Genomic DNA, 46,436 nt, shown 5'->3' on the forward strand with positions numbered 1-46,436 from the left:
TCGCGGATGCGGCCGGAGACCTCTGCGGCGGTGATGGCGGCCCTGGATCCGAAGGTCGCCTATACGATCAGCGTGATCATGGCCGGTCGCAATGCCGGGGCCCCGCAAAACTGACTTTGAAGAGCTTTTGTTAAGCGAACTCTGCCAGTGTCTCGGCAAGAGCATGGAGAACGTCAATGATAGGCATCGTCGGGATCGTCATCATCTTCGCAATGGTGTTCGGCGGATATGTCGCCGCAGGCGGCAAGATGGGGATCATCCTCAAGGCCCTGCCGTTCGAGATGATCATGATCGGCGGGGCGGCGGTCGGCGCCTTCGTGCTGTCCAACGACCTGCCCTCGATCAAGCACACGGTGAAGGACATCGGCAAGGTCTTCAAGGGCGCGAAGTGGAAACCCTCCGATTACCGCGACCTGCTGTGCCTGCTGTTCGAACTGATCCGGCTGGCGCGACAGAACCCGGTCGCCATCGAAGAACATATCGAAGCGCCCGAGAATTCGTCGATCTTCGGGAAATATCCGAAAATCCTGCACGATCACGAAGCGGTCGAGATGATCTGCGACACGATGCGGTCGGCCTCGATGAACTACGACGACCCCCATCAGGTCGAGGAAGTGCTCGAAAAGCAGCTCGAGGCGAATTATCACCACGCCATGCATTCGAGCCATGCGATGCAGTCGATCGCCGATGCCATGCCCGCGCTCGGCATCGTCGCCGCCGTGCTGGGCGTGATCAAGACCATGGCCTCGATCGACCAGCCGCCGGAAATCCTCGGCAAGATGATCGGCGGCGCGCTGGTCGGAACCTTCCTCGGCGTGTTTCTGGCCTATGGCTTCATCGGCCCCTTCGCCACCCGCATCAAGGCGGTGGTCGACGAGGACGCGCATTTCTACAAGCTGATCCGCGAGGTGCTGGTGGCCAACCTGCACAACCACGCGACCAACATCTGCATCGAAGTCGGGCGTCAGAACACCCCGCATCACATCCGCCCCAGTTTCTCGGAGCTCGAAGAGGCGCTCAAGGCGGTGAAATCGGAGGCGGCATGACCCGGTTCATCCTCACGCTCGGGGTGATCCTGCTTGCGGGGGCCCCGGCGGCGGCGCAACAGATCGCCGTCCGCTCGGGCGAGCACGAGACCTTCTCCCGTCTGGTCTTCATGTTGCCGCCCGGAACCGCCTGGACCACCGAACGCGTGGCGGGCGGGTATCGGCTGACAACCCCCGGACAGGAAACCCGGTTCGACCTCTCCCGGGTCTTCGATCTGATCCCGAAAACGCGCATCCTTTCGGTGACCCCCGATGTCGATGCGCGCTCGGTCTTCATCGAGACGCCGCCCTCGGTGCATCTTGAATCCTTCCCGCTGGCGATCGGGGCGGCGGTGATCGACATCGTCGACGGTCCGGAAACGACCCCTCCGATCGCGGTGACACCGCCGGCGCAAAGCTTCCGGCCGCGTCCCAATCGCGGCTATCTCGATCTTTACTGGTCGAAACCGGCCCCGCAGGCCCCGGCCGCGGATCCCGCGCCCGAAACCGCCGCGGCCCCGCCCGCACCCGTCGTCTCTCCGCTCGCCCTGCCGGATCGGCGGGTGAGCACGGCAGAGCGCGATCTTGTCGATCAACTGGGACGGGCGGCCTCGCAGGGGCTGATCACGATGGAATTGCCGAAGTCGGCGCCAAAGGACGAAGCCGCGCCCGGAGCGTCGGCCGACCCCGAACAGGCCGCGCCGCCGGAGGACAGCGCGAGGACGCTGGCGCTGCAATCGGAAACGGTGATCGACCGCGACACCGCCGCCGCCTTTGCCCGGCATCAGCTCTCCGAATCCGGTCACAGCTGTCCGCCCGATCAGGATTTCGACATCCTGTCCTGGCAGACCGACAAACCGGCGCATGAACAACTGACCGATGCGCGACGGGATCTGATCGGGGAATTCGACCGTCCCCGGCCCGAAGCGGTGCTGAACCTGGCCCGGGTCTATGTCGCCTTCGGCTTTGGCGCCGAAGCCAAGGCGACCCTGCGCAGCTTCGGCATCAGCCCCGAAGAGGCGGGCCCGCTGCCGATCCTGGCCGACATCATCGAGGGAAATCCGCATGCGATGGCTGACACCCTGTCGGGCCTGACCGCTTGCGACGGCAAGGTGGCGCTTTGGGCGGTGCTGGCGCAGGATCCGCCGCCGCGCAAGGAAGACGTGAACTTCGGCGCCGTGCTGCGCGCCTATTCCGCCCTGCCCCCGAATATCCGCGGCCTTGTCGGCCCCGCGCTCAGCACCCGGCTGATCGACATGGGGGCGCCGGATGTGGCGGCGACGGTCCGCTCGATGCTGGCCCGCGCGCCGAAGACCGACCGGCGGGCGCTTGCCGAAATCGATGCCCGGATCGATCTGAGTGCCGGTCGCAAGGAAGAGGCGGCGCGGCTGCTGGACGGGTTGGCGCTCTCGGCCAGCCCGGCCGCGGCCGAGGCGCTGTCCACCGCGATCGAGACGAAGCTGTCGCTCGGCGTCGCAATTCCCGCGACCGATGTCGACAATGCGGGCGCCCTGGGGCGGCAGCTGCGCGGCTCGGAAACCGGCGCAAGGCTGATTCGCGCCGAAGTGCTCGGGCTTGGGTCGACGGCGCGGTTCGACGAGGCGTTCCGTACCCTCTCGAATTGGGATGCGCCGCAATTCGACGCGCTGAAGCAATCCACGCAAAGCGATCTTGCCGACCAGCTGGGCAAGGTTCCGGACGACGCGCTGTTCATCGAGACCTTTTTCCGGCATCGCGACAAGATCCCCGCGGCACAGCTGGAGGCCCGCGTGCAGGTGGCCTTGGCCGACCGGCTCTCGGCGACGGGGTTCTGGCAATCGGCCCGCGACATCCTTTCGGCCGAGACCCGCCGCAGCCCCCCCGGCCGTCTCGCCCTGGCACGGGCGGCGCTGGCCGGTCGCGATGCGGCGGCGGCCTATTCCTATCTTGGCGATCTGCCCGGCGACGAAGCCGCAAAGCTGCGCGGCGAGGCGATGAGCATGCTGGGCCGACACAGCACCGCCGAGGGCGAATTCGCCGAGGCCGGGCAGACCGAGGCGCAGCTTGACGAAGCCTGGCGCGCGGGGAACTGGACGCTGGTCGCGCAGCAGGGGTCGGAGACGCAGAAACGATTCGTGGAGCTGTTCGCACCGGAAACCGCCCCGCCGGACGATCCGCAGAATGTCGTGCCGCTGGGGCCGTTGTCGGCAGCGCAGCAGCTGATCAGCCAGAGCCAATCCGAACGGGAGGCTTTCGCCAAGCTGATGGAAGAGCTGAAAGCCCGCTGATCCGCGCCGCACGGTTCCGGGGCGGATCGAATTGCCGCGCCCGGCCGTGCGGATCACCTCCGGACTTTCGGTCGCTCCGGCTCTGCGGTAGCTCTTCGGGCGACCGAAGCCCACCGGAGGGACCGCCATGACGGCCATCACCCCAGAGCAGATCCGCACCGCCCGTGCCCGCAAGCCGCGCCTTTATGCCCGCGATTTCGCCGAAGGGCTTGGCCTCCCCGAAGCCGCGCTTTGCGCCGCTTTCGTCGGCACCACCGCGACCCGGATTTCCGCCGATCCGAACCGGATCCTGCCCGGCCTTGCCGCGCTGGGTCAGGTCATGGCGCTGACCCGCAATGACAGCTGCGTGCTGGAAAAGGTCGGCTGCTATGACGGCTATCAGCCCGGCAAGATCGCCCGGATCGTCAACCCGCCGATCGATCTGACGCTGCTCTGCGCGCAGTGGCAGCATGCTTTCGCGCTGGACGAGGCCGGACCGAAGGGGCCGAAACGCTCGATCCAGATCTTCGATGCCGCGGGCGAGGCGGTGCACAAGATCCACCTGCGCGACGAGTCGACGGCCGAGGCCTGGGCGCCGCTGGTCGCTGCGCTGCGGCTGGAGGATCAAGGCCAGGAGTTCACGCCCGCGCCCACCGATCCGGCCGCCGATCTCTGGTCGGATCTGAGCCGGGTCCCCCCCCTGCGCGAGGGCCAGATCGCGGCGCGTCGGCTGGCCAAAGGCGCGATCGAGCGGCTGATGGTCCGGGCCGCCGAAACCGCCGTGCCGGTGGATTTCGCGGTCGGCAACCCCGGCTGCATCGAGCGGCATTCGGGCGTGATCGTCCGGGTGCTGGAGGCCGGGCCCTGGATCAACGTCCTCGATCCGGGGCTGGAGCTGCATCTGCGCATGGACCACATGGTCGAAATCTGGGCGCATCCCGATGGCACGGTCGATGCCTTTGGCGAAGCCGATCAGCTGATCGTGCGGATGTCCGGGGCGGAGGGCTGGGCCGATCTGCTGGCGGCCGAGGGCGATGTCCAGCCCTGAACCTCAGGGCATCAGCGCGCGAATCACCGCATTGAGCACGGCGCGCCCCTGTGCCGTCGCCCGGATGCGCCCGGCGTCGCGCGCGATCATCCCCATCGCCTCCAGATCGGCCAGGGCCAGCGCGGGCAGCGCCTGCCCCGAGAGGCGTTCGTAACGGGTCGGGTCGATCCCCTCGGCCAGCCGCAGCCCGAACAGCAGGAATTCGGTCGCCTGTTCCTGCCGCTCAAGCGGTTCTCGCGGCATCTCGCCATTGCCCAGACGCTCGACCCGGTCCAGCCAGTCGGCGGGGGCTTTCGGCGCCTCGGTCGCATGACGGACACCGCCCAGCGTCAGCCGCCCATGCGCGCCGGGGCCGATCCCGGCATAATCGCCATAGCGCCAGTAAACCAGATTGTGCCGACATTCGGCACCGGGCCGGGCATGGTTCGAGACCTCATAGGCGGGCAGCCCGGCCGCATCACAGATTTCCTGTGTTTTCAGATACATGTCGGCGGCCAGATCGTCCTCGGGCAGATCCCGCAGCTTGCCCGCCGCGAAAAGCCGCCCGAAGGCGGTGCCATCCTCGATCGTCAGCTGGTAAAGCGAGAAGTGATCGACCGCCATCGAGAGCGCCCCGCGCAATTCGCGCGCCCAATCGTCGAGGCCTTGCCCCTGCCGGGCATAGATCAGATCGAAGCTGACACGGGGAAAATGCGCCCGGGCGATGTCGAACGCCGCCCGCCCCTCGGCCGCGCTATGCATCCGGCCCAGACGGCGCAGGCTGTCATCGTCCATCGCCTGCATGCCCATGGACAGCCGGGTCACGCCGCCTTGGGCAAAAGCCCGGAACTTGCCCGCATCGATGCTGGTCGGATTGGCCTCGAGCGTGATTTCCAGATCATTCGCCGTGGGCCAGGTGGCGCGGATCCGGTCAATCACCGCCGCCACCGTCTCGGGCGCCATCAGGGACGGCGTGCCGCCGCCGAAAAACACCGTATTGAGCACGCGACCCTGCGTTTCGGCACCGATCCGGTCGATTTCCGCCAGGTAAGCCCGCAGCCAGCGGTCGTGATCGATCGCCGCCGCAACATGGCTGTTGAAGTCGCAATAGGGGCATTTGGCGGCACAAAAGGGCCAGTGGAGGTAAAGGCCAAAGCCCCCGTGCCGCCAGTCGTCACTCATCCTTTGAAGGCCGTGACTTCGATCTCGATCTTCATCGCCGGGTTCACCAGCCCCGCCACGATCATCGTCGCCGCCGGACGGATCTCGCCGAAGGTCGCCGACAGCGCCGGGATGATCTCTTCCATATAGGCGGCATCGGTGATGATGTAATTCGCCCGCACGACATTGCTCAGCGAGAAACCCGCGCCTTCCAGCACCGATTTGATCGTCGCCAGCGTGTTTTGCGCCTGTTCCAGCACGGACTCCGGGAAGGTCTTCGTCACCGGATCGACGCCGGTCGTGCCCGCGACAAAGCACCAGTCGCCCTGCACCACGGCGCGGGAATAGCCCAGTTTCGGCTCATACGGCGAGCCGCCCGAAATGTTGACACGAGTCATTTTGCCTCCATGACCTTGACGAATTTGCGGAACGCATCCGCACGGTGGGAAATCTCGTTCTTCTGCGCGGGGTCCATTTCCGCAAAGGTCACGTCGAACCCCTCGGGCTGGAACATCGGATCATAGCCGTGCCCCTGCGCGCCGCGCATCGGCCAGACCAATTGCCCCTCGGCGCTTCCCTCGAACACCTCGTCATGCCCGTCGGGCCAGGCCAGAACGAGGGTCGAACGGAACCGGGCCCTGCGCGGAAAGGGGGCATTCTTCGCCTCGCATTCGGCCCAGGTCCGGGTCATCGCCTGCACGAAATCGCGGCCGTTCGGCGTTTCCGCCCAATCGGCGGTGTAAACGCCCGGGGCGCCATCCAGCGCGTCAACCTCGATGCCGCTGTCGTCAGACAGCGCGGGCAGGCCGGTGGCCTTGGCCGCCGCATGCGCCTTGATCCGGGCATTGCCGACAAAGGTGGTTTCGGTCTCGGCCGGTTCGGGCAGGTTCATCTCGGCGGCACCGACGACCTCGACCCCGTAAGGGGCCAGAAGATCGCGCATTTCCGCGAGCTTGCCCTTGTTGTGGGTCGCCACCAGCAGACGCTTTTCGGTGAAAGCCCTCATGCGATCGCCGCCTTTTGCGCCGCGACGAGCTGCGCCACCCCGGCCTCGGCCAGATCGAGCAATTTCGTCATCTCTTCGCGCGAGAAGGTCGAGCCCTCGGCGGTCATCTGCACCTCGACCAGACGGCCGCGCCCGGTCAGGATGAAGTTGCCGTCCACGCCGGCCTCGCTGTCCTCGGCGTAATCCAGATCGGCGATCGGCTGACCGGCATAGATGCCGCAGGAAATCGCCGCGACATGATCGATGATCGGGTCCGACACGATCAGCCCCGATTTCAGCAGCTTGTTCACGGCGAGACGCAGCGCCACCCAACCGCCGGTGATCGAGGCGCAACGGGTGCCGCCATCGGCCTGCAGCACGTCACAATCCACCACGATCTGCCGCTCGCCCAGCGCGGAGCGGTCGATCCCCGCCCGCAAGGCGCGGCCGATCAGACGCTGGATTTCCTGCGTGCGGCCCGATTGCTTGCCCGCCGCCGCCTCGCGGCGGTTGCGCGAATTCGTCGCGCGCGGCAGCATCCCGTATTCCGCCGTCACCCAGCCAAGGCCCGAGCCCTTGAGGAACGAGGGCGCCTTGTCCTCGATCGTCGCGGTGCACAGAACATGGGTGTCCCCCATCTTGATCAGCACCGAGCCTTCGGCATGTTTCGTCACGCCGGTTTCGATGGAAATGGAACGGATATCGGCAAGATTGCGGCCAGAGGGGCGCATGGGCTGTCCTTTCGCTGGATTTGACCCCATTTGAAACGGCAGAAGACCCGATGCAACCCCGAAGGCACGATTGACGGAAAAGCTTTCCCCGCAATAATGCAAAGCGTGGCCATGACGAACCAGAACCAGTTGATCTCGGACTTGAACGACCGCTCCCGCGAGGTGTTTCGCCGGGTGGTCGAGGGCTATCTGGAAACCGGCGATCCCGTGGGGTCGCGCACGCTGACCCGGCTGATGAGCGAAAAGCTCTCGGCGGCGACGATCCGCAACGTGATGCAGGATCTGGAATATCTGGGTCTGCTTGGCAGCCCGCATGTCTCGGCCGGGCGGGTGCCGACGCAGATGGGGCTGCGGATGTTCGTCGATGGTTTCATGGAGGTGAGCGAGGTTCAGGCGACCGACCGCGCCGCGCTTGAAGCCACGGTGGGCGCGGCGGAACCTGACGTGGGATCGCTGCTCGACCGGGTGGGCTCGGCGCTCTCGGGGCTGACGCATGGGGCCAGCCTGGTGCTGGCGCCGAAGACCGAGGCGCCGATCCGGCATATCGAATTCGTCTCGCTGGCGCCGGACCGGGCCCTGGTCGTGCTGGTGATGGCCGATGGCCAGGTGGAAAACCGCGTCTTCACGCCCCCCGCCGGGCAGACGCCCTCCTCGATGCGCGAGGCGGCGAATTTTCTCAATGCGCTGGCCGAGGGCAAGACGCTCTCCGATCTGCGCCGCGAAATCGCCGTGGAGATTGCCGCAAGGCGGCAGGAACTGGATGCGCTGGCCGCCGAAATGGTCGAAAGCGGGCTGGCGCAATGGGCCGATCAGGGCGAACCGTGGGAGCGGCTGATCGTCCGCGGCCGGTCGAATCTGCTGGAGCCCGAGGGCGATCTGGACCGGATCCGGACGCTTTTCGACGATCTGGAACGCAAACGCGACATCGCCGAATTCCTCGATCTGACCGAGGACGGCGAAGGCGTGCGCATTTTTATCGGGTCGGAGAACAAACTCTTCTCACTTTCGGGTTCCTCTTTGGTGGTCTCTCCCTATATGAACGCGGATCGAAAGATCATCGGCGCGGTGGGGGTCATCGGCCCCACCCGGCTCAACTACGGGCGGATCGTGCCGATCGTGGATTATACGGCGCAACTGGTCGGGCGGATGCTGGCCGGCCGGGGCAAAGGGTGAACGGATGACCGAGAAGAAGGACGAAATGGCAGAGGATCAGGCGCATCTGGACGAGGCGCTGGCCGCGGCTTTGGGCGACGAGCAGGACGAGCTGGAAATGCTGCGCGCCGAACGCGACGAGCTGCGCGACCGCTTCATGCGGGCGCTGGCCGATGCCGAAAACGCGCGCAAGCGGGCGGACCGCGACCGGCGCGAGGCCGAGCAATATGGCGGCTCGAAACTGTCGCGCGACATGCTGCCGGTGTTCGATGCGCTCAAGCGTGCGCTGGATGCGGCGGGCGAAGAGGTCCGCGCGGCGGCGCCCGCGCTGATCGAAGGGGTCGAGCTGACCCAACGCGAGCTGCTGAACGTCTTCGCGCGGCACGGGATCGTTGCGATCCAGCCGAAGGTGGGCGACAAGTTCGACCCGCTGCTGCATGAAGCGATGTTCGAGGCGCCGCTGCCGGGCACGGTGGCGGGTGACATCATTCAGGTGATGGACGACGGCTTCCTGCTGCACGACCGTCTGCTGCGTCCGGCGAAAGTCGGCGTGAGTTCGATGCCGAAAGCCTGAGGCAGGCCGGGCCCCCGGACCCCCAGGATATTTTCAGCAAGATAAAGATCAGTCTTTCAGAAGGGCGCGCAGGGCGTAAAGCGCGTCCATCGCTTCGCGGGGCGTCATCTCGTCGGGGTGCAGGCCGCGCAGCTGCTCCTCGACCGCGGATTTCGCCGGCGGGGCGGCGGGCGCGGGCGGCGGGGCCAGCGCGAAAAGCGGCAGATCGTCGATGATCGCCTGTTTCTTGCCGCCCTCGCGTTCGCCCTTTTCCAGCGCATCCAGCACCACGCGGGCGCGGGCGACGACGCTTTCGGGCAGGCCCGCCAGTTTCGCCACCTGCACGCCATAGGACCGGTCGGCCGCGCCTTTCTTCACCTCGTGCAGGAAGATCACCTCGCCGTGCCATTCCTTGACCGCGACGGTGGCGTTTTCGACGCCGTCCAGCTTGGCCGAAAGCGCGGTCATTTCATGGTAATGGGTGGCGAAAAGCGCGCGGCAGCGGTTCACCCCGTGCAGATGTTCCAGCACCGCCCAGGCGATCGAGAGCCCGTCATAAGTCGCGGTGCCGCGGCCGATTTCATCGAGAATCACCAGCGCCCGGTCATCGGCCTGATTGAGGATGGCGGCGGTTTCGACCATCTCGACCATGAAGGTCGACCGGCCGCGCGCCAGATCGTCGGCGGCACCGACGCGGCTGAAAAGCTGGCTGACAAGGCCGATATGGGCACGCCGGGCGGGGACGAAACTGCCCGCCTGCGCCAGCAGCGCGATCAGCGCATTCTGCCGCAGGAAGGTCGATTTGCCTGCCATGTTCGGCCCCGTCAGCAGCCAGATCGCCGGGGTGGCGCCAGAGGTCAGGGCGCAATCATTCGCGATGAAGGGCTCGCCCTGCCGTTTCAGCGCGGCTTCCACAACGGGATGACGGCCGCCCTCGATCTCGAAGGCGTGGCTTTGATCGACCATGGGTTCGACCCAATCCTCGGCGGCGGCCAGATCGGCGAAGGCGGCGGTCAGGTCGATCTCGGCCAGCGCCCGGGCGGTTTCGGAAATCGGCCCGGCGGCGGCCAGAATCGCGCCTTTCAGGCTGTCATAGAGCCGCTTTTCGATTTCAAGCGCGTGGTTGCCCGCGTTCAGGATCCGGGTTTCCAGCTCGCTCAGGTCAAGCGTGGTGAAGCGGACCTGATTGGCCGTCGTCTGCCGGTGGATGAAGCGCGCCGAAAGTGGCGGGGCCAGCATCTTTTCCGCATGGGTCGAGGTGGTCTCGATGAAATAGCCCAGCACATTGTTGTGCTTGATCTTCAGCGAAGAAATCCCCGTTTCGGTGATGTAATCGGCCTGCATCCGGGCGATGACGCCGCGGCCTTCGTCGCGCAGCTGCCGGGTGTCATCGAGTTCCGGCTCGTAGCCCGTCGCGATGAAGCCGCCATCGCGGGCGAGAAGCGGCGGTTCCGCGACCAAGGCGGCATCAAGCAGCGCCACAAGGTCGTCGTGACCCAGAAGCCGCGCCCCGGCCTCGGCCAGAAGCGCGGGGGCTTCGGTCGCGGCCAGACGCTCGGCGATGCGGCCCGCCTGTTCCAGCCCGTTGCGGATCGCGGCCAGATCGCGGGGGCCGCCGCGGTCGAGCGCAAGGCGGCTGAGCGCCCGGTCGATGTCGGGGCAGCGCCGCAGGGCATCGCGCAGATCTTCGGCAAATCGACCCTGTTCCAGCAGAAACCGCACCGCATCATGCCGCGCGTGGATCTGCGCCAGATCGCGCGAGGGGGCCGAAATCCGCCGTTCCAGAAGCCGCGCCCCCGCCGCCGTCACGGTGCGGTCGATCGCGGCCAGAAGCGAGCCCTCGCGCCCGCCCGACAGCGCCTGCGTCAGTTCCAGATTGCGCCGGGTCGCGGCGTCGATCTGCACCAGACTGCCCGCCTCCTCGCGCAGGGGCCGCGCCAGAAGCGGCAGTTTCCCCCGCTGCGTCAGATCAAGATAATCGACCAAGGCGCCCATCGCAGAGATTTCCGCCCGCGAAAACGCCCCGAAGGCATCCAAAGACCCAACGGCAAAGAGATCACAGAGCCGCTTTTCCGCGCCCTGACTGTCGAAACTCGACCGCGCCAAGGGGGTCAGGGAGGCCCGCAGATCAGAGACTATTCCGGCACAATCGGCCTCTTTCGCCTCGCTCACCAGCACTTCGCGCGGGGCCAGCCGCGCCAGCTCGGGCCCCAGACGCGCAAGCGGACAGGGCATCACCCGGAACTCGCCCGTGGAAATATCGGCCCAAGCCAAGGCACCCTCGTCGCGCAGCTCGGCCCAGGCGGCCAGGTAGTTGTGACGCCGCGCTTCCAGCAGGCTTTCCTCGGTCAGCGTTCCGGGCGTGACGAGCCGCACCACATCGCGCCGCACCACCGATTTCGAGCCGCGCTTTTTCGCCTCGGCCGGATCTTCCAGCTGCTCGGCGATCGCCACGCGGAAGCCCTTGCGGATCAGCGTCAGAAGATAGCCCTCGGCGGCAAGGATCGGCACGCCGCACATCGGGATTTCCTCGCCCAGATGCAGGCCGCGTTTGGTCAGCGCGATATCCAGCGCCGCCGCCGCCGCCACGGCATCGTCAAAGAACATCTCGTAGAAATCGCCCATCCGGTAGAACAGCAGCGCCCCCGGGTTCGCCTGCTTGATCGCCAGATATTGCGCCATCATCGGCGTCACGGTTTCGCTTGTCATGGTTTCCCCCTGCCGCGCGCAACTTATTAAACGCCGCACCCCCGTGCAAACCGATTGAGGCAGCGCCGCAAGGGGGATAAGGAAAAAGCGCCCACTGGAGGAGTCTGGCCCATGTCCACCAAGAACCGCGTCACGCCCGAAGAGGCGCTGGCCTATCACCTCGACCCCGTGCCGGGGAAATATGAGGTCGTCGCCTCGAAGCCGATGACCACGCAGAGGGATCTGAGCCTGGCCTATTCCCCCGGCGTTGCGGTTCCGGTCGAAGCCATCGCCGAACGCCCCGAGACCGCCTATGACTACACCAACAAGGGCAACATGGTGGCGGTGATCTCGAACGGCACGGCGATCCTGGGTCTGGGCAACCTTGGCGCGCTGGCCAGCAAGCCGGTGATGGAAGGCAAGGCGGTGCTGTTCAAGCGCTTTGCCGACGTGAACGCGATCGACATCGAACTGGCCACCGAAGACCCGGAAGAAATCATCAAGGCGGTCAGCCTGATGGGCCCGACCTTCGGCGGCATCAACCTTGAGGACATCAAGGCCCCCGAATGCTTCATCATCGAGCAGCGGCTGAAAGAGATGATGGACATTCCGGTGTTCCATGACGACCAGCACGGCACGGCGGTGATCTGCGCGGCGGGGCTGCTCAATGCGCTCGAAATCTCGGGCAAGAAGATCGAAGACTGCAAGATCGTGCTGAACGGCGCGGGGGCGGCGGGGATCGCCTGCCTCGAGCTGATCAAGACCATGGGCGCCAAGCATGACAATTGCATCATGTGCGACACCAAGGGCGTGATCTGGCAGGGCCGGACCGAGGGCATGAACCAGTGGAAATCGGCCCATGCGGCCAATACCGAGGCGCGCACGCTGGAAGAGGCGATGCGGGGCGCCGATGTGTTCCTCGGCGTTTCGGCCAAGGGCGCGGTGACGCCGGAGATGGTTGCCTCGATGGCCGACAATCCGGTGATCTTCGCGATGGCGAACCCGGACCCGGAAATCACCCCCGAGGAAGCGCATTCGGTCCGCCCCGATGCGATCGTCGCCACCGGCCGGTCGGATTATCCGAACCAGGTCAACAACGTGCTGGGCTTCCCCTATCTCTTCCGCGGTGCCTTGGACATTCATGCCCGCGCGATCAATGACGAGATGAAGATCGCCTGTGCCAAGGCGCTGGCGGCGCTGGCGCGCGAGGACGTGCCGGACGAGGTCGCGATGGCTTACGGCCGCAAGCTGACCTTCGGGCGCGATTACATCATTCCGACGCCCTTTGACCCGCGGCTGATCTATCTGATCCCGCCCGCCGTGGCCAAGGCCGGGATGGATACCGGGGTTGCCCGCCGTCCGATCATAGACATGGAGGGCTATGCGCAAAGTCTGAAGGCGCGGATGGACCCGACCGCCTCGATCCTGCAGGGCATCCATGCCCGGGCGCGGCAGGCGCAGGCGCGGATGATCTTTGCCGAGGGCGACGATCCGCGGGTGCTGCGCGCGGCCGTCGCCTATCAGCGCGGCGGCATGGGCACGGCGCTGGTCGTGGGGCGCGAGTCGCATGTCAAGGAACAGCTCGAAGCCGCCGGGATCGGCGATGCCTTCCGCGAATTGCAGATCGTCAATTCGACGAATTGCAAGCACATGGATACCTACAAGGATTTCCTCTATCGCCGTCTGCAGAGGCAAGGGATGGACCGGGAAGATGCGCACAAGCTCGCCACCCGGGACCGGCATGTCTTTGCCGCGCTGATGCTGGTGCATGGGCACGGCGACGGCATGATCACCGGGGCCACCCGGAAATCGGCGCATGTGCTGGAACTGATCAACAAGGTGATCGATGCCAAGCCCTCGGATGGGGCGGTGGGGATCACCGCGCTGTTGCACAAGGGCAAGGTCGTCTTCATCGGCGATACGCTGGTGCATGAATGGCCCGATGAAAACGATCTGGCCGATATCGCCATGGCCGGGGCGCGGGTGGCGCGGGGCTTGGGCATCGATCCGCGGGTCGCCTTCGCCTCGTTCTCGACTTTCGGGTATCCGGTGTCGGAACGCGCGATGAAGATGCATGTGGCGCCGCAGGTGCTGGATGAACGTGGCGTCGATTTCGAATATGACGGCGAGATGGCCGTCGATGTCGCGCTGAACCCCGAGATGATGAAGCATTATCCGTTCTGCCGTCTGACCGGGCCCGCGAATATCCTGGTGGTGCCCGCGCGGCATTCGGCCTCGATCTCGGTGAAGCTGATGCAGGAAATGGCGGGGGCGACGGTGATCGGCCCGATCCTGACCGGCATTCAGCATTCTGTGCAGATCTGTTCGAATCGTGCCACAGTGAACGACATCCTGCATATGGCGGCTCTCTCGGCCAGCCGTCTGGGGCTGAAACGCTGAGAACCCCTCCGGGCCGGGGCGTCTCGGCCCGGGTCAAGACCCCGGAGAAGACCCATGACCATCTTCAACCTCGGCTCGATCAATGCCGACCACTTTTACCGCCTGCCGCATCTGACCCTTGCGGGGGAAACGCTGGCCGCGACCGGTTATGACCGGGGGCTGGGCGGCAAGGGGGCGAACCAGTCGGTGGCGGCGGCGCGGGCCGGGGCGGTGGTGCGCCACATCGGCGCGACCGGGGCCGATGGCGCCTGGATGCGGGCGGAACTTGCCGCCGATGGCGTCGATTGCGCCCATGTGGCCGAGGTCGATCTGGCCTCGGGCCATGCGATCATCATGGTCGATGCCGCGGGGGAAAATTCGATCGTGCTTTTCCCGGGGGCAAACCGGGCGGTGCCGCCGACGGCGGTCGAGACCGCGCTGGCCGGGGCCGCGGCGGGCGACTGGATGCTGATGCAGAACGAGACCTCGGCCCAGATCGAGGCGGTCGCTCTGGCGAAAGCCCGCGGTGTCAAGGTCGCCTATTCCGCCGCGCCGTTCGAGGCGGAAGCGGTGCGCAAGGTGCTGGCCGATCTCGATCTTCTGCTTCTGAACGCGGTCGAGGCGGCGCAGCTGTGCGAGGCGCTCGGCACGACGCTCGAGGCCCTGCCGGTGCCAGCAGTCTGCGTGACCCATGGTGCCAAGGGGGCGGTCTGGCATGATCTGGCGGGGAAAACCGCGCAGGAACAACCGGCCTTCAAGGTCACGCCCGTCGACACCACCGCCGCGGGGGATACGTTCGCGGGCTATCTGGTCGCCGGTCTGGCCGAGGGGATGACGCCGCCCGAAGCCTTGCGGCTGGCCGCCGGGGCCTCGGCGCTGAAAGTGACGCGGGCCGGAACGGCCGCCGCCATCCCGACCCGCGCCGAGGTCGATGTCTTTCTGCAAGACCGCTGATCAGCCCAGGCTGTAGCCGGTTCCGCGCACGGTGCGCACGGGATCGGCGCCGCCATTCACCATCAGCGCCTTGCGCAGCCGCCCCACATGCACGTCGATGGTGCGGGTGTCGACATAGATGTCGCGCCCCCAGACCCGGTCGAGCAGCTGATCGCGCGTCCAGACCCGGCCCGGCTTTTCCATCAGCGTCGACAGAAGCCGGAACTCGGTCGGACCCAGTTTCAGCGGCTGACCGTCGCGGAAAACCCGGTGCTCGGCGGCATCGAGAATGATGTCGTCGAAGACCAGCCGCTCGCCCATCGTGGCCGGGCGCGTCCGGCGCAGCTGCGTGCGCAGCCGGGCCATCAGCTCGACCACCGAATAGGGCTTCACCACGTAATCATCGGCGCCGGTTTCCAGCCCCCGCACCCGGTCGCTTTCCTCGGACCGGGCCGAAAGCATGATGATCGGGATCGAGCGGGTTTCCGGATTGGCCTTGACCCGGCGGCAGATCTCGATGCCCGAGACATTCGGCAACATCCAGTCGAGCACGACAAGATCGGGCTTTTCCTCGCGCAGGAACAACAGCGCCTCGTCGCCGTTCACTGCCATCACCACCCGGAAGCCCTCGGCCTCCAGGTTGTATTGCAGAACTTCGCGTTGCGCCGATTCGTCCTCGACCACCAGCACACAGGGCTGTTGCGCAGGACTCATCGATCAGCTCTCCAGCGGCTTGACGGCCACCACGCCATCGGATTTCGGCCGCGGCTCCTCGGGCATCTGGCCGGTGACCAGATAGGTCACCTGTTCCGCGATCGAGGTGCACAGATCGCCCATCCGCTCGATGTTCTTGGCGATGAAATGCAGATGCATGCAGGGGGTGATGTTGCGCGGATCTTCCATCATGTAGGTCAGGAATTCGCGAAACAGCGCATTGTACATCTGGTCGATCGCAACATCGCGGGCGCGGACATCGGCGGCCAGTGTCGCATCGCGCTGGATGAAGCTGTCGATCGAATCCTTCAGCATGCCCTCGACCTCCGAGGCCATGCGCCGGATCGCCCCCGAAGAGCCGTTGATCGACGGCAGGTCGGCGATCACCTTGGACCGCTTGGCGATGTTCTTGGCATAATCGCCGACGCGCTCCAGATTGCCCGAGATCTTGATCACCGTCAGCGCGATGCGCAGATCGGTGGCATGCGGGGCGCGCAGCGCGATCAGCCGCGCGGCTTCGGTGTTGATCTGCTCTTCCAGCGCATCCACCTGCTTGTCGCGCAGGCGGACGGTTTCGGCCAGTTCCTCGTCGCGTTCTTCCAGCGCCTGGGCGGCATCGAGAACCTGGGTTTCGACAAGCCCCCCCATCTTGACGACCATCGCCTGAACCGACTCGAGATCCCGGTCGAAGGATGAAACGATATGCTGTGACATGGGATCTTTCCTCAACCGATACGGCCGGTGATGTAGCTTTCCGTGCGGGGATCGCGCGGATTGGTGAAGATCTGTCCGGTTTCGCCGAACTCGACCAGATTTCCAAGGTGGAAGAAGGCCGTGCGCTGGCTGACCCGGGCGGCCTGCTGCATCGAATGGGTGACGATGACGACCGAGAAGTTGCTGCGCAGCTCGTCGATCAGCTCTTCGACCTGGGCGGTGGCGATCGGGTCGAGCGCCGAACAGGGTTCGTCCATCAAAAGCACCTCGGGCGAGGTGGCGACGGCGCGGGCGATGCACAGGCGTTGCTGTTGCCCGCCCGAAAGCCCGGTGCCGGGGGCGGTCAGACGGTCCTTGACCTCGTTCCAGAGCGCGGCCTTGCGCAAAGCACTTTCGACGACCTCGTCCAGCTCGGCCTTGTTGCGGACCAGACCGTGGATCTTCGGCCCATAGGCCACGTTGTCATAGATCGACTTCGGGAACGGGTTCGGCTTTTGGAACACCATCCCCACCCGGGCGCGCAGCTGCACCGGATCGACCTTCTTGTCGTAGATATCCTCGCCATCCAGCTGGATCGCGCCCTCGACGCGGCAGATGTCGATCGTGTCGTTCATCCGGTTCAGACAGCGCAGGAAGGTCGATTTCCCGCAGCCCGAGGGGCCGATGAACGCCGTCACCGTCTTGTCGAGGATGTCGATGTCCACATCCTTGATCGCATGCGAGGCCCCATAATAGACCTGCACCTTGCGGGCGGTGAATTTCGTCACGTCGGTGGTCACGGCTCTCTCCGTCAGTCGCATGTTGTTCATTTCTTACCACCGCCGTTCGAATTTGCGCCGCAAGATCACGGCAAGGGAGTTCATCATCAGAAGGAAGATCAGCAGCACGATGATCGCGCCCGAAGCCCGTTCGACAAAGGCCGGATCGGCGCGTTGCGTCCAGTTGTAGATCTGCACCGGGATCGCCGAGGCCGGATCGAGGATGCCCTCGGGCGGGGCGGCCGGGTAGTCTTTCACGAAGGCGACCATGCCGATCAGCAGAAGCGGCGCGGTTTCGCCCAAAGCCTGCGCCAGACCGATGATCGCCCCGGTCAGGATGCCGGGCACAGCCAGCGGCAGGACGTGATGGAAGATCGTCTGCGTCTTCGAGGCGCCGACGCCCAGCGCGGCTTCGCGGATCGAGGGCGGCACGGCATTCAGTGCGGCCCGGGTGGGAATGATGATCCGCGGCAGCGTCATCAGCGTCAGCACCAGCGCGCCGACGAGCGGCGAGCTTTGCGGCATGCCGGCGAAGTTGATGAAGGCGGCAAGGCCGAGGATGCCGTAGACGATCGAGGGCACGGCGGCCAGGTTCGCCACGTTCACCTCGATCAGGTCGGTGAAACGGTTCTTCGGCGCGAATTCTTCCAGATAGATCGAGGCGGCAACCCCGATCGGCAGCGCCAGACACAGCACCAGCACCATCATGTAGATCGAGCCGAGGATGGCGACGCCGAGGCCCGCGGATTCGGGCCGCAGTTCCGAGGCATCCGGGTTGGTCAGGAAGCCGGTGTTGAAGGCCAGTTTCAACAGCCCCGCGTCGCGCAGCTTTTCGGCCAGTTGCAGCTGTTCGGGGGTGATGTTGCTGTCCAGCGCGGCGCTTTCCATCGTCACCCGGCCCTTGAAGAAGCCGTCGACCCGGCCCGAGGCCAGCACGTCATAGGTGATCGTGGTGCCGACCAGTTCGGGATCGGCCAGAACCAGATCGCGCAGCCCGGCGGGCGCCTCCTTGGAGATCAGCTCGCCGATCGCCTTGGTCTTCATGCCCGGGGCCAGGTTCTTTTCGGTCACCACCGCTTCCAGCGCCTTGGTGATCAGCTTGCCATAGGTGACGGTCGTCGCCTTGGCCATCTCGGCCGGGTCGCGGTTACCCTTGGGGTCAAGCGCCTTGGCATCCAGCGTGATCGGCAGGCTCAGCACGGTCTGCCGAAACGCGCCCAGACCCGAGCCAAGCACCGAGGACAGCAGCACCACCAGCGCCAGCAGGCCGATGACGACGGCGGTGATGCCGTAGATGCGGAAGCGCTTTTCGGCGGCATTGCGGGCCTTGGTGCGGGCATCGGCGGTGTAAAGCGACCGCGGCGCGGAAGTCTCGACCATGGTCATTCGTATTGCTCCCGGTATTTGCGCACGATCACCAGCGCAAGGACGTTCAGCACCAGCGTGAAGATGAACAGCGTCAGCCCCAGCGCGAAGGCGACAAGGGTTTCAGGCGAGGCGAATTCGGTGTCGCCGGTCAGCTGGCTGACGATCTTCACCGTGACGGTGGTCATCGCCTCGAACGGGTTCATCGAGAGTTTGGCGGCCGCGCCCGCACCCAGAACGACGATCATCGTCTCGCCGATGGCGCGCGAGGCGGCCAGCAGGATGGCGCCGACGATGCCGGGCAGCGCCGCGGGCAGGATCACCTGTTTCACCGTCTCGGATTGCGTCGCGCCCATGGCGAAGGACCCGTCGCGCAAGGATTGCGGCACCGCGTTGATGATGTCATCGGACAGCGAGGAGACGAAGGGAATGATCATCACCCCCATCACCAGACCGGCCGTCATCACCGAGGAGGAGGAAGAGCCAAGCCCCAGCGGCTGGGCGACCCAGTCGCGCAGCAGCGGCCCGACGGTGATCAGCGCGAAAAGCCCGTAAACGATGGTCGGGATGCCCGCCAGCACCTCCAGAAGCGGCTTGGCGATGGAGCGCACCTGTTTCGAGGCATATTCGGCCAGATAGATCGCCGCGAAAAGCCCCACCGGCACCGCCACGGCCAGCGCGATGAAGGAGACGTAAAGCGTGCCCCAAACCAGCGGCCAGATCGACAGATCGGACCCGCCGCCGAATTTCGGGTTCCAGCTCAGCGAGAAGAAGAAGTCCCGGAACGGATAGAGCTGGAAGAAATGCACGGTCTGGAAGACCAGCGACAGCACGATGCCGACCGTGGTGCCGATCGCCACCAGCGAGGCGGCGATGAGCAGCCAGCGCAGGAAGGTTTCAGAGACGTTGCGGGCGCGGAACTCGGGATGGATGCGCAGGATCGCGAAGGCAAAGCCGCCGAGCGACGCGGCCAGCGTCAGCGCCGTCATCGCGAGACGCCCGAAACCGGTCAGATGGCGCCAGTCCTTGGCGGCCTCGAAGATCGAGGGCTGCACATTCGCGCCCAGCGCGATGCCGACATCGGCCATGCGCGAGCGGATGTCGCTGAAATCGGCACGCATGTCATGCAGGTCGGCCTCGGTCAGGTGGCCGTCGGCCAGCATCAGGTCGATGCCCCCGGCGATGCGGCGCACATCCGCCATGACAAGATCGCGGCTGGACCCCTGCGGCAGATCGGCGGCCGGGATCATCGCGGAAATCCGGCTGTCGATCACCACCGGCTGCGCCAAAAGCCAGGCCGCCATCAGCGCCAGGGCAGGCACGGAGGCGAAGAGCGCCACCGTCTGGCCATAATAACCGGGAAGGGAATGCAACAGGCGCAGATCCTTGCCGACCAGTTGCAGGGCCCGAAACCGGCCCAGAAAAAAGCCGCCGCAGGCAAGGGCGAGCACGATCAGCGCAAGAAGACCGGGGGTCATGTGTTCATCCGCAACAAGGGAAGGGAGGCGCCCGCAGGCGCCCCCCGAGGTTCGATTATTTCAGCGGCCCCATCGGGGTTTCCGCCTCGACCATCGCCTGGGTCGCGGCCAGTTCCGGGTCCGAAACCAGGCCGTAAGCGGCCAGCGGGCCTTCCGGGCCGGCCATCTCGTCGGAGACGAAGAAGGTGATGAATTCCTTCAGGCCCGGGATCACGCCCAGATGCGCCTTCTTGACGTAGAAGTAGAGCGGACGCGACACCGGATAGTCGCCCTTGGCGATCGTCTCGGTCGAGGGGACGATGCCATTGATGGTGGCGACGCGCAGCTTGTCGGTGTTGTTCTGATAGAACGACAGTCCGAAGACACCGATGGCGTTCTTGTTGGCGTCGATGCGCGACAGCGTCTCGGTGTAGTCGCCGTCGATGTCCACGGCCACGCCATCGGTGCGCAGCGCGCCGCATTTCTTCACGACGTCTTTTTTCTTCGCATCCTCGTCGGCGCCTTCGGCCGTCGCCATGTAAAGATCATAGGCGCCGGTGGCCTTGCAGCCTTCTTCCAGCACTTCGATGTCGAAGACCTCGCGGGTGCCATGTTTGGTGCCCGGGATGAAGGTCAGGATGTCTTGCGCGGGCAGCTTGGCGTTCACCTCGGCCCAGGTCTTGGCGGTGTTGTCGACCAGCTTGCCGTCTTTCACCACCTTGGCCGAGATCGCGCCGAAGATGTCGGCGGGGGTGAAGGCGAAGTCCGGGCCCTTGATGTCGGAGGCGAAGACGATGCCGTCATAGCCGATGCGGACTTCCATGATCTCGTCGACGCCGTTCGCCTTGCAGGTGTCGATGTCCGATTGCTTGATGCGCGAGGAGGAGTTGGCGATGTCGATGGTGTTTTCGCCCACGCCTTCGCACAGCTTCTTGCGGCCCGCGCCCGAACCGCCGCCTTCGACGACCGGGGTCTTGAAATCGAAGTTTTCGCCGAAGGCTTCGGCAACGATGGTGGCATAGGGCAGAACGGTCGACGAACCGGCCGCCTGGATCTGGTCACGCGCGGCAGCGCCGGTGGCCGAGGCGGCAACGATGGCAAGCGCCGAGACGCCGAATTTCACGAAAGTCATGGATCACTCCTGAAGATCTGGAAGGGCCGTTAAGACCTTGGCAACCCCTCTAGGCTCCTGTCGTGACGCTTATGCAAAAGATATATGACAGCTGTGTGACAAACACTTTCAGGCCCGGCGCAGCGCGGCGGCGATCAGATCGGCGACCTCGGGACGCTCGCCGATGGCGGGCAGCAGGCGGCCGCGAAACCCCGCCTCGGCAAGCGCTTCGGGAATGTCCTGCGCGACATGACCGGCGCGCAGGGCGAAAAAGGGCAGACAGAGCGCCTCGGGATGCTGCGCCGCGATGTCGCGCAGATGCGGATCTTCCTCGAGGAAGGCCGTGGCGATGCGCCGACCGGGCAGATGGGCGCCGATTCGCTCGGCCATCGCCATCGTCGCCATCCGCGAGCTGCGCGCCACCTGCGAGCCATGCGCGCACAGGATCAGATCGCCCGGACCGGCCTCTGCGACCGTTTTCACCACCAGCGCGGGCAGGCCGGGATCGGCGCCGAAGGGCGAGAGGATCTCCGCCCGGCTGCCCAGATCGGCCAGTCGGCGCGGCAATTGCCGCGAGGTGAACCAGCCCTCGGCCATGAAGAACGGATAGATCCGCGCCCGGGGCAGGGTTTCCAGCACGCGCGCCAGCGCCCCGGGCTTCGCCAGCGTCGCCGCCAGCACCCGGGTTCCGGGCAGGCGCGCGCCGACCTGTTGCGCCAGCGCAGTCAGCGCGGCCTCGGCCGGATCGGGGTTCGAGGGGAAACCATGGGCGACGAGGATGAAATCGGACATGGGCAAGACTTAGCGCGAAAGCCCGGCCTGACAAGGACGCCGCCCCGCGCCGCCGCGGTGTGGTTAACCAACCCCTGCGATGAAGCGCTTGGGATTGCATCATATTGTTCGGACTGCGCGATTGCGGGGAATCACCCGTTCACGTAAAAAGGGTGCAACGGCCAGTATGGCCAGGACCCGTATAAAGTTTCACGTGTGGTGCGTAGGGGAGCACGTGGGGTGAAGGAGGGTCCTGGTAGGGGTGCCGGGGCCCTCCGGTTTTTCGTGTGGGCTGCAACGCTTTCGCGTGTCAGGGCGCAACACCGCCCAGCTCGCAGACGATCTTCCATTCCTCTTCCGTGACCGGCTGCACCGACAGCCGCATCGACGTGACCAGCGCCATCTGCGCCAGCCGCGGATCGGCCTTGACCGTGGCCAGCGTCACCGGCCGGGCGAGCGGCCGCAGCGCCCGGATATCGACGCAATCCCAGCGCGGATCCTCGGTGGTCGAATCGGGATGGCTCAGCGCGCAGACCTCGACGATGCCGACGACCTCCTTGCCGATGTTGGAATGGTAGAAGAACCCCTGATCGCCCAGCTGCATCGCCCGCATGTTGTTGCGCGCCAGATAGTTGCGCACCCCATGCCACTCTTCGCCCTCCGCGCCCTTGGCCACCTGCATGTCCCAGGACCAGACGTCGGGCTCGGATTTGAAGAGCCATTTCGCCATCAGCCGATCACCTTTTTCCATTCGGTGACGCTGACAGATTCGAAGAGCCCGGCTGCCGCATAGGGATCGCCCGCGGCCCAGGCCTGCGCGGCGTCCAGGCTCTCGCAGTCCAGAATCACCAGCGAGCCGCACATCTGCCCCGCCTCGAGAAACGGCCCGGCCATTTTCACGATGCCGGTCGTCTCGATATAGGCCAGATGCGCGGCGCGGGTGTCGAGCCGCGTTTGCAGCGCCCCGGGCTTGTCCTTGCAGATCACGGCGTAAAGCATTCATTCCTCCTTCAGCGGGCGAGAGAGCAGCGCCGTAACGGCGTCGGCAACGGAAATCTTTTGCGCGCAAAGCGCGGCGATCATCGCGGCGATCGGCATCTCGAGGCCATGGTCCCGCGCCAGTCCGGTGACGGCCCGGGCGGTGGCGGCGCCCTCGACCGTCACGCCGGGATCAAAGGCCGAGCCACTGCCCAGCGCGATCCCGTAACGGAAATTGCGCGATTGCAACGAGGTGCAGGTCAGCACCAGATCGCCAAAGCCGGAAAGGCCCATCAGCGTCTCGGGCCGGGCGCCCAGTTTCATCGCCAGCCGGTTCATCTCGGCAAAGCCGCGGGTCATCAGCGCGGCGCGGGCGGAATCGCCCAAATTCGCCCCGATCACCACCCCGGCGGCGATGGCGATGACGTTTTTCAAGGCGCCGCCCAGTTCGGCGCCGATCGTGTCGGTGGTGCGGTAAAGCCGCAGCGTCGGGGTGGAGAGCCGCGCCTGCAGATCGGGCGCATCGGTCCGGCAGGCCAGCGTCAGCGCGGTGGGCAACCCGCGCGCGATATCGGCGGCAAAACTTGGCCCGGTCAGAACGGCGGCCAAGGCGCCCGGACAGGCCGCCTCGATCAGCGCCACCGAGCCGCGCCCGGTGGCCAGATCAATCCCCTTCGAGCAGGAGACGAGCACCTTGCCGTCAAGCAACCCGGCGTTTTCGCTCAGGAAACCGCCCATCTTCTGCATCGGCACGCCCAGCAGCACGATATCGCAGCCCGCGGCATCTTCGATCCGGTCGGTCACGGTCAGGACTTCGGGCAGCACGGCCCCCGGCAGACGCCGGTCGTTGCGACGGCTTTCGCGCATCTCGGCCACCTGCGCGGCATCGCGGGCCCAGAGCAGCACCGGCCCGCGTTGGGCGAGCGATATCGCCAGCGCCGTGCCGAACGCCCCTGCCCCCAGAACCGCAATCGTCATGCCTTGGCCCCCTTCTTGCCCGAGCCAAGCATCGCGGGCGCCGCAGCATCCAGCGGCCAGCGCGGCCGGGCGATCAGATCGGCCGGGCTTGCCAGCCCGAGCCGGAACCGCTCGATCCCCGCCCAGGCGATCATCGCCGCATTGTCGGTGCAAAGCCGCAGCGGCGGCGCGGTGAAACGCACCCCCTGCCCGGCGCAAAGCTGTTCCAGCGCCGCGCGAATCGCCTTGTTCGCCGCCACCCCCCCGGCCACGGCCAAGGCGGGTTCCGCGGGCGCGGTTTCCAGATAAACCGCCAGCGCCCGGCGGGTCTTTTCCGCCAGCACATCGGCAATCGCCTGCTGGAAGCCCGCGCAAAGATCGGCGCGGGTCTGCCGGTAAAGCCCGCCATGGGCGGCAATTTCCGTATCGCGGGCGCGCAGAAGCGCGGTCTTCAGCCCGGAAAACGACAGATCGCAGCCGGGCCGGTCCAAGAGCGGACGCGGAAACCGGAACGCCTTCGGATTGCCCTTGGCGGCCTCGGCCTCGACCGCGGGGCCGCCGGGCTGCGGCAGGCCGAGAAGCTTCGCCGCCTTGTCGAAGGCCTCGCCCGGGGCGTCGTCGATCGTGCCGCCAAGGCGGGAAAAACTGTCCGGCCCGCGCACCAGGAGAAACTGGCAATGCCCGCCGGAGACCAGCAGCATCAGATAGGGGAACGCAAGCCCGTCGGTCAGCCGCGGCGTCAGCGCATGGCCCGCCAGATGGTTCACCCCCACCAGCGGCAACCCGGTCCCGGCGGCAAGCCCACGCGCGCACATCACCCCCGACATCACCCCGCCGATCAGCCCCGGACCCGAGGTCACGGCGATGCCGTCGAGATCGGAAAGCCGAAGCCCGGCCTCGGCCAGGGCCTCCTCGACGCAGCGATCGAGCTTTTCGGCATGCGCCCGCGCGGCGATCTCGGGCACGACGCCGCCAAAGGGCGCATGCAGGGCGGTCTGCCCCGCCACGATCGAGGCCAGAACCGTGCCATCCGCACGCACCACCGCTGCGGCCGTGTCGTCGCAGCTCGATTCAAGGCCAAGGAAGGTCAGGAGTTTCGTCATGCCGATGTCGTTGCGCGGGGTCCTTCCTGCAGGTAACACCGGCTCAGGCATCGCACAACCCGAGGCGCCGATGAGCCCTGTTTCCCGACCGCCGCTTTTGCTGACCCGTCCCCGCGCCGGGTCCGAGCGTTTCGCCGCGCAGTTCCGCGCCCGGATGGGGGCGGATTGGCCCGTGGTGATCGCGCCGCTGCTGGAAACCGCACCGACCGGGGCGGATCTGCCCGCGGCAAATGCGCTCATCTTCACCTCGGAACAGGCGGTCAAACCGCTGGCCGAAAGCGCCCTTTCGGGCCGTCCGGCCTTTTGCGTCGGCGAGCGGACGGCGGCGGTGGTGCGGCGGGCGGGTTTCCCGGTGCTGGCCGTCGCCCCCGATGCCGAGCATCTGTTCGAAGTGATCCTGTCCGCCGCCGATCCGGGGCCGATCCTGCATGCCCGCGGCAGCGAAAGCGCCTTTCCCCTGGCCGAGCGGCTTGGTGCCGCCGGGCGGCAGGTCGGCGAAGCGATCGTTTACGCGCAGCTGCCCCAGCCCCCCGCGCCCGAGATGCTGTCGCTGTTCGCGCAGCCCGGTCCGGTTCTGGTGCCGATCTTTTCGCCCAACAGCGGCCGGTTGCTGGCCGAAGCCGCACAAGGCGCCCGGGCCGAATTGCGGCTGGTGGCGATTTCCGAAAAGGCGGCGCGGGCCTGTGCCGCGCTGCCTGCGACACTGCTGCAGATTGCAGCACGCCCGGATGCCGAGGCGCTGCTGGACGCACTTGTCGCACGGGCCTGAGAGCGGTTGAGGTTGAGCAGGCCGAAGCCGCTCAATAGACTGCGGCAAAATGAAGACATCGCGCCGCGTTGCGCGACTTGGAGGAGTGTCCATGGCGAACCCGGACGAGACGGAGCGTGACAGCACGGCACAGGCCGCTGCGCAAACCCCTGAAATGTCTGAAAAAGACGCAGGCGGACCGGGCGGGGACGTGACGGGCGCCAAGACCGAGGCCACAGCGCAGCCGGTGCCCGAAAAGGTGTCGAAACCCGCAACCGAATCAGCCCCGGCAAAGCCGAAGCCCGTGCCGCAACCGCCGCGCGGGGGGATGTCGGTCGTCTGGGGCGGCATCATCGCCGCGGTGATCGGCTCGGTCGGCACGCTGGTCGTGTTGCCGAAACTGCCGCCGGAGCTGCGCGAAAAGGTGCTGCCGGGCGCGCAAAGCACGGTGGAAAAGGATCTGGCCGCGCAGGCGGCGAAACTTGAGGCCGTGGTGAAGACGATGGCCGAACTGCAGGCGGGCAATGCCGGCGTCGCGGCGCTGCAGACCGCAGTGGGCGAGCTTTCCGGCAAGGTTCAGGCGCTGGAAGCGCAGGGCGGCACCGCCCCCGCCGCGCCGGTCGATCTGTCCGGCGTGCAGGGGCAGATCGACGCGCTGAAAGCGATGGTCGAGAAGAGCCCGGCCTTCGCTTCGCAGCAGCAGCTGGAGGTGGCGACCGCCGAGGCCAAGGCGAAGATCGCCGAGGCCGAGGCCGAAACCGCGAAGATCCGCGCCGCGTCGGAAGCCGCGGCGAAAAAGGCGATCGCCCAGGCGGCCGTGGCCCGGCTGGCGGCGGCTTTTGACACCGATGCGCCGATCGATGGCGCGCTGGGCGATGTCGCGGCGGCGGGTGTTTCGGTGCCCGAGGCGCTGAAGGGCGATCTGCCCTCGATCGCCGCGCTCAAGGCGGCCTTCCCCGAGGGCGCGCGCAAGGCGCTGACCACGGCGCGCAAGGCGACCGCGGGCGAGACGATGACGGACCGGCTCGGCTCGTTCCTGCTGGCGCAGACCGGGGCCCGGTCGCTGACGGCGAAGGACGGAACCGGCCCGGATGCGGTGCTGTCGCGGGCGCAAACCGCGGTCGATGCGGCGCAATTCGACGCGGCTCTGACCGAAATCGCGGCCCTGCCCGAAGCGGCGCAGGCCGATCTGCAACCCTGGAAGGACATGGTGGCCAAGCGCGCGAGCGCGCAGGCCGCCATCGCCGACCTGACGCAATCCGTGCAATGAGGGGACGGCGATGATCTGGTCTTTCATTAAAATCTCGCTGTTCGTCGCCGTCGTGGTCGGGCTCGCCTTTGGCGCCGCCTGGCTTTCGGATCTGGGCGAAACCATCCGCATCATCGCCTTCGGGATCGAGCTGAACCTGGGCGCGCTGCAAGCGGTGATCCTGATCGGGCTTGCCATCCTGACGATCTGGCTGGCGCTGAAAGTGCTGGGCTTCGTCTTCGCCTTCATCCGCTTCGTGACCGGCGATGAAACCGCGATCAGCCGCTATTTCGACCGCAACCGCGAGCGCAAGGGCTATGAGGCCCTGGCCGAGGGGATGCTGGCCGTCGCCTCGGGCGAATCGAAGCTGGCGGCCTCGAAGGCGAGCAAGGCCGAGCGCTACCTGCGCCGTCCCGAGCTGACCAACCTTCTGACCGCGCAGGCGGCAATGATGAACGGCGATACCCGCAAGGCCGAAGAGGTCTATCGCAAGCTTCTGGCCGATCAGCGCACGCGCTTTGTCGGCGTGCAGGGGCTGTTGTCGCAGAAACTGGCCGAGGGCGACACCGATACCGCGGTGAAGCTGGCGCAAAAGGCCTTTGCGCTCAATCCGAAGAACCTCGAGGTGCAGAACACGCTGTTCAAGCTGCAGACCGAGGTCGGCGACTGGAAAGGCGCGCGCGACGTGCTGCTTGCCAAGATGCGTCAGGGGCAGCTGCCGAAAGACGTGCACAAGCGCCGCGATGCGGTGCTGGCGCTGCAGGAGGCCAAGGCGGTGCTGGATGGCGGCACCTCGATCGAGGCGCAGGAAGCGGCGATTGCCGCGGCCAAGGCCTCGCCGGACCTGATTCCCGCGGCGGCGATGGCGGCCAAGGCGCATTACGACAAGGGCGATGCGAAATCGGCAACCCGCGTGCTGCTGAAAGCCTGGGAGGCACAGCCGCATCCGGATCTGGCGGCGGTCTTCGCCTCGATGGTGCCGGGCGAATCGGCGACCGAGCGGCTCAAGCGCTTCGAAAAGCTGCTCTCCTTGCGCCCCGATCACGAGGAAACCCGGCTGCTGCGCGCCGAGCTTTGCATCGCGGCCGAGGATTTCCCGGCGGCGCGGCGGGCGCTGGGCAATCTGGTCGAGGCGAACCCGACCTCGCGCGTGCTGACGCTGATGGCGGCGATCGAACGCGGCGAGGGCGAGGATGACGCGGTGGTGCGCGGCTGGCTGGCCAAGGCGCTGACGGCGCCGCGCGGCAAGCAATGGTGCTGCGACAAGTGCCAGAACATCCAGTCGCAATGGGGCCCGGTCTGCGACAATTGCGGCGGTTTCGACACGCTGAGCTGGCGCGAACCGGCGCATAACAACATGCCCCTGCCCAATGGCGCCGAGATGCTGCCGCTGATCGTGGCCAAGGGCACGAAAGCCGATGCGGGGGCAACTCTTGAAGGAACCGCCCGCGCTTTGAACGAACGCGAAAAATAGGGCTACACATCCCCGCAAGGGCGTGCTAACTGCGCGCCACAGTGCCGGTGTAGCTCAGCTGGTAGAGCACGTCATTCGTAATGATGGGGTCGGGGGTTCGAGTCCCTTCACCGGCACCACTGAACAGGAAAGGCTGGCAACCCCGCGGTTGCCAGCCTTTTCGTTTGCCCCAGCCTTTTCGTTTGCCAAGGCGCGGAAGGGCTCAGTTCGAATCCTGCCGGGCGATGTCCGAGATCAGCACGTTCAGCACCAGATCCCCCAGAACGCTCTGCGAAGCTTCGGTCAGGGCGCGGCGCAGATCGGTCATGTTGGCCGTGTCGGTGAAGGAGCCCTCGAACCCGCCCGCATTGGCGTGATCGAACAGAACCTGCAGCAGAACATCGCGCAGCTTCGGCTCCGCGGCATAGACCTTTTCGGTGCTGCCCACCGTCACCTCAAGGCTGAGCGACAGCACGACCAGCGAGGCAACCGCGCCCTTCTTGATCACCGGAATGACGAACTGGTTGTTCAGCTTCACATATTCGATGGTCGGAACGGCCTCTTCGCCCTCGGCATGCTCGCCCTCGGCCGCGGCATGGTCCCCGGCGGCCTTCTCGGGCGCGGGTTTCGCCGGGGCCGGGGCCGCTTCGCCCTCGGCACCGGCTTCGGCAGCGACTTCCTCGGGCGGCGGTGGCGGCGGGCGCAGGAAATACCCCGCCGCCCCGCCTCCGGCGAGACCGATCACGGCAAGCAGAACGGGAAGAATGATCTTCAGCATGGCACCCTCAGAACGGAAGAAGGATATCGGAGACCTGCTGGCCGTAGCGCGGCTGCTGCACGTCGGTGATCTGGCCGCGGCCGCCATAGGAAATCCGCGCCCCGGCAATCTTGTCGTAGGTGATCTCGTTCTGCCGGCTGACATCCTCGGGCCGCACGAAGCCGGTGACGATCAGTTCGCGCACTTCGAAATTGACCCGGACTTCCTGGCTGCCCTGGATCCGCAGCACGCCGTTCGGCAGCCGGTCCAGCACCGTCGCCGCCACCCGCAGCGTCAGCTTTTCCTTGCGCGCCACCGAGCCGTCGCCCTTGTAGGAGGAAGACGAGCCGGTTTCAAAGGCATCGGCCATGGTGGCGCCTTCGGGCAATTGCGCATCCAGCCGCTGCGGGATGCCGAACATCGACGGAATCCCCATCTTGTCCGAGCTTTTCCGCGACCGGCCCGAGGTGTTCGAAATCTCGGCCTTGTCGTCGATCTCGATCACCACCGTCAGGATGTCTCCGCGCGTCGCCGCCCGGCGGTCGCCCAGAAGCGAGCCACGGTTGCCCGACCACAGCGAGGCTTCCTGCGCCCGGGTCTGACGCAGCGCATCTTCGGGCAGCGGCGGGCTGTTCATCGCGAAAAATTCGTCGCTGCCTTCGACCGTGTTGAAATCCGGGGCCTTGCCGACCTGTTCAAGCCGACCACAGGCCGCCAGCGAAAGGGCCATGAAAACGAAAAGGAGGGAACGCATGAGACAGGCTTTCAGTGAGGTTGGACGTAGGCGACGCCATCGGCGCCGAGCTGGGCGAACAGCGTCGCCTTGGACGTGATGTTCATCACCCGGATCGTGTCGCCCACGGCGCCGCGATCCAGCGCCCGGCCCTCGGTGAGGATCGAGAGGCTGCCGTCGCGATAGGCCAGCGGCACCATCTGATTGCGTTCGATCACCGCGGGCGCCACCAGATCTGCGGCGCTGATCGGCTGTTGCGGATAGATCGCGGTCCGGGTCTCGAGGCCGACCGCCGACAGCGGATCGGTCAGCGCCCCGGGCACGTCTTCCTCGGAGAGCGCCAGATCCGATTCGGTGATCACGGTCTGCGCCCGCAGGGTGCGCGCGGCAACGACCGACCCGGCCTCGGCAAGGGCGGGCAGCGTCAGCAGGACAAGGGCAAGGGTCAGACGGATCATCAGCGCACCTGTGTCGTCGCTTGCAGCATCTCGTCGGCGGCGGTGATCACCTTGGCGTTCATCTCGTAGCCGCGCTGCGCCTTGATCAGCTCGGTGATCTCGCGCACCGCATCGACCGAACTTTCCTCGAGATAGCCCTGCTTGATCACCCCAAGCCCGTCGGTTCCCGGCGCGGCCACGGTCGGCGCCCCCGAGGCTTCGGTTTCCAGAAACAGGTTCGAGCCGATCGCTTCGAGCCCTTTTTCGTTGGTGAACCCGGCCAGCGTGATCTGCCCCAGCAGCTGCGGCTGCACCTGGTTGGTGAAATAGGCGTAAACCTCGCCCGCGGCATTGATCGAGATCGTCGTCGCATCATCGGGCAGGGTGATCCCCGGCACCACCGGATAGCCGTCCGAGGTGACGATCTGCCCGTCGGCCGAGCGTTTGAGACCGCCGTCGCGGGTATAGGCAGAGGCCCCCGAAGGCAGGGTCACCTCAAGAAAGCCATAGCCGTCGATCGCCAGATCGAGATCGCCGCCGGTGGAGGCCAGCGGCCCCTGCGCCAGGGTGATGCTGACCGCGGTCGAGCGCACGCCCAGACCGATCTGCACGCCCGCGGGAACGATGGTGCCGTCGTTGGCGGTGATCGTGCCCGGGCGGGTCGCCTGCTGATACATCAGATCGGCGAATTCGGCGCGGCGGGCGTTGTAGCCCGTCGTCGACATGTTGGCGAGGTTGTTCGAGATGACTTCGACCCGCATCTGCTGGGCGCTCATCCCGGTGGCGGCAATCTGCAGGGCGCGCATCGGGTGTTTCCTTTACTTCAGCGTCGAGATGACGTTGCGAATCCGTTCGTCCTCGCGGTCGAGGAAGGTTTGGCCCAGTTCATAGGCCCGCTGCACTTCGACCATCCGGGCGATTTCCCGCACCGGATCGACGTTCGACTGTTCGACCGCCCCCTGCATGACCCGGGCATTCTCGGCCGGAACGGTGCCTTCGGGCACGGCGAATCGGGTGCCCGCCTGCAGGCTGATCGAGGTGGAATTCTGCGGCTCGTAAAGGCCAAGCTGCGCCAGCGGCTGCCCCTTGGCCGAAAGCGTGCCATCTTCTCCGACGGCGATCGGCCCCTGATCGGCGGGCAGGAAGATCGCCGAACCGCCGTTGTCGAGCACGCGGAACCCTTCGGGCGTGACCAGCTCGCCCTCGGGCGAGCGCAGGAAACTGCCCGCCCGGGTCAGCTGATTGCCCTCGGGCGTCTCGATCATGAAGAAGCCCTCGCCCTGGATGGCGAAATCGAGCTGGTTTCCGGTCGAGGCGACGGCGCCGCTGTCGAAATCGATGGTGCGGCCGCTGGCATGGGCCATCGAGAGCGAGGCTTCATCCCCGTCAAGGGAATCGACATATTCCGAAAACACCACCCCCTCGCGGCGGAAGCCGGTGGTGTTGACGTTGGCCATGTTGTTGGCGACGACCTGCATTTCCTGCATCAGGCCGGATTGGCGCGCCAGGGCGGCATAGATCGTGTTGTCCATGGCTCAGCTTCCGACGATGAGCGGGATGATCCCGGAGGTGAAGAAATCGACGAGGGTTTCGGACATGAAGGACATCGACACCCAGTAGACGACCAGCATGGCCCCCACCTTCGGCACGAAGGTCAGCGTCATTTCCTGAACCGAGGTGAGCGCCTGAAAGAGGCCGATGGCGACCCCGGCGACGAGTGCCACGACGAGCATCGGCGCCGAGATCATCACTGCTATCCAGAGCCCTTCCCGCATCGCGTCAAAAAAGACGAGATCGGGCATCTTACACCGGCATCCGGAGGATTTCCTGATAGGCCTCGACGACCTTGTTGCGCACCGTCACCGCGGTCTCGACCGCAAGTTCGGTCTGGGCGAGCGCCTGCACGAGCGTGTGCGGATCGGCATTGCCGAGCATGGCGGCTTTCGCCGTATCCTCGCTTTGCTGCATCGTTTCGAGGAAGCTCGTGGCGATCTTGCCCAGCCCCCCGTCCCGATCCGCGGTGGAATTTCCGGCAAGCGGGGTGGCCGCCGAACGCGCCTGGGCATAGCCCTGGGTCGCAAGAGAAGTCTTGATGTCCATTCTGGACCTCCGTCTTCAGGTTTCAACGACGCAGCAGCTCCATCAGCGCCGACGACATCTGCCGGGTCTGATCGAACATTCTGAGGTTCGCCTCGTAGCTGCGCTGCGCTTGACGCGCGTCTGCAATTTCGACCACCAGATCGACATTCGAGCCGTCGTAGTAGCCGTTCTCGTCGGCCAGCGGGCTGCCCGGGTCATAGATCCGGGCGAGTTCCTTCTGGTCGAGTTCGACAGGACCGAGTTCGACCCCGGTTGCCCCGCCGTCCTTCTGCGCCGCAAGTTCCTCGAAGCGGACCACCTTGCGGTGGTAGCCGGGGGTGTCGGCATTCGCGATGTTCTCCGAGACATGGCGCAGGCGCATCGATTGCGCCTTCAGGCCGGATGCGGAGACCGAAAGAGTGGAAGTGAAATCGCCCATGATCAGCCCCGGCCAAGGCTGGCGCGCAGCACGTTGAGGGAGGATTTGTAGATCGCGAGGGCGCGGTCATGCTGCCGTTTGACATCGACGGCCTTGACCATCTCGTCCTCGATCGACACGCCGTTTCCGTCGGGCGAGCTCGAATCGGGGGCCGGATCCTCGATCACGGACACCGTATAGGACCCGTTGGCGCCGAGATGGCCGGGCCGGGTGGCCCGCATCGGCTGTGCATGTTCCGTCCGGTAGCTGTCGGCGAAGGACACGACATCCTTGGCCCGGTAACCGGGGGTATCGGCGTTCGCGACATTGGTCGCGACCACCCCTTCACGCAGGGCCGCATGGCGGGCCATGGCCTGCGACATCTGAAAGACTTCGAGTTTTTCGAACATCGGGGTTTCTCCTCCGAGCTATCAACCAAGGCTTAAGAGAGAATCGTTTAAAAAGCGTTTCAAGAACACCGAACCGAAGACACGGGGGCCAGAATGGCGTTGAACGGACTCGAACGGCTGCAGGCGGAAATCGCGGATCTGGGGGCAGTGCACCCGGTCGGGCGGGTTTTCGAAGTGGGCAAGGGCACGATCGAGGTCAGCGGCCTGACCACGCGGGCGACGCTGGGCGACAGGGCGCGAATCCATGCCCAGTCCGGCCCGGTCTTCGGCGCCGAGGTGATCGCGCTGCGCCGGGGCGCGGTGACGCTGCTGGCCGATTGCGCGGTCGAGGGCGTGGCCATCGGCGATCGCGTCGAGGTGCTGGGCCAGGCCGGAATCGCCCCCGACGACAGCTGGATCGGGCGCATCGTCGATCCTTTCGGACGGCCGCTGGATGGCCGCCCGCTGCTGCGCGGCGGTCACGACCGCAACATCCGCGCCACCCCCCCGCCCGCCGCCTTCCGCCGCCGTCTGGGCGAGCGGGTCGAGACCGGGCTTGATGCGTTCAACACGCTGTTGCCGCTGGTGCGCGGGCAGCGCATCGGCCTCTTTGCGGGCTCGGGCGTCGGCAAATCCTCGCTGCTGGCGAAATTCGCCAAGGGGGTCGCGGCCGATGTCGTGGTGATCGCCCTGATCGGCGAGCGCGGCCGCGAGCTGCGCGAATTCGTCGAAAAGACGCTGGGACCGGAGGGCATGGCGCGGTCGGTGATCGTCGCGGCGACCTCGGACCAGTCGCCTCTGGTCCGGCGCCGCTGCGGCTGGGCGGCGATGACGGTGGCCGAATACTTCCGCGATCAGGGCAAGCATGTGCTGTTTCTGGCCGACAGCGTGACCCGCTTTGCCGAGGCGCATCGCGAAGTGGCGCTGGCGGCGGGGGAACCGCCCAGCCTGCGCGGCTATCCGCCCTCGACCTCGCATCAGATCATGTCGCTGGCGGAACGGTCGGGCCCCGGGATGGAGGGGGCCGGAGACATCACCGCGGTATTTTCGGTGCTGGTGGCGGGATCGGACATGGAAGAGCCGGTGGCCGACATCCTGCGCGGCACGCTTGATGGCCACGTGGTGCTGGATCGCGGCATCGCCGAACGCGGCCGATTCCCGGCCATCGATCTGCTGCGTTCGGTGTCGCGGTCGCTGCCGGAGGCTGCAACCCCGGCCGAAAACGAGCTGATCGCCAAGGCGCGCAAGCTTCTGGGTGCCTATGACCGGGCCGAGATGATGATCCAGGCGGGTCTTTATGCGGCAGGCAGCGATCCGGTGATCGACGCCGCGATCAAGGTCTGGCCCGCGCTGGACGGGTTTCTGGCCCGCGATGCGGCCGATGGCACGCGTTCGAGCTTTTCGCGGCTCAGCCTCGCGCTGGCAGCTGCCGGGTGAGATCCCGGCAGAGCCGCCCTCAGACGCGTTTCGACAGCAAAGAGGTGTAAGAGCTGCCCGCCTGCAGCAATTGCAGCGCGACACTGCCGGAGGAGGTCGTGCTGTTCGTCTCGAGCTGCGAGCGCACCAGATAAAGCCGGATGGTCTTCTCCATCACCGCGCTGTCCGAGAAGGTGGAGAAATCGGAACTGCCCAGAACGGATTTCGCCTTCTGGGTATAGATGACCAGCTGCTGATCGACATCCAGCGAGCTGACGCTTTCGGGCAGGCCAAGGGCCGTCCGCATCACCGTGCTGAGCGACTTCGAGCCGATCACCGAATACCATTTCGCATTGTTGGTGCTGGAGGAGGCGACCAGTTCGCCCAGATCGCGCTGCGCCGCCATCGCAAGGCGATAGCTCTCGTCACTCTCGCCGACGGCGGTTTCGAACTGCCGGGTCTCGTATTTGCTCAGGATCTCGTCGGCAAAACCGCTGGTCTGCGTGCGGGGCGCGTCGGGCGTGTCGCCAAAGCCGAAAGCGGTCGCCAGTTTGAGATAGGTCTTGTCGGCCAGCTTGTTGGCAAGCCCGGTCTTGTCGTCCGCGGCGGTTTCCAGAACCTTGCGGATGAAGAACTTGTTGTCGATGTCCGAGTCGAGCCCGAAGGCGCCCAGCGCCACTTTCAGCAGCCGACGATCGGAGACCAGATCCTCGGCCGTGGTGATCGAGCCGATCTTGGCGCGAAAATAATCTTCGTCACGCTTGATGTCGGCAGAGGCGGCAAAAGCCGCCTTCTGCTTTTCCATGGTCCGGTTCAGAAGCTTCCAGCCCGCGTAACCGCTGGCCGGAATGACCGGCGTGTAGCTCATGCGCTTCCGGCGGCGAGGAGCCGCTCCTCCCTTGGCAAAAGCGCGCGCAGCGATTTCAGCGCCTGATAATGCTGGTCTTCCAGCACGGCGGCCGTCGCCTGGGTCAGATGCGCCCGGCTGTCATGATCGGTCAGCACCTGGCTGAGCTGTTCGATGCCGCGCAGAAGCTGCATCCGCGCTTCCGAGGAGTCGGCATCGCCCGAGAGCACGAGCTGCGCGATGTAGCACACGCGCCGCACCGGGGTATTGACCTCTTCGGGGTGGATGGCGTCGCGCAGGCGCAGGATATGCGCATTGGGCGTCATGATCGCGAGGCGCGAGCGGCGGTCGCCATTTTCAATGACCGCGCCATTGATCAGGACGCGTTCCTTCGGGGCAAGTTTCAGGACAAGACCGGTCATTCCGCACCGCCCTCGCGACGCAGACCGCGCATGATCGCGGTGTTGATGTCGATCAGCACATCGATCGAGGCCTCGCCCTTGAGGACCTTCGCGCTATGCGCCTGGGTGAACTGGTTGAGGTAGAAGATGCGCGCACGCAGCGTATCGGGGAGTTCGTTGTCGGGCAGAGCGACATCGACGGCAAGCGTCGTCCACAGACGACGGTTGTCATAAAGGGCCCGCACGACGGCGGGGAAATTCGATTTATCCAGACCTGCCGCCTGTTTCAGACGGTGCGTCACACGCGCGAAGATTTCATATTCAGTGCCGCGCAGGGTACGGGTGGGCTGACCGGGGTTTGCATAGGCCGTTTTGGCCAGAATCGTGGCGTTCACAGGAATACCTTCCAGTGGCGAGAGGGGTCAGATCGCGGCTTTGCCGCGGGAAGAGGGGGCGCCCTCGAGGCGCCCCCGAAAGTCATTACTTGAAGAGCGACAGGATCGATTGCGGTTGCTGGTTGGCGATCGACAGCGACTGGATGCCCAGCTGCTGCTGCGTTTGCAGCGCTTGCAGACGCGCCGAAGCCTCTTCCATGTCGGCGTCGACAAGGGCACCGATGCCGGTCTTCAGCGCATCGCCCAGATCGCTGACGAAGGTCGCCTGGCTTTCGATCCGCGATTCGACGGCACCGAAGGCCGCAGCGGCATCGATGGCGCCGTTGATCATCGACTCGATCTCGGCCACGGTGTTGGACGAGGTGAAGCCGTTCAGCCCCGCCAGCGGACCGGAGCCCGCCGCGTTGATCGCGACGCTCATGTTGACACCGAGCGTGTTGGCGGCATCGACGTTGATCGTCAGGTCGGCAGCGTTGGCGGCCGGATCATAGGTCGCGGTGATCCCGCTCATCCCGGCGCCCATCACCTGGCTGAACAGGTTCGCGGTCGCGACTTCGTTCACGTCCGAGCCCGAGTCCACGTCGGCCTGCGAGACGGTGTAGCTGAAGCTGCGGTCGCCGATCGCCAGAGTGACGGTTTCACCCGCGGCCATGCCGGAGAGCGCAAACCCTTCCGCAGCGCCCGCGGCAATGGCCGAAGCGCCCTTGTTCGTGCCCGCCGCGACGAAGTTCGTCGCGTTGGCACCGGCGGCAACCGCACCGGTCGCAACCGTGGTCGCGGTGGTGCTCATGTCCTGACGGGCGATGTTGATCGTGTTGGTCGAGACGGTGTTGCCCGAACGGTCGAGCGAGCCGAGGATCGTCTCGTTGCCCGACGAGCTGATCAGGTTGACGCCGTTGAACTGCGCGCCGCTGATCTTCGATTCGATCATGCTGACAAGTTCGCTGATCTCGTCGTCAAGCTTGCCGGTATCTGCCGACGGGTCCTGCGCGGCAACGATCTTTTCCTTGATCGTCTTCAGGTCATCGGTGATCGATTCCACCGCGGTCCGGGCCACCGACACCATCGACTGACCGGTGGCGAGGCTGGTCGAGACCGACTCGAAGCCGCTGACGTCCGATTCCATCACTTTCGAGATGGCCCAGACGGCCGAGTTGTCCTTGGCCGAAGCCACGGTCTTGCCGGTCGAGATTTCCGACTGGGTCTTGGCGAGGTTCGAGTTGATGCCCTTGAGGGTCTGCAGCGCGACCATCGCGCTGGTGTTGGTGTTGATGCTGGACATGTCAGGTCCTTCGTCTTTGGCGCTTTGCGCCGGGTTTCACTTGCCGTCGGTAAAACGGCGCCTACGGCTTTCTGACCCGTGCGGCCGCATCGCTGCTGAGCCGCGCCACCCCTCGGGATGCAGGGGAACCTTGGCATGCGAAGACCTAATGAAGTGCTAAGGCCGCCCTTTCGGACGGCCTTGGATAGTTCGGATTTTCGAAGAATGGTTTACGCCCGCCGTTCGACCGAGCCGCCCTCGGGGCTGATCCTGCGGGCCTTTCCGTGCTGATCATAGCTGGTATAGCTTTTCGAAGCCTCGCGGATCTCGGCCAGACGCGCCTGCACCGACCGCACGCCCTTGATCGCCGCATCCAGCAGACGCTGGTTCTCGATCGCCATTTCCTGCGCGCCAAGCAGCAGCCGCGCGGGGGTGCCCTTCAGCTCCTCCATCAACACCTCCTTGCGGGCGACAAGGTCCGGCAAGGCCGCGAATTCGGCATTGCGGATCACATCCTTCTCGAGGCGCAACAGGTCGATCAGCCGGGCGATCCGGTCCTCGGTTTCATTCTGCATGCTCCGCTCCTTTCTGCAGCGACTGGAAAATGCTCTCGGCAAGACCGATGCCACCGGACTTGACCATCATGCTGGCGTATTCATCGACGAGAAACGAGGCGAACTGCTCTTCTCCGATGCCGCCGTTGAAACCTTCCTGCGTCTTGCCAAGGCCGCTGTGCTTCAACATTTCGGCCAGAAAACTGGCCTCGAGCTCCTGCGCCTTCAGACGCAGGGCCTTTTCATCTGCAGCCTTGCGATCGGGCGCGGCCTGCGGGGGGGAGGCCATCAGGGGCCGGGTATCCATGGGAATCGCTCCAATTGAACCGATTTCGTTTTGTTCTCCCACAACGAGGTAAAGAAGCAGTAACCTCCTGCTGCCATTCTGCCCGGGTCACAGGCAGAAGTCGTGAGGTCATGAAAACACTCGCTCTCTCGGACCAGATCTCGTTCCTTTCCCCGATATCCCCGGCGGAGGGGGGTGGCCCTGCACGGGCCGCCGAAGCCCGAATCCTGCCCGAGGGCCAGGAAGCCTTCGAGACGATCCTGGCCGAATCGCCGCCGCAACCGGAGGGCTTTGCCGATCCGGTGGCCGATCCGTTGACGTCCCAGCCGGTGCCCGCGCAGGGCTTCGAAGCCGCCGCGGGGGCGCAGGATCTGGCCCGACCGACCGCCGAGGCGGCCGTCGTCGCCAGCATGCAAAGCATCTTGCAGATCCCGCCGGGCGCGGCCGAGGCCGCCAGCGTGCCGAACACCGTGCCGAACGCCGATCCCGGCCCGGCCCGCGCCAGGTCCGCCGACACGGCCGAAGCCGGAACGATCGTCGCGCCGTCTTTCCCGCATCGGCCGCACGGTCCCGCAACCGACCGGATCGCCGCAACCGACCGGAAGGCCGCGGCCGATTCGGCGCAGCCCGCCGCGGTCGCTGCCGCAAAAGACAGCCCGGCCAGCCCTGCGGGAGGGGCGGACCCCACCCCCGCCCCGGGGGAAGAGACGCGTCCGGCAGCAGAGGGCGCAGATACCGCCGCGACGCCCGTGCCGACCGGCGACAGCTCGGCGCTCAGGCTCTCGGCCGAGACCGAATCGCGCACGAGAGCGGCGCAGGCTTTTGCCACCATGGCCTCGATCGGCGCCGCGCCGCCGCCTGCCGGTCCGACAGCACAGGTGACCCGGACCGACACCACGCAGGTCGCCGCTCCGGTCAGGACCGCCCCGACCCAGCAGGCGATCCCGGTCGCGGGCATGACACCCGCAAACACGGTCAAGAACGTCCAGACCCCGCAGCCGATCCCGACCGCGGGCACGACGCCCGCGAACTCGGCCCAGAACGTCCAGACCCCGCAGCCAATCCCGACCGTGGGCGCTGCGCCCGCAAACACGGTCAAGAACGTCCAGACACCGCAGCCGATCCCGGCCGCGGTCACGACGCCTGCGAACACGGTCAAGAACGTCCAGACCCCGCAGCCGATCCCGGCCGCGGTCACGACGCCCGCGAACACGGTCCAGAACGTCCAGACCCCGCAGCCGATCCCGGCCGCGGTCACGCCGCCCGCAAACACGGTCCAGAGCGTCCAGACCCCGCAGCCGATCCCGGCCGCGGTCACGACGCCTGCGAACACGGTCAAGAACGCCCAGACCCCGCAACCGATCCCGGCCGCGGTCACGCCGCCCGCCGAAACGGCCCAGAACGTCCAGACACCGCAGCCGATCCCGGTCACGGTCACACCGCCCGCCAACGCGGCCGAGGGGGACCTGCCGCAGCCGACGCTTCGGGCGGCCGCCGAAAGTCCGCCCCTGGCCGCGCCGCAGACGGCGGCGGGCGACGCCCCCCAAGATCCGCGGACCGAGGCTCCCCTTCCCGCCGCGACAGCCCCCCGCCCGACCGAGGTTGCCACCGACGAACCCGAGGCGACGCGGCAAGAGTCGGCGCAATCTGATCGACCCGCAAAGATCCTTCCCGGTGCAGACGAGCCGCCTGCCCCGTCCGCTGCCACGGCGACACCGCCTCAAATGCCAGTCACTCCGGGCGCCCGGGCCACACAGCGACCGGAACTGACCGGCGTCGCAGCGGCGCAACAGCTTGCCACCGCCCCGATCGCGCCGCGGCAGAAGGCCGAGGCCGGGCAAGGCGGTCAGCCCAAGACACGCCCTGTCACCGAGATGTCCGGGCCCGGCGCCGGGCAGATCGCCGAACAGGTCAAGGACAAGACCCAGCCCGCACAGGCGGTCGCGCCCAATCCGCAACTCGGCACGGTCACGGTGCAAACGGTCGCCGCAGCGGAGATGCGGGCCCCTGCCGCGGCACGGCCCGCCGCCGAGACGGCCGCTGCAGTGGCCGCCGCAACGGCCAGCGTCCCGGCAACGAAAGCCTCGCTCGCCGAATCGCGGGTCAAGGCGGCGCTGGCAACCATGCCGACCGAGACCGAGGCCGACAGCGCGCCGGTCGCGGCAGGCACGCCGACGCCCGCCGCGGACAAGCCCGCCCCCGCGGCGCCGCTCGTGACCGCCGCAGCGCCGGTGGCCCCGCAACCGGCCCCCGGCCCGGTCGAGGCCCCGCCGCCGCGCGAAGCGCGCCTGCGCGAGACCCCGGAGGCGACCCCGATTCGCGACCGCGCGGCTTCCGCGGCGCAGGCCTCTGTCACGGAGATGGCCGTCAAGGCGACGGATACCGCCGCGGCCCCGGCCCCCGCCACGCCGGAGAGTTCCGTGCAGACGACCGCTTCCGGCGCGCCGATGTCCTTCTCTTCTCCTCTGGCAACCGAACGGGCGGGGTCTCTGACCGGCGGCAGCGAGGCGGCGGCGGCACATCGGGCCGCCAGCCCGCATGCGATCGCCCATCAGATGTCACAGGCCCTGGCCGATGCCGGAAACCGGACCGTCGAACTGACCCTGTCCCCCGAGGAACTCGGCAAGGTGCGGATGACCCTGACCAGCTCCGATGGCGCGATCACCGTCGCCGTGCAGGCCGAGCGTCCCGAAACCCTGGACCTGATGCGCCGCAACATCGACAGCCTGGCCCGCGATTTCCGCGACATGGGCTACTCGAACATCGGCTTCGATTTCGGCCAGCAGACCGATCAGCGCCCCTCGGCGCAGGAACGCGCCGCCGAATCGGCGCTGCCTTCCTCCCCGCCGGAGCGTGACGGCATCCCCCGCTTCGAGACCTTCCCCACCCCCCTGCAAGCCGCGTCCGGCACCGCTTCGGGCGGACTTGACCTGCGAATCTGAAAGAGAGCCCCATGACCACCGTTTCCAACACGAACACGTCGTCAAACACGAGCAGCTCGAGCAGCTCGCGCACGTCTTCCTCGACCGCGACCAGCGTCAGCTCCGATTACCAGATGTTCCTGAAACTGCTGACGACGCAGATGACGAACCAGGATCCGACCAGCCCGATGGACAGTGCCGATTACGCGGTGCAGCTGGCGACGTTCTCGCAGGTGGAACAGCAGGTGAAGACGAACACCCTGCTGACCAGCCTCGCCACGCAGATGGGCGTGATGGGGATGAGCGAATATGCCAACTGGGTGGGCATGGAGGCCCGTTCGGAATCGCCGGGCTATTTCGACGGCACCAATCCGGTGACGATCTCGCCGAACCCGGTCAAGGGCGCCGATGCCACCACCGTGGTGGTCAGCGATGCCGCGGGCAACGAAGTGTCGCGTTACACCATTCCGGTCTCGAGCGATTCGCTCGAATGGAACGGGACCGACGCCGATGGCAACGCGCTTCCGGCCGGAAGCTACACGTTCGAGCTGGAAAGCTATGACGACGGCAAGCTGCTGTCGACGGACCCGATCGAGACTTACAACCGGGTCGTCGAAGCCCAGGGCACCAGTGACGGGGCCGTTCTGGTTCTGGCCGGGGGCGCGACGGTCTCGACCGGGTCGATCTCGGCGCTGCGCGAGCCTGACTGATCAGATCAGCAGGCCCAGCGCCACACCGGCCGCCAGGATCAGCACCGCGCTGACCGCCCCCAAAGCCTGAGCCGTTTTCGGCTCGGGCTTTTCTTCGGGCTGCACCTGACGTTCCAGCGCCTTTTGCATCAGCTCGGGCAGTTGCGGCCCGAACCGGCCCAGCACCCGCGCCGTGCGGGTCAGATCGCGCAGGATGCCGCGCGGCCCGACATTCTCGCGGATGTAGCTTTCCACGACCGGCTTTGCGGTCTCCCACATGTTGATCCCGGGGTTGAGCGAGCGTGCCACCCCCTCGACCACCACCATCGTGCGCTGCAGCAAGATCAGCTCGGTCCGCGTCGCCATGCCGAACCGTTCCGTCACCTCGAAGAGATAGGCCAGCAGCCGCGCCATCGAGATCTGCTTGGCGTTCATCCCGAAGATCGGCTCACCCACCGCCCGCAGGGCAAGGGCGAATTGCACCACATCCTGATCGGGCGGAATGTAGCCCGCCTCGAAATGCACTTCGGCAACGCGGCGGTAATCGCGATGGATGAAGCCCATCAGGATTTCCGCGTAAACATGCCGGGTGTATTGGTCGATCTGGCCCATGATGCCGAAATCGAAGGCGATGATGTCGCCGTTTTCCGCCACCTTCAGGTTGCCCTGATGCATGTCGCCGTGGAAATAGCCGTCCCGCAGCGCATGGGACAGGAAGAGCTGCAACACCCGCGTGCCGATCGCGGTCACGTCATGGCCCGCGGCCTTCAGCGCCTCGGGGTCGCCCATCGGCAGCCCCTCGGCCCAGTCGATCACCATCACCCGACGGCTCGACAGCTGCCAGACCGGCAAGGGCACGCGGAAGCCCGCATCCTTTTCCGTATTGGCCGCGAATTGCGAGGCCGCGGCGGCTTCCAGCCGCAGGTCAAGCTCCCCGGCCACCAGATCTTCGAAATGCTTGATCACATCCGAAGGCCGCAGCCGCCGCGAAGCGGGCGAGAGCCGCTCGATCATGTCGGCGGCGAAATGGAAGGCGTCGATGTCGCGCTTGAAGGCCTTTTCGATGCCCGGCCGCAGCACCTTGACCGCGACCGTCTCGCCGGTCTCAATCAGCCGCGCCGAATGCACCTGCGCGATCGAGGCCGCCGCGACAGGTTCGGAAAACTCGGAGAAAATTTCCTCGACCGGACGGCCGTATTCCTCGGCCAGGGTCGCCTTGGCCAGAGCAATGTCAAAGGGCGGCAGACGGTCCTGCAGCACCCGCAGCTGGTTGGCCAGCTCCTCGCCCACCACATCGGGCCGGGTCGAAAGCACCTGACCCAGCTTGATATAGGCCGGGCCCAGCGCGGTGATCGCCCGCGTCACCGGCGGCAGCGCGGGATCGCCCGCATAGCCCAGCCATTTGAACGGCCAGCCCATGATGCGTGCGACAAGGCGCAGCCGCGGCGGCGCCTCCATCGCTTCCAGCGCCACGCGCATGGCGCCGGTCCGCTCGAAGGTTGCCCCCGTGCGGATCAGCCGCCACAGATTGTGCGGGCCGCGCATATTACACCTTCCAGCCCGAGTGCAGCGCCGCGATGCCCATGGAAAGATTGCGATATTTGACCTGGCTGAAACCGGCTTCGCGGATCATCGAGGCGAAGAGCTCCTGGTTCGGGAACTTGCGGATCGACTCGACCAGATATTGATAGCTGTCGCGGTCATTCGCCACGACCTGCCCCATCACCGGGATCACGTTGAAGGAATAGGCGTCGTAAACGGCCTGCATCAGATCGTTCGGGATCTGGCTGAATTCGAGCACCATCAGCCGCCCGCCCGGTTTCAGCACCCGGTAGGCTTCCTTCAGCGCATCGGGAATGCGGGTGACGTTGCGGATCCCGAAGGAGATCGTGTAAACGTCGAAGCTGTTGGATTCAAAGGGCAAATCCATCGCATCGCCAACAACCCAGTTCAGCCGCGAAGCCATGTTCTCGGCATCGGCGCGTTTTTGCCCCTCGATCAGCATCGATTCCGTCATGTCGCAGACGGTCGCGGTCGAGCCCTTGGCACGTTTCAGGAACCGAAACGCGATGTCGCCGGTGCCCCCCGCCACATCGAGCAGCTTCTGCTCGGGGCGCGGCGCCAGCCAGTCCATCATCGCATTCTTCCAGATCCGATGGATGCCCATGCTCATCAGATCGTTCATGATGTCGTATTTCGAGGCCACCCGCGAAAAGACGCCATGGACCATGCCGGCCTTGGCCTCTTCGTTCACCGTCTGGAACCCGAAATGAGTCGTCTTGGTCTGATCCGTGCTCATCTGCCCTTGCCGATCTTGAACTGTCCCCCTCCTTATAGGGTCGGTTTCAGCCATGACAATGCGACAGGAGCGAAAATGCCCGAACTGCCCGAGGTCGAGACGGTCCGACGCGGCCTGGCCCCCGCGATGGAGGGGCGGGTGATCGACCGGGCCGAGGTGAACCGCCCCGATCTGCGCTGGCCCCTGCCCGAAGCCATGGCCGAGCGGCTGACCGGGGCGCGGGTGGACCGGCTGCGGCGGCGCTCGAAATACATCCTGGCCGATCTGTCGACCGGGGAAAGCCTGCTCATTCATCTGGGCATGTCGGGGCGGATGCTGGTGTCCGGCGTGATGCTGGGCGATTTTCACCTGGATCATCCGGCGGCGCAAAAGCATGACCACGTGGTCTTGCACATGGAGGGGGGCGCCCGGGTCACCTTCAACGATGCGCGGCGGTTCGGGGCGATGGATCTTGTGCGCACCGACCGCGAGGCGGCGCATTGGCTTTTGGCCGGTCTTGGCCCCGAGCCTTTCGGCAATGACTTCAACGAGGCTTACCTGATCGACGCGCTGAAATCCCGCAAGAGCCCGATCAAGACCGCGCTTCTGGATCAGCATGTCGTCGCCGGGCTTGGCAATATCTATGTGTCGGAGGTGCTGTTCCGGGCGGGCATCGATCCGCGCCGGGCGGCAAACCGGATTGCGGCGGCGCGGCTGGCGGGGCTCGTGCCGCTCATCCGCGAGGTTCTGGCCGAGGCGATCGAAGCGGGCGGATCCTCCCTGCGCGATCATCGGCAGGCGGATGGGGAGCTTGGCTATTTCCAGCACAGCTTCCGCGTCTATGACCGCGAGGACGACCCCTGCCCCGCCTGCGCCACGCCGATCAAACGCATCGTGCAATCGGGACGGTCGAGTTATTTCTGCCCCGCCTGCCAGAAGTGACGCAGCGGCACTTCCGCGACGGCCGGTTGAGTTTCGGCCGCCGACTGATACCTCTGACCCATCACCAGCAAAGGGAATCCCATGTCTTACCAGACCCTGATCGTGGAGATCGCCGACGGCGTGGCGCTGATCCGGCTGAACCGGCCCGAAGCGCTGAACGCACTGAATTCCCAACTTCTCGGCGAACTGGCCGCGGCGCTGAGCACGCTGGACGCCGATCCGGCGGTGCGCTGCTTCGTGCTGACGGGCTCGGACAAGGCCTTTGCCGCGGGCGCCGACATCAAGGAAATGGCCGACAAGAGCTTTGTCGACATGCTCAAGCTGGATTTCTTCGGCACCGAGGGCGATGCGATCCTGCGCACGCGCAAACCGGTCATCGCGGCGGTGGCGGGCTATGCCTTGGGCGGCGGCTGCGAACTCGCCATGATGTGCGACTTCATTCTTTGCGCCGAGAATGCGAAATTCGGCCAGCCCGAGATCAATCTGGGCGTCGTCGCGGGCATCGGCGGCACGCAAAGGCTGACCCGTTTCGTCGGCAAGTCGAAGTCGATGGAAATGCATCTCACCGGCCGTTTCATGGACGCGGCCGAGGCGGAACGCTCGGGTCTTGTCAGCCGCGTGCTGCCGCTGGCCGATCTGCTGCCCGAGGCGCTGGCCACCGCGCGCAAGATCGCGGAGAAATCGGCGATTGCCACGATGGTGGCCAAGGATTGCGTCAACCGCGCCTATGAAACCACGCTGCGCGAAGGCGTGCTTTATGAACGCCGGGTGTTTCATGCGCTTTTCGCGACCGAGGATCAAAAGGAAGGCATGGCCGCCTTTGCCGAGAAGCGCCCGGCGAAATTCGCCGACAAATAAGGCCGAAAGGGGCTTTTCTTCACGCCCCTTTTGCCCTAAGGACCGCCGTTACATGCGCGTGAAGCCCGCTCAGGCTAGAATCATCCGGTTCGCTGGGACAACCGGGCTTTGCGCTATATATATTCGCTTCAGCCCGGGAATAGGGAAACATGGCCAACACGCCCCAGTCCAAGAAACGCGCTCGTCAGAACGAGCGTCGCAACGACATCAACAAAGCCCGCCGGTCGCGCATCCGCACCTTCCTGCGCAAGGTCGAAGAAGCGATCGCCTCGGGCGACGCCGGTGTGGCCAAGGCCGCCCTTGAAGCCGCGCAACCCGAACTGGCGCGCGGCATCACCAAAGGCGTGCTGCACAAGAACACCGTGGCCCGCAAGATGTCGCGTCTTTCGTCGCGCGTGAAGGCCCTGTCGAACTGATTTTCCGATCCCGGAAATTAATCTTCGTAAACGGCGTCCCAATCTTGGGGCGCCGTTTTATTTCTTTCATTTCAATGCCTTGGCAATAGAATTACCCCCCG

General features: G+C 66.0%; 50 protein-coding genes and 1 tRNA gene (1 of these 51 only partly in view). 18 read left to right on the forward strand and 33 right to left on the reverse strand.

Annotated elements, in window-relative coordinates; translation table 11 throughout:
* The 4 genes from RCAP_RS17245 to RCAP_RS17260 form a co-directional block, all read left to right on the forward strand.
* Positions 1-114 carry the final stretch of a MotE family protein gene (locus tag RCAP_RS17245; RefSeq protein WP_013069181.1) on the forward strand. The gene continues 507 nt to the left of window position 1, outside the view, so the window shows 114 of its 621 coding nt (coding positions 508-621); the start codon falls outside the window, past its left edge; the stop codon is at positions 112-114.
* A gap of 62 nt (positions 115-176) precedes the next feature.
* Positions 177-1,046, forward strand: coding sequence for a flagellar motor stator protein MotA (motA, locus tag RCAP_RS17250; protein WP_013069182.1), 870 nt, complete (start codon positions 177-179; stop codon positions 1,044-1,046).
* Positions 1,043-3,292, forward strand: a complete 2,250-nt coding sequence (locus tag RCAP_RS19735; protein ID WP_013069183.1) for a hypothetical protein — start codon at positions 1,043-1,045, stop codon at positions 3,290-3,292. The genes motA and RCAP_RS19735 overlap by 4 nt, the downstream gene beginning before the upstream one ends.
* A 127-nt stretch (positions 3,293-3,419) precedes the next feature.
* Positions 3,420-4,319, forward strand: coding sequence for a ChuX/HutX family heme-like substrate-binding protein (locus tag RCAP_RS17260; RefSeq protein WP_013069184.1), 900 nt, complete (start codon positions 3,420-3,422; stop codon positions 4,317-4,319).
* 3 nt (positions 4,320-4,322) lie between these two features.
* On the opposite strand, the gene hemW is transcribed toward RCAP_RS17260, so the two are convergent.
* From hemW to rph, 4 genes are read right to left on the reverse strand one after another with little or no spacing between them, the layout of a single operon-like run.
* Positions 4,323-5,480, reverse strand: coding sequence for a radical SAM family heme chaperone HemW (hemW, locus tag RCAP_RS17265; RefSeq protein ID WP_013069185.1), 1,158 nt, complete (start codon positions 5,478-5,480; stop codon positions 4,323-4,325).
* Positions 5,477-5,857, reverse strand: coding sequence for a RidA family protein (locus RCAP_RS17270; RefSeq protein WP_013069186.1), 381 nt, complete (start codon positions 5,855-5,857; stop codon positions 5,477-5,479). Before RCAP_RS17270 ends, hemW begins: the two co-directional genes overlap by 4 nt.
* Positions 5,854-6,465, reverse strand: coding sequence for an RdgB/HAM1 family non-canonical purine NTP pyrophosphatase (rdgB, locus tag RCAP_RS17275; RefSeq protein WP_013069187.1), 612 nt, complete (start codon positions 6,463-6,465; stop codon positions 5,854-5,856). Before rdgB ends, RCAP_RS17270 begins: the two co-directional genes overlap by 4 nt.
* Entirely contained in the window at positions 6,462-7,175 is a 714-nt protein-coding gene (gene rph, locus RCAP_RS17280; RefSeq protein ID WP_013069188.1) for a ribonuclease PH, read from the reverse strand. The genes rdgB and rph overlap by 4 nt, the downstream gene beginning before the upstream one ends.
* Positions 7,176-7,286: 111 nt before the next feature.
* Here rph and hrcA point away from each other — a divergent pair, with 111 nt between their 5' ends.
* Positions 7,287-8,348, forward strand: a complete 1,062-nt coding sequence (hrcA, locus tag RCAP_RS17285; RefSeq protein ID WP_013069189.1) for a heat-inducible transcriptional repressor HrcA — start codon at positions 7,287-7,289, stop codon at positions 8,346-8,348.
* A 4-nt stretch (positions 8,349-8,352) separates the two neighbouring features.
* The gene (locus RCAP_RS17290; RefSeq protein ID WP_013069190.1) at positions 8,353-8,901 is read left to right on the forward strand and encodes a nucleotide exchange factor GrpE; all 549 of its coding nucleotides are present in this window, start codon (positions 8,353-8,355) and stop codon (positions 8,899-8,901) included.
* Positions 8,902-8,949: 48 nt separating this feature from the next.
* On the opposite strand, the gene mutS is transcribed toward RCAP_RS17290, so the two are convergent.
* Positions 8,950-11,589, reverse strand: a complete 2,640-nt coding sequence (mutS, locus tag RCAP_RS17295; protein ID WP_013069191.1) for a DNA mismatch repair protein MutS — start codon at positions 11,587-11,589, stop codon at positions 8,950-8,952.
* Between the two features lie 111 nt (positions 11,590-11,700).
* Here mutS and RCAP_RS17300 point away from each other — a divergent pair, with 111 nt between their 5' ends.
* Entirely contained in the window at positions 11,701-13,968 is a 2,268-nt protein-coding gene (locus RCAP_RS17300; RefSeq protein ID WP_013069192.1) for an NADP-dependent malic enzyme, read from the forward strand.
* A 54-nt stretch (positions 13,969-14,022) separates the two neighbouring features.
* Positions 14,023-14,901, forward strand: a complete 879-nt coding sequence (locus RCAP_RS17305; RefSeq protein ID WP_013069193.1) for a ribokinase — start codon at positions 14,023-14,025, stop codon at positions 14,899-14,901.
* Here RCAP_RS17305 and phoB read toward each other — a convergent pair whose 3' ends face one another.
* From phoB to tsaD, 11 genes are all read right to left on the reverse strand, one after another.
* Positions 14,902-15,594: a phosphate regulon transcriptional regulator PhoB gene (phoB, locus tag RCAP_RS17310; RefSeq protein WP_013069194.1), complete on the reverse strand. Its 693-nt coding sequence runs from the start codon at positions 15,592-15,594 to the stop codon at positions 14,902-14,904. It abuts the gene before it with no gap.
* Positions 15,595-15,597: 3 nt separating this feature from the next.
* On the reverse strand, positions 15,598-16,308 hold the full coding sequence (gene phoU, locus RCAP_RS17315) for a phosphate signaling complex protein PhoU (RefSeq protein WP_013069195.1): 711 nt from the start codon (positions 16,306-16,308) through the stop codon (positions 15,598-15,600).
* Between the two features lie 11 nt (positions 16,309-16,319).
* Entirely contained in the window at positions 16,320-17,108 is a 789-nt protein-coding gene (pstB, locus tag RCAP_RS17320) for a phosphate ABC transporter ATP-binding protein PstB (protein ID WP_373995825.1), read from the reverse strand.
* A 12-nt stretch (positions 17,109-17,120) separates the two neighbouring features.
* Positions 17,121-18,452 (reverse strand): phosphate ABC transporter permease PstA, encoded by a 1,332-nt coding sequence (pstA, locus tag RCAP_RS17325; RefSeq protein ID WP_013069197.1) that lies wholly within the window; start codon positions 18,450-18,452, stop codon positions 17,121-17,123.
* Positions 18,449-19,909 carry a phosphate ABC transporter permease subunit PstC gene (gene pstC, locus RCAP_RS17330; protein ID WP_013069198.1) on the reverse strand — a complete coding sequence of 487 codons (1,461 nt, stop codon included), beginning with the start codon at positions 19,907-19,909 and terminating at the stop codon, positions 18,449-18,451. The genes pstA and pstC overlap by 4 nt, the downstream gene beginning before the upstream one ends.
* Positions 19,910-19,964: 55 nt before the next feature.
* Positions 19,965-21,020, reverse strand: a complete 1,056-nt coding sequence (locus RCAP_RS17335) for a substrate-binding domain-containing protein (protein WP_013069199.1) — start codon at positions 21,018-21,020, stop codon at positions 19,965-19,967.
* A gap of 108 nt (positions 21,021-21,128) precedes the next feature.
* Positions 21,129-21,791, reverse strand: coding sequence for a CbiX/SirB N-terminal domain-containing protein (locus tag RCAP_RS17340; protein WP_013069200.1), 663 nt, complete (start codon positions 21,789-21,791; stop codon positions 21,129-21,131).
* 289 nt (positions 21,792-22,080) lie between these two features.
* Positions 22,081-22,500: an EVE domain-containing protein gene (locus RCAP_RS17345; RefSeq protein WP_013069201.1), complete on the reverse strand. Its 420-nt coding sequence runs from the start codon at positions 22,498-22,500 to the stop codon at positions 22,081-22,083.
* A complete protein-coding gene (locus RCAP_RS17350) occupies positions 22,500-22,769 on the reverse strand; it encodes a YciI family protein (RefSeq protein WP_013069202.1) in 270 nt (89 codons plus the stop codon). Before RCAP_RS17350 ends, RCAP_RS17345 begins: the two co-directional genes overlap by 1 nt.
* Positions 22,770-23,726: an NAD(P)H-dependent glycerol-3-phosphate dehydrogenase gene (locus RCAP_RS17355; RefSeq protein ID WP_013069203.1), complete on the reverse strand. Its 957-nt coding sequence runs from the start codon at positions 23,724-23,726 to the stop codon at positions 22,770-22,772.
* A complete protein-coding gene (gene tsaD, locus RCAP_RS17360; protein WP_013069204.1) occupies positions 23,723-24,808 on the reverse strand; it encodes a tRNA (adenosine(37)-N6)-threonylcarbamoyltransferase complex transferase subunit TsaD in 1,086 nt (361 codons plus the stop codon). Before tsaD ends, RCAP_RS17355 begins: the two co-directional genes overlap by 4 nt.
* Positions 24,809-24,878: 70 nt before the next feature.
* Between tsaD and RCAP_RS17365 the strand changes: the two genes are divergently transcribed.
* The 4 genes from RCAP_RS17365 to RCAP_RS17380 all read left to right on the forward strand — a co-directional run bounded on the left by RCAP_RS17365 (position 24,879) and on the right by RCAP_RS17380 (position 28,398).
* A complete protein-coding gene (locus RCAP_RS17365; RefSeq protein WP_013069205.1) occupies positions 24,879-25,577 on the forward strand; it encodes a uroporphyrinogen-III synthase in 699 nt (232 codons plus the stop codon).
* Between the two features lie 154 nt (positions 25,578-25,731).
* A complete protein-coding gene (locus RCAP_RS17370) occupies positions 25,732-26,826 on the forward strand; it encodes a COG4223 family protein (protein ID WP_148214860.1) in 1,095 nt (364 codons plus the stop codon).
* Between the two features lie 10 nt (positions 26,827-26,836).
* Positions 26,837-28,279, forward strand: coding sequence for a heme biosynthesis protein HemY (locus RCAP_RS17375; protein ID WP_013069207.1), 1,443 nt, complete (start codon positions 26,837-26,839; stop codon positions 28,277-28,279).
* A 43-nt stretch (positions 28,280-28,322) separates the two neighbouring features.
* Positions 28,323-28,398: transfer RNA gene (locus RCAP_RS17380), tRNA-Thr, on the forward strand.
* An 83-nt stretch (positions 28,399-28,481) separates the two neighbouring features.
* Here the strand turns inward: RCAP_RS17380 and RCAP_RS17385 are convergent.
* Genes RCAP_RS17385 through RCAP_RS17425 form a run of 9 tightly spaced genes read right to left on the reverse strand, consistent with a single transcriptional unit; the run spans position 28,482 to position 33,092 of the window.
* Positions 28,482-29,036 (reverse strand): flagellar basal body-associated FliL family protein, encoded by a 555-nt coding sequence (locus RCAP_RS17385; RefSeq protein ID WP_013069208.1) that lies wholly within the window; start codon positions 29,034-29,036, stop codon positions 28,482-28,484.
* Positions 29,037-29,043: 7 nt separating this feature from the next.
* Positions 29,044-29,769, reverse strand: coding sequence for a flagellar basal body L-ring protein FlgH (gene flgH / locus RCAP_RS17390; RefSeq protein WP_013069209.1), 726 nt, complete (start codon positions 29,767-29,769; stop codon positions 29,044-29,046).
* Between the two features lie 11 nt (positions 29,770-29,780).
* Positions 29,781-30,206, reverse strand: a complete 426-nt coding sequence (flgA, locus tag RCAP_RS17395) for a flagellar basal body P-ring formation chaperone FlgA (protein ID WP_013069210.1) — start codon at positions 30,204-30,206, stop codon at positions 29,781-29,783.
* Positions 30,206-30,991, reverse strand: coding sequence for a flagellar basal-body rod protein FlgG (gene flgG / locus RCAP_RS17400; protein ID WP_013069211.1), 786 nt, complete (start codon positions 30,989-30,991; stop codon positions 30,206-30,208). Before flgG ends, flgA begins: the two co-directional genes overlap by 1 nt.
* A gap of 12 nt (positions 30,992-31,003) precedes the next feature.
* Positions 31,004-31,717 carry a flagellar hook-basal body complex protein gene (locus RCAP_RS17405; RefSeq protein ID WP_013069212.1) on the reverse strand — a complete coding sequence of 238 codons (714 nt, stop codon included), beginning with the start codon at positions 31,715-31,717 and terminating at the stop codon, positions 31,004-31,006.
* 3 nt (positions 31,718-31,720) lie between these two features.
* Positions 31,721-31,987 carry a flagellar biosynthetic protein FliQ gene (locus tag RCAP_RS17410; RefSeq protein WP_013069213.1) on the reverse strand — a complete coding sequence of 89 codons (267 nt, stop codon included), beginning with the start codon at positions 31,985-31,987 and terminating at the stop codon, positions 31,721-31,723.
* A gap of 1 nt (position 31,988) precedes the next feature.
* Positions 31,989-32,285, reverse strand: coding sequence for a flagellar hook-basal body complex protein FliE (fliE, locus tag RCAP_RS17415; RefSeq protein ID WP_013069214.1), 297 nt, complete (start codon positions 32,283-32,285; stop codon positions 31,989-31,991).
* Positions 32,286-32,307: 22 nt separating this feature from the next.
* Positions 32,308-32,703, reverse strand: coding sequence for a flagellar basal body rod protein FlgC (gene flgC / locus RCAP_RS17420; RefSeq protein WP_013069215.1), 396 nt, complete (start codon positions 32,701-32,703; stop codon positions 32,308-32,310).
* A 2-nt stretch (positions 32,704-32,705) separates the two neighbouring features.
* A complete protein-coding gene (locus RCAP_RS17425; protein WP_013069216.1) occupies positions 32,706-33,092 on the reverse strand; it encodes a FlgB family protein in 387 nt (128 codons plus the stop codon).
* Positions 33,093-33,185: 93 nt separating this feature from the next.
* On the opposite strand from RCAP_RS17425, the gene RCAP_RS17430 reads away from it, so the two are divergent.
* Positions 33,186-34,508, forward strand: a complete 1,323-nt coding sequence (locus RCAP_RS17430) for a FliI/YscN family ATPase (protein WP_013069217.1) — start codon at positions 33,186-33,188, stop codon at positions 34,506-34,508.
* Positions 34,509-34,527: 19 nt separating this feature from the next.
* Here RCAP_RS17430 and RCAP_RS17435 read toward each other — a convergent pair whose 3' ends face one another.
* The 6 genes from RCAP_RS17435 to RCAP_RS17460 form a co-directional block, all read right to left on the reverse strand.
* Positions 34,528-35,355 carry a DUF1217 domain-containing protein gene (locus RCAP_RS17435; RefSeq protein WP_013069218.1) on the reverse strand — a complete coding sequence of 276 codons (828 nt, stop codon included), beginning with the start codon at positions 35,353-35,355 and terminating at the stop codon, positions 34,528-34,530.
* Entirely contained in the window at positions 35,352-35,756 is a 405-nt protein-coding gene (gene flbT, locus RCAP_RS17440; protein ID WP_013069219.1) for a flagellar biosynthesis repressor FlbT, read from the reverse strand. The genes RCAP_RS17435 and flbT overlap by 4 nt, the downstream gene beginning before the upstream one ends.
* Positions 35,753-36,130 (reverse strand): flagellar biosynthesis regulator FlaF, encoded by a 378-nt coding sequence (flaF, locus tag RCAP_RS17445; protein ID WP_013069220.1) that lies wholly within the window; start codon positions 36,128-36,130, stop codon positions 35,753-35,755. The genes flbT and flaF overlap by 4 nt, the downstream gene beginning before the upstream one ends.
* An 85-nt stretch (positions 36,131-36,215) precedes the next feature.
* Positions 36,216-37,412: a flagellin gene (locus tag RCAP_RS20095; RefSeq protein ID WP_013069221.1), complete on the reverse strand. Its 1,197-nt coding sequence runs from the start codon at positions 37,410-37,412 to the stop codon at positions 36,216-36,218.
* A gap of 209 nt (positions 37,413-37,621) precedes the next feature.
* Positions 37,622-37,966, reverse strand: a complete 345-nt coding sequence (locus RCAP_RS17455) for a hypothetical protein (protein ID WP_013069222.1) — start codon at positions 37,964-37,966, stop codon at positions 37,622-37,624.
* A complete protein-coding gene (locus RCAP_RS17460; protein ID WP_013069223.1) occupies positions 37,956-38,252 on the reverse strand; it encodes a rod-binding protein in 297 nt (98 codons plus the stop codon). Before RCAP_RS17460 ends, RCAP_RS17455 begins: the two co-directional genes overlap by 11 nt.
* 14 nt (positions 38,253-38,266) lie before the next feature.
* Between RCAP_RS17460 and RCAP_RS17465 the strand changes: the two genes are divergently transcribed.
* Together RCAP_RS17465 and RCAP_RS17470 are read left to right on the forward strand one after the other, a co-directional pair.
* Positions 38,267-41,173 carry a flagellar hook-length control protein FliK gene (locus RCAP_RS17465; RefSeq protein ID WP_131618272.1) on the forward strand — a complete coding sequence of 969 codons (2,907 nt, stop codon included), beginning with the start codon at positions 38,267-38,269 and terminating at the stop codon, positions 41,171-41,173.
* Between the two features lie 11 nt (positions 41,174-41,184).
* The gene (locus tag RCAP_RS17470) at positions 41,185-41,862 is read left to right on the forward strand and encodes a flagellar hook assembly protein FlgD (protein ID WP_013069225.1); all 678 of its coding nucleotides are present in this window, start codon (positions 41,185-41,187) and stop codon (positions 41,860-41,862) included.
* On the opposite strand, the gene ubiB is transcribed toward RCAP_RS17470, so the two are convergent.
* Together ubiB and ubiE are read right to left on the reverse strand one after the other, a co-directional pair.
* Positions 41,863-43,386 carry a 2-polyprenylphenol 6-hydroxylase gene (ubiB, locus tag RCAP_RS17475; RefSeq protein WP_013069226.1) on the reverse strand — a complete coding sequence of 508 codons (1,524 nt, stop codon included), beginning with the start codon at positions 43,384-43,386 and terminating at the stop codon, positions 41,863-41,865. It lies immediately after the preceding gene.
* A gap of 1 nt (position 43,387) precedes the next feature.
* Positions 43,388-44,140, reverse strand: coding sequence for a bifunctional demethylmenaquinone methyltransferase/2-methoxy-6-polyprenyl-1,4-benzoquinol methylase UbiE (ubiE, locus tag RCAP_RS17480; protein WP_013069227.1), 753 nt, complete (start codon positions 44,138-44,140; stop codon positions 43,388-43,390).
* A 75-nt stretch (positions 44,141-44,215) separates the two neighbouring features.
* On the opposite strand from ubiE, the gene mutM reads away from it, so the two are divergent.
* The 3 genes from mutM to rpsT all read left to right on the forward strand — a co-directional run bounded on the left by mutM (position 44,216) and on the right by rpsT (position 46,335).
* Complete coding sequence (mutM, locus tag RCAP_RS17485; protein WP_013069228.1) at positions 44,216-45,061, forward strand: bifunctional DNA-formamidopyrimidine glycosylase/DNA-(apurinic or apyrimidinic site) lyase; 846 nt, start codon at positions 44,216-44,218, stop codon at positions 45,059-45,061.
* A gap of 81 nt (positions 45,062-45,142) precedes the next feature.
* Entirely contained in the window at positions 45,143-45,919 is a 777-nt protein-coding gene (locus RCAP_RS17490; RefSeq protein WP_013069229.1) for an enoyl-CoA hydratase, read from the forward strand.
* A gap of 149 nt (positions 45,920-46,068) precedes the next feature.
* Entirely contained in the window at positions 46,069-46,335 is a 267-nt protein-coding gene (gene rpsT / locus RCAP_RS17495) for a 30S ribosomal protein S20 (RefSeq protein ID WP_013069230.1), read from the forward strand.
* Positions 46,336-46,436: the final 101 nt, after the last annotated feature.

This window comes from Rhodobacter capsulatus SB 1003 (genome assembly GCF_000021865.1).
GTDB classification, from domain to species: domain Bacteria; phylum Pseudomonadota; class Alphaproteobacteria; order Rhodobacterales; family Rhodobacteraceae; genus Rhodobacter; species Rhodobacter capsulatus_B.

Excerpts from the sequence above, each read along its gene's own strand:
- RCAP_RS17335 (WP_013069199.1), bottom strand. The coding sequence starts at position 21,020 with ATGACTTTCGTGAAATTCGGCGTCTCGGCGCTTGCCATCGTTGCCGCC.
- mutM (WP_013069228.1), top strand. The coding sequence starts at position 44,216 with ATGCCCGAACTGCCCGAGGTCGAGACGGTCCGACGCGGCCTGGCCCCC.
- flbT (WP_013069219.1), bottom strand. The coding sequence starts at position 35,756 with ATGACCGGTCTTGTCCTGAAACTTGCCCCGAAGGAACGCGTCCTGATC.
- ubiE (WP_013069227.1), bottom strand. The coding sequence starts at position 44,140 with ATGAGCACGGATCAGACCAAGACGACTCATTTCGGGTTCCAGACGGTG.
- RCAP_RS20095 (WP_013069221.1), bottom strand. The coding sequence starts at position 37,412 with ATGTCCAGCATCAACACCAACACCAGCGCGATGGTCGCGCTGCAGACC.
- rpsT (WP_013069230.1), top strand. The coding sequence starts at position 46,069 with ATGGCCAACACGCCCCAGTCCAAGAAACGCGCTCGTCAGAACGAGCGT.
- hrcA (WP_013069189.1), top strand. The coding sequence starts at position 7,287 with ATGACGAACCAGAACCAGTTGATCTCGGACTTGAACGACCGCTCCCGC.
- pstB (WP_373995825.1), bottom strand. The coding sequence starts at position 17,108 with ATGCGACTGACGGAGAGAGCCGTGACCACCGACGTGACGAAATTCACC.
- RCAP_RS17470 (WP_013069225.1), top strand. The coding sequence starts at position 41,185 with ATGACCACCGTTTCCAACACGAACACGTCGTCAAACACGAGCAGCTCG.
- RCAP_RS17385 (WP_013069208.1), bottom strand. The coding sequence starts at position 29,036 with ATGCTGAAGATCATTCTTCCCGTTCTGCTTGCCGTGATCGGTCTCGCC.
- RCAP_RS17350 (WP_013069202.1), bottom strand. The coding sequence starts at position 22,769 with ATGCTTTACGCCGTGATCTGCAAGGACAAGCCCGGGGCGCTGCAAACG.
- RCAP_RS17430 (WP_013069217.1), top strand. The coding sequence starts at position 33,186 with ATGGCGTTGAACGGACTCGAACGGCTGCAGGCGGAAATCGCGGATCTG.
- mutS (WP_013069191.1), bottom strand. The coding sequence starts at position 11,589 with ATGACAAGCGAAACCGTGACGCCGATGATGGCGCAATATCTGGCGATC.
- fliE (WP_013069214.1), bottom strand. The coding sequence starts at position 32,285 with ATGGACATCAAGACTTCTCTTGCGACCCAGGGCTATGCCCAGGCGCGT.
- RCAP_RS17455 (WP_013069222.1), bottom strand. The coding sequence starts at position 37,966 with ATGCAGAATGAAACCGAGGACCGGATCGCCCGGCTGATCGACCTGTTG.
- rph (WP_013069188.1), bottom strand. The coding sequence starts at position 7,175 with ATGCGCCCCTCTGGCCGCAATCTTGCCGATATCCGTTCCATTTCCATC.
- flgH (WP_013069209.1), bottom strand. The coding sequence starts at position 29,769 with ATGCGTTCCCTCCTTTTCGTTTTCATGGCCCTTTCGCTGGCGGCCTGT.
- ubiB (WP_013069226.1), bottom strand. The coding sequence starts at position 43,386 with ATGCGCGGCCCGCACAATCTGTGGCGGCTGATCCGCACGGGGGCAACC.
- RCAP_RS17260 (WP_013069184.1), top strand. The coding sequence starts at position 3,420 with ATGACGGCCATCACCCCAGAGCAGATCCGCACCGCCCGTGCCCGCAAG.
- RCAP_RS17270 (WP_013069186.1), bottom strand. The coding sequence starts at position 5,857 with ATGACTCGTGTCAACATTTCGGGCGGCTCGCCGTATGAGCCGAAACTG.
- flgC (WP_013069215.1), bottom strand. The coding sequence starts at position 32,703 with ATGGGCGATTTCACTTCCACTCTTTCGGTCTCCGCATCCGGCCTGAAG.
- RCAP_RS17370 (WP_148214860.1), top strand. The coding sequence starts at position 25,732 with ATGTCTGAAAAAGACGCAGGCGGACCGGGCGGGGACGTGACGGGCGCC.
- RCAP_RS17300 (WP_013069192.1), top strand. The coding sequence starts at position 11,701 with ATGTCCACCAAGAACCGCGTCACGCCCGAAGAGGCGCTGGCCTATCAC.
- flgG (WP_013069211.1), bottom strand. The coding sequence starts at position 30,991 with ATGCGCGCCCTGCAGATTGCCGCCACCGGGATGAGCGCCCAGCAGATG.
- RCAP_RS17460 (WP_013069223.1), bottom strand. The coding sequence starts at position 38,252 with ATGGATACCCGGCCCCTGATGGCCTCCCCCCCGCAGGCCGCGCCCGAT.
- RCAP_RS17490 (WP_013069229.1), top strand. The coding sequence starts at position 45,143 with ATGTCTTACCAGACCCTGATCGTGGAGATCGCCGACGGCGTGGCGCTG.
- RCAP_RS17345 (WP_013069201.1), bottom strand. The coding sequence starts at position 22,500 with ATGGCGAAATGGCTCTTCAAATCCGAGCCCGACGTCTGGTCCTGGGAC.
- RCAP_RS17375 (WP_013069207.1), top strand. The coding sequence starts at position 26,837 with ATGATCTGGTCTTTCATTAAAATCTCGCTGTTCGTCGCCGTCGTGGTC.
- RCAP_RS19735 (WP_013069183.1), top strand. The coding sequence starts at position 1,043 with ATGACCCGGTTCATCCTCACGCTCGGGGTGATCCTGCTTGCGGGGGCC.
- RCAP_RS17405 (WP_013069212.1), bottom strand. The coding sequence starts at position 31,717 with ATGGACAACACGATCTATGCCGCCCTGGCGCGCCAATCCGGCCTGATG.
- RCAP_RS17290 (WP_013069190.1), top strand. The coding sequence starts at position 8,353 with ATGACCGAGAAGAAGGACGAAATGGCAGAGGATCAGGCGCATCTGGAC.
- phoU (WP_013069195.1), bottom strand. The coding sequence starts at position 16,308 with ATGTCACAGCATATCGTTTCATCCTTCGACCGGGATCTCGAGTCGGTT.
- rdgB (WP_013069187.1), bottom strand. The coding sequence starts at position 6,465 with ATGAGGGCTTTCACCGAAAAGCGTCTGCTGGTGGCGACCCACAACAAG.
- RCAP_RS17355 (WP_013069203.1), bottom strand. The coding sequence starts at position 23,726 with ATGACGATTGCGGTTCTGGGGGCAGGGGCGTTCGGCACGGCGCTGGCG.
- RCAP_RS17435 (WP_013069218.1), bottom strand. The coding sequence starts at position 35,355 with ATGAGCTACACGCCGGTCATTCCGGCCAGCGGTTACGCGGGCTGGAAG.
- tsaD (WP_013069204.1), bottom strand. The coding sequence starts at position 24,808 with ATGACGAAACTCCTGACCTTCCTTGGCCTTGAATCGAGCTGCGACGAC.
- RCAP_RS17365 (WP_013069205.1), top strand. The coding sequence starts at position 24,879 with ATGAGCCCTGTTTCCCGACCGCCGCTTTTGCTGACCCGTCCCCGCGCC.
- RCAP_RS17410 (WP_013069213.1), bottom strand. The coding sequence starts at position 31,987 with ATGCCCGATCTCGTCTTTTTTGACGCGATGCGGGAAGGGCTCTGGATA.
- motA (WP_013069182.1), top strand. The coding sequence starts at position 177 with ATGATAGGCATCGTCGGGATCGTCATCATCTTCGCAATGGTGTTCGGC.
- RCAP_RS17340 (WP_013069200.1), bottom strand. The coding sequence starts at position 21,791 with ATGTCCGATTTCATCCTCGTCGCCCATGGTTTCCCCTCGAACCCCGAT.
- pstC (WP_013069198.1), bottom strand. The coding sequence starts at position 19,909 with ATGACCCCCGGTCTTCTTGCGCTGATCGTGCTCGCCCTTGCCTGCGGC.
- flgA (WP_013069210.1), bottom strand. The coding sequence starts at position 30,206 with ATGATCCGTCTGACCCTTGCCCTTGTCCTGCTGACGCTGCCCGCCCTT.
- hemW (WP_013069185.1), bottom strand. The coding sequence starts at position 5,480 with ATGAGTGACGACTGGCGGCACGGGGGCTTTGGCCTTTACCTCCACTGG.
- phoB (WP_013069194.1), bottom strand. The coding sequence starts at position 15,594 with ATGAGTCCTGCGCAACAGCCCTGTGTGCTGGTGGTCGAGGACGAATCG.
- RCAP_RS17425 (WP_013069216.1), bottom strand. The coding sequence starts at position 33,092 with ATGTTCGAAAAACTCGAAGTCTTTCAGATGTCGCAGGCCATGGCCCGC.
- RCAP_RS17305 (WP_013069193.1), top strand. The coding sequence starts at position 14,023 with ATGACCATCTTCAACCTCGGCTCGATCAATGCCGACCACTTTTACCGC.
- pstA (WP_013069197.1), bottom strand. The coding sequence starts at position 18,452 with ATGACCATGGTCGAGACTTCCGCGCCGCGGTCGCTTTACACCGCCGAT.